The 57,124-nt window shown below is 60.4% G+C and carries 54 protein-coding genes (2 of these 54 only partly in view); 37 read left to right on the plus strand and 17 right to left on the minus strand.

The features are described from left to right. Positions 1-294, plus strand: the 3' portion of a protein-coding gene (locus KZO83_RS09645) for a LysE family translocator (RefSeq protein WP_178999702.1). It extends 348 nt beyond the left edge of the window; 294 of the gene's 642 nt are visible here — the last part of the coding sequence; its start codon lies off the left edge, out of view; it ends in the stop codon at positions 292-294. A 58-nt stretch (positions 295-352) separates the two neighbouring features. Here the strand turns inward: KZO83_RS09645 and KZO83_RS09650 are convergent, their stop codons facing one another. Further along, positions 353-2,341: a transglycosylase SLT domain-containing protein gene (locus KZO83_RS09650; RefSeq protein WP_247620616.1), complete on the minus strand. Its 1,989-nt coding sequence runs from the start codon at positions 2,339-2,341 to the stop codon at positions 353-355. Positions 2,342-2,479: 138 nt separating this feature from the next. Between KZO83_RS09650 and KZO83_RS09655 the strand changes: the two genes are divergently transcribed. From KZO83_RS09655 to KZO83_RS09760, 22 genes are all read left to right on the plus strand, one after another. Beyond that, the gene (locus tag KZO83_RS09655) at positions 2,480-2,812 is read left to right on the plus strand and encodes a YkvA family protein (protein ID WP_247620617.1); all 333 of its coding nucleotides are present in this window, start codon (positions 2,480-2,482) and stop codon (positions 2,810-2,812) included. Between the two features lie 153 nt (positions 2,813-2,965). Then, entirely contained in the window at positions 2,966-4,864 is a 1,899-nt protein-coding gene (gene htpG, locus KZO83_RS09660; protein WP_247620618.1) for a molecular chaperone HtpG, read from the plus strand. Between the two features lie 130 nt (positions 4,865-4,994). Next, on the plus strand, positions 4,995-5,837 hold the full coding sequence (locus KZO83_RS09665; protein WP_247620619.1) for a protein bax: 843 nt from the start codon (positions 4,995-4,997) through the stop codon (positions 5,835-5,837). A gap of 100 nt (positions 5,838-5,937) precedes the next feature. Then, positions 5,938-7,422 (plus strand): protein adenylyltransferase SelO, encoded by a 1,485-nt coding sequence (locus KZO83_RS09670; RefSeq protein ID WP_247620620.1) that lies wholly within the window; start codon positions 5,938-5,940, stop codon positions 7,420-7,422. 117 nt (positions 7,423-7,539) lie between these two features. Next, the gene (locus tag KZO83_RS09675) at positions 7,540-8,112 is read left to right on the plus strand and encodes an isochorismatase family protein (protein ID WP_247620621.1); all 573 of its coding nucleotides are present in this window, start codon (positions 7,540-7,542) and stop codon (positions 8,110-8,112) included. A gap of 461 nt (positions 8,113-8,573) precedes the next feature. After that, the gene (locus KZO83_RS09680; protein WP_247620622.1) at positions 8,574-10,145 is read left to right on the plus strand and encodes a Re/Si-specific NAD(P)(+) transhydrogenase subunit alpha; all 1,572 of its coding nucleotides are present in this window, start codon (positions 8,574-8,576) and stop codon (positions 10,143-10,145) included. Between the two features lie 18 nt (positions 10,146-10,163). Beyond that, positions 10,164-11,606: an NAD(P)(+) transhydrogenase (Re/Si-specific) subunit beta gene (locus tag KZO83_RS09685; protein WP_247620623.1), complete on the plus strand. Its 1,443-nt coding sequence runs from the start codon at positions 10,164-10,166 to the stop codon at positions 11,604-11,606. A 150-nt stretch (positions 11,607-11,756) separates the two neighbouring features. Continuing rightward, a complete protein-coding gene (locus KZO83_RS09690) occupies positions 11,757-12,827 on the plus strand; it encodes an NAD(P)H-dependent glycerol-3-phosphate dehydrogenase (protein ID WP_247620624.1) in 1,071 nt (356 codons plus the stop codon). A gap of 2 nt (positions 12,828-12,829) precedes the next feature. After that, positions 12,830-13,315, plus strand: a complete 486-nt coding sequence (gene sixA, locus KZO83_RS09695) for a phosphohistidine phosphatase SixA (protein WP_247620625.1) — start codon at positions 12,830-12,832, stop codon at positions 13,313-13,315. A 12-nt stretch (positions 13,316-13,327) separates the two neighbouring features. Continuing rightward, positions 13,328-13,636 carry an antibiotic biosynthesis monooxygenase family protein gene (locus tag KZO83_RS09700; RefSeq protein WP_178999712.1) on the plus strand — a complete coding sequence of 103 codons (309 nt, stop codon included), beginning with the start codon at positions 13,328-13,330 and terminating at the stop codon, positions 13,634-13,636. Between the two features lie 211 nt (positions 13,637-13,847). Beyond that, positions 13,848-14,771 (plus strand): 5-dehydro-4-deoxyglucarate dehydratase, encoded by a 924-nt coding sequence (gene kdgD / locus KZO83_RS09705; protein ID WP_248287091.1) that lies wholly within the window; start codon positions 13,848-13,850, stop codon positions 14,769-14,771. A 30-nt stretch (positions 14,772-14,801) separates the two neighbouring features. Further along, positions 14,802-15,806: a TRAP transporter substrate-binding protein gene (locus KZO83_RS09710; protein ID WP_247620627.1), complete on the plus strand. Its 1,005-nt coding sequence runs from the start codon at positions 14,802-14,804 to the stop codon at positions 15,804-15,806. Positions 15,807-15,871: 65 nt separating this feature from the next. After that, positions 15,872-16,405, plus strand: coding sequence for a TRAP transporter small permease (locus KZO83_RS09715; protein WP_247620628.1), 534 nt, complete (start codon positions 15,872-15,874; stop codon positions 16,403-16,405). Positions 16,406-16,409: 4 nt separating this feature from the next. Then, positions 16,410-17,690, plus strand: coding sequence for a TRAP transporter large permease (locus KZO83_RS09720; RefSeq protein ID WP_178999947.1), 1,281 nt, complete (start codon positions 16,410-16,412; stop codon positions 17,688-17,690). Positions 17,691-17,724: 34 nt separating this feature from the next. Beyond that, positions 17,725-18,861, plus strand: coding sequence for a mandelate racemase/muconate lactonizing enzyme family protein (locus KZO83_RS09725; RefSeq protein ID WP_247620629.1), 1,137 nt, complete (start codon positions 17,725-17,727; stop codon positions 18,859-18,861). A gap of 2 nt (positions 18,862-18,863) precedes the next feature. Beyond that, positions 18,864-19,727: an amidohydrolase family protein gene (locus KZO83_RS09730; protein ID WP_247620630.1), complete on the plus strand. Its 864-nt coding sequence runs from the start codon at positions 18,864-18,866 to the stop codon at positions 19,725-19,727. A gap of 92 nt (positions 19,728-19,819) precedes the next feature. Further along, the gene (locus tag KZO83_RS09735; protein WP_247620631.1) at positions 19,820-20,620 is read left to right on the plus strand and encodes an NAD-dependent epimerase/dehydratase family protein; all 801 of its coding nucleotides are present in this window, start codon (positions 19,820-19,822) and stop codon (positions 20,618-20,620) included. A gap of 38 nt (positions 20,621-20,658) precedes the next feature. Next, positions 20,659-21,681 carry an Ldh family oxidoreductase gene (locus KZO83_RS09740; RefSeq protein ID WP_247620632.1) on the plus strand — a complete coding sequence of 341 codons (1,023 nt, stop codon included), beginning with the start codon at positions 20,659-20,661 and terminating at the stop codon, positions 21,679-21,681. Between the two features lie 60 nt (positions 21,682-21,741). After that, positions 21,742-23,067, plus strand: coding sequence for a glucarate dehydratase family protein (locus KZO83_RS09745; RefSeq protein WP_247620633.1), 1,326 nt, complete (start codon positions 21,742-21,744; stop codon positions 23,065-23,067). A 49-nt stretch (positions 23,068-23,116) separates the two neighbouring features. Beyond that, complete coding sequence (locus tag KZO83_RS09750) at positions 23,117-23,839, plus strand: FadR/GntR family transcriptional regulator (RefSeq protein WP_040242323.1); 723 nt, start codon at positions 23,117-23,119, stop codon at positions 23,837-23,839. A gap of 45 nt (positions 23,840-23,884) precedes the next feature. Further along, positions 23,885-25,462: an aldehyde dehydrogenase (NADP(+)) gene (locus tag KZO83_RS09755; protein WP_247620634.1), complete on the plus strand. Its 1,578-nt coding sequence runs from the start codon at positions 23,885-23,887 to the stop codon at positions 25,460-25,462. Positions 25,463-25,678: 216 nt separating this feature from the next. After that, positions 25,679-27,268, plus strand: coding sequence for an ABC-F family ATPase (locus tag KZO83_RS09760; RefSeq protein WP_247620635.1), 1,590 nt, complete (start codon positions 25,679-25,681; stop codon positions 27,266-27,268). Positions 27,269-27,286: 18 nt separating this feature from the next. On the opposite strand, the gene KZO83_RS09765 is transcribed toward KZO83_RS09760, so the two are convergent. Continuing rightward, positions 27,287-27,814 (minus strand): YgjV family protein, encoded by a 528-nt coding sequence (locus KZO83_RS09765; protein WP_247620636.1) that lies wholly within the window; start codon positions 27,812-27,814, stop codon positions 27,287-27,289. Positions 27,815-27,919: 105 nt separating this feature from the next. After that, positions 27,920-28,867, minus strand: coding sequence for an AEC family transporter (locus KZO83_RS09770; protein WP_247620637.1), 948 nt, complete (start codon positions 28,865-28,867; stop codon positions 27,920-27,922). Positions 28,868-29,141: 274 nt separating this feature from the next. On the opposite strand from KZO83_RS09770, the gene KZO83_RS09775 reads away from it, so the two are divergent. Both KZO83_RS09775 and KZO83_RS09780 read left to right on the plus strand, forming a co-directional pair. After that, positions 29,142-30,023, plus strand: a complete 882-nt coding sequence (locus tag KZO83_RS09775; protein WP_247620638.1) for an alpha/beta fold hydrolase — start codon at positions 29,142-29,144, stop codon at positions 30,021-30,023. A gap of 14 nt (positions 30,024-30,037) precedes the next feature. Beyond that, positions 30,038-31,078 (plus strand): patatin-like phospholipase family protein, encoded by a 1,041-nt coding sequence (locus KZO83_RS09780; protein ID WP_247620639.1) that lies wholly within the window; start codon positions 30,038-30,040, stop codon positions 31,076-31,078. Positions 31,079-31,160: 82 nt separating this feature from the next. Here the strand turns inward: KZO83_RS09780 and KZO83_RS09785 are convergent, their stop codons facing one another. Continuing rightward, a complete protein-coding gene (locus tag KZO83_RS09785; protein WP_178999957.1) occupies positions 31,161-31,751 on the minus strand; it encodes a Smr/MutS family protein in 591 nt (196 codons plus the stop codon). Between the two features lie 128 nt (positions 31,752-31,879). Between KZO83_RS09785 and prmB the strand changes: the two genes are divergently transcribed. From prmB to phaC, 5 genes are all read left to right on the plus strand, one after another. Continuing rightward, on the plus strand, positions 31,880-32,833 hold the full coding sequence (prmB, locus tag KZO83_RS09790; protein WP_247620640.1) for a 50S ribosomal protein L3 N(5)-glutamine methyltransferase: 954 nt from the start codon (positions 31,880-31,882) through the stop codon (positions 32,831-32,833). A gap of 17 nt (positions 32,834-32,850) precedes the next feature. After that, entirely contained in the window at positions 32,851-33,936 is a 1,086-nt protein-coding gene (gene aroC, locus KZO83_RS09795; RefSeq protein WP_247620641.1) for a chorismate synthase, read from the plus strand. A gap of 139 nt (positions 33,937-34,075) precedes the next feature. Further along, on the plus strand, positions 34,076-34,366 hold the full coding sequence (locus KZO83_RS09800; protein WP_247620642.1) for a hypothetical protein: 291 nt from the start codon (positions 34,076-34,078) through the stop codon (positions 34,364-34,366). 106 nt (positions 34,367-34,472) lie between these two features. Continuing rightward, positions 34,473-34,922 carry a phasin family protein gene (locus KZO83_RS09805; RefSeq protein WP_040242304.1) on the plus strand — a complete coding sequence of 150 codons (450 nt, stop codon included), beginning with the start codon at positions 34,473-34,475 and terminating at the stop codon, positions 34,920-34,922. A gap of 102 nt (positions 34,923-35,024) precedes the next feature. Next, entirely contained in the window at positions 35,025-36,881 is a 1,857-nt protein-coding gene (phaC, locus tag KZO83_RS09810) for a class I poly(R)-hydroxyalkanoic acid synthase (protein ID WP_247620643.1), read from the plus strand. Between the two features lie 19 nt (positions 36,882-36,900). Here the strand turns inward: phaC and KZO83_RS09815 are convergent, their stop codons facing one another. After that, positions 36,901-37,593 (minus strand): class II aldolase/adducin family protein, encoded by a 693-nt coding sequence (locus tag KZO83_RS09815; protein ID WP_261505698.1) that lies wholly within the window; start codon positions 37,591-37,593, stop codon positions 36,901-36,903. Positions 37,594-37,724: 131 nt separating this feature from the next. Next, the gene (locus tag KZO83_RS09820) at positions 37,725-38,621 is read right to left on the minus strand and encodes a LysR family transcriptional regulator (RefSeq protein WP_247620645.1); all 897 of its coding nucleotides are present in this window, start codon (positions 38,619-38,621) and stop codon (positions 37,725-37,727) included. 205 nt (positions 38,622-38,826) lie between these two features. On the opposite strand from KZO83_RS09820, the gene leuC reads away from it, so the two are divergent. The 4 genes from leuC to asd all read left to right on the plus strand — a co-directional run bounded on the left by leuC (position 38,827) and on the right by asd (position 43,369). After that, positions 38,827-40,290, plus strand: a complete 1,464-nt coding sequence (gene leuC, locus KZO83_RS09825) for a 3-isopropylmalate dehydratase large subunit (RefSeq protein ID WP_247620646.1) — start codon at positions 38,827-38,829, stop codon at positions 40,288-40,290. A gap of 2 nt (positions 40,291-40,292) precedes the next feature. Beyond that, a complete protein-coding gene (gene leuD / locus KZO83_RS09830; RefSeq protein WP_178999969.1) occupies positions 40,293-40,940 on the plus strand; it encodes a 3-isopropylmalate dehydratase small subunit in 648 nt (215 codons plus the stop codon). A 177-nt stretch (positions 40,941-41,117) separates the two neighbouring features. Then, the gene (leuB, locus tag KZO83_RS09835; protein ID WP_247620647.1) at positions 41,118-42,197 is read left to right on the plus strand and encodes a 3-isopropylmalate dehydrogenase; all 1,080 of its coding nucleotides are present in this window, start codon (positions 41,118-41,120) and stop codon (positions 42,195-42,197) included. 56 nt (positions 42,198-42,253) lie between these two features. Beyond that, positions 42,254-43,369 (plus strand): aspartate-semialdehyde dehydrogenase, encoded by a 1,116-nt coding sequence (gene asd / locus KZO83_RS09840; RefSeq protein WP_247620648.1) that lies wholly within the window; start codon positions 42,254-42,256, stop codon positions 43,367-43,369. A 72-nt stretch (positions 43,370-43,441) separates the two neighbouring features. Here asd and aceA read toward each other — a convergent pair whose 3' ends face one another. From aceA to KZO83_RS09880, 8 genes are all read right to left on the minus strand, one after another. Then, positions 43,442-44,752 carry an isocitrate lyase gene (aceA, locus tag KZO83_RS09845; protein WP_247620649.1) on the minus strand — a complete coding sequence of 437 codons (1,311 nt, stop codon included), beginning with the start codon at positions 44,750-44,752 and terminating at the stop codon, positions 43,442-43,444. Positions 44,753-45,037: 285 nt separating this feature from the next. Then, entirely contained in the window at positions 45,038-45,460 is a 423-nt protein-coding gene (locus tag KZO83_RS09850) for a GNAT family N-acetyltransferase (RefSeq protein WP_247620650.1), read from the minus strand. Between the two features lies 1 nt (position 45,461). Next, the gene (locus KZO83_RS09855; protein ID WP_178999974.1) at positions 45,462-46,655 is read right to left on the minus strand and encodes a ribosomal protein uL16 3-hydroxylase; all 1,194 of its coding nucleotides are present in this window, start codon (positions 46,653-46,655) and stop codon (positions 45,462-45,464) included. A gap of 162 nt (positions 46,656-46,817) precedes the next feature. Beyond that, complete coding sequence (gene purB, locus KZO83_RS09860; protein ID WP_075369066.1) at positions 46,818-48,182, minus strand: adenylosuccinate lyase; 1,365 nt, start codon at positions 48,180-48,182, stop codon at positions 46,818-46,820. A gap of 46 nt (positions 48,183-48,228) precedes the next feature. Beyond that, the gene (gene hflD, locus KZO83_RS09865; RefSeq protein ID WP_040242277.1) at positions 48,229-48,873 is read right to left on the minus strand and encodes a high frequency lysogenization protein HflD; all 645 of its coding nucleotides are present in this window, start codon (positions 48,871-48,873) and stop codon (positions 48,229-48,231) included. Further along, positions 48,870-50,024: a tRNA 2-thiouridine(34) synthase MnmA gene (gene mnmA, locus KZO83_RS09870; RefSeq protein WP_247620651.1), complete on the minus strand. Its 1,155-nt coding sequence runs from the start codon at positions 50,022-50,024 to the stop codon at positions 48,870-48,872. Before mnmA ends, hflD begins: the two co-directional genes overlap by 4 nt. Positions 50,025-50,155: 131 nt before the next feature. Beyond that, on the minus strand, positions 50,156-50,605 hold the full coding sequence (locus KZO83_RS09875; RefSeq protein ID WP_178999977.1) for an NUDIX hydrolase: 450 nt from the start codon (positions 50,603-50,605) through the stop codon (positions 50,156-50,158). Continuing rightward, positions 50,602-51,195 carry a pseudouridine synthase gene (locus KZO83_RS09880; protein ID WP_247620652.1) on the minus strand — a complete coding sequence of 198 codons (594 nt, stop codon included), beginning with the start codon at positions 51,193-51,195 and terminating at the stop codon, positions 50,602-50,604. The genes KZO83_RS09875 and KZO83_RS09880 overlap by 4 nt, the downstream gene beginning before the upstream one ends. Before the next feature lie 225 nt (positions 51,196-51,420). On the opposite strand from KZO83_RS09880, the gene clpS reads away from it, so the two are divergent. Then, the gene (clpS, locus tag KZO83_RS09885; RefSeq protein ID WP_178999979.1) at positions 51,421-51,816 is read left to right on the plus strand and encodes an ATP-dependent Clp protease adapter ClpS; all 396 of its coding nucleotides are present in this window, start codon (positions 51,421-51,423) and stop codon (positions 51,814-51,816) included. A 111-nt stretch (positions 51,817-51,927) separates the two neighbouring features. Then, the gene (clpA, locus tag KZO83_RS09890; protein ID WP_178999980.1) at positions 51,928-54,189 is read left to right on the plus strand and encodes an ATP-dependent Clp protease ATP-binding subunit ClpA; all 2,262 of its coding nucleotides are present in this window, start codon (positions 51,928-51,930) and stop codon (positions 54,187-54,189) included. Between the two features lie 113 nt (positions 54,190-54,302). Here clpA and infA read toward each other — a convergent pair whose 3' ends face one another. From infA to aat, 3 genes are all read right to left on the minus strand, one after another. Next, a complete protein-coding gene (gene infA, locus KZO83_RS09895; RefSeq protein WP_011507732.1) occupies positions 54,303-54,521 on the minus strand; it encodes a translation initiation factor IF-1 in 219 nt (72 codons plus the stop codon). Positions 54,522-54,693: 172 nt separating this feature from the next. Continuing rightward, positions 54,694-55,449 (minus strand): arginyltransferase, encoded by a 756-nt coding sequence (locus tag KZO83_RS09900; protein WP_075369071.1) that lies wholly within the window; start codon positions 55,447-55,449, stop codon positions 54,694-54,696. Then, entirely contained in the window at positions 55,446-56,171 is a 726-nt protein-coding gene (gene aat / locus KZO83_RS09905; protein ID WP_247620653.1) for a leucyl/phenylalanyl-tRNA--protein transferase, read from the minus strand. The genes KZO83_RS09900 and aat overlap by 4 nt, the downstream gene beginning before the upstream one ends. Positions 56,172-56,464: 293 nt before the next feature. Between aat and KZO83_RS09910 the strand changes: the two genes are divergently transcribed. Further along, positions 56,465-57,124: the 5' portion of a DNA translocase FtsK gene (locus KZO83_RS09910; protein WP_418904302.1), read on the plus strand. 2,571 nt of this gene lie beyond the right edge of the window; the window shows 660 of its 3,231 coding nt (coding positions 1-660); its start codon is at positions 56,465-56,467; its stop codon lies beyond the right edge, outside the window.

The raw sequence follows: 57,124 nt of genomic DNA on the forward strand, positions 1-57,124 counted from the left end.
GTGTCACTGCGTGAAGGCTTTCTCTCCAATGTGCTCAATCCCAAGACCGTCGTTTTCTATATGGCGTTTTTGCCGCAGTTCATTGCGCCGGGCGATCCCGCATTGGCCAAGTCGTTGTGGCTCGCAAGCGTGCATTTCGTGATCGCCAATATATGGCAGATGGGCGTGGTGCTGATGGTGGGGAGTGCTGCTAGATGGCTGGCTAAACGCTGGGTATCGCGGATGATGGAAGGAGCCACCGGTACGGTACTGGTAGCATTCGGCGTCAAGCTGGCGCTGGCTCAGCGCCCCTGAGAAAGTTCGCAAACCTTGGTGATGCGCCGACGCCCTCGAGGGGCGTCGGCGCTTGCGTTTACGGGTTACGGGCCAGCAGCGTGGTGTCGTAAATGCCTTCACGTTCGGCTTGGGTCAGCAGTGCGACGCCTTGCGAATCGCCTTGTTTGGCGAGGCTCTCGAAGATGACTCGATACGTCAGCACGGCTTGCACATAGGCGCGAGTTTCGTGGTACGGAATGCGCTCCACGAAAAGGTCGAAATTACCGGACGCTTCGCGAAGCCAGCGATCGACACGCCCAGGGCCAGCGTTGTAAGCCGCTGCGGCGGCGAGACGATTGCCTCGATAGCGCTCCATCATGTCGCGAATGTAAGCGCTCCCCAAGCGAATGTTGGTGGTTGGCTCGAAGAGCTCGCCGAGACTGGGGGCATCGATGTCCAGGTTACGACTGACATGCGATGCGGTGCCTGGCATGAGCTGCATGAGTCCGCGTGCGCCAACCGGTGAGACGGCTTGGCGATTGAATGAGCTCTCCCGCCGGGAAATCGCCATCAGCAGATAGGGATCGACCCCGTTGCGTTGTCCCCATTGAGTGAAGTCCGCTTGATAGGCGGGAGGAAAGCGCCAGGCCAGGGCATCCCATTGCTTGGCCATGATCGCCCCATGCACGGCCAGGTCGTACCAACCCCGTTCGAGCGCGTAGGCGTTGAGTGCGGCGGCATCGGACGCGCTGGCTTGGCCAATGGCGTGGAACCATTCGCTACGCGCCAGGCCCGGCTCGCCGATGCGTCGCAGGGCCTCGCTACGCTGGACGCTGGGTCGCATGGCGGCCAGTTCGCCTTGCAGCGGCGTAACGTCGGGCATGTCCATGTTCAAGGCATAGGGTTGGCCGAGCTTGTCGGCGGCCGCGAAGCCAAAGAATCCGCGCTCCTGAGCAGCAAGTTGCCAAGCGGCCTGCGCGGACTCGGTGTCACCGCGCTGATTGAGTGCGCGGCCCAGCCAGTATTGCCAATGTGCTTTCTGACGAGTGGTGGCTTCCGGCATCGCATCGATCCAGTCGATGACCTCGCCCCAATCTTGATCGGCCAGGGCGTTGCGTACCCGCAACTCGAACAGGTCGCCATCCGCGAGACGGGGCAAGGCGTCGTCGGTCCAGCCGAGGTTATTGTCGACGTCGCGTACCATCGAATAGAACGCCAGATCGTGTTCGATGGTGTGGCGTTGCGTGTCGCTCAGCGAGAGATGGGGCGCGATCTTGCGCCAGGCCTCTAGCGCGGCTTCCGTGTCGGCGCGCGTAAAATTGTGCATCGCGGCGGTGAAGAGCGCGCCGCTGCCTTGTCCCTGAGGGCCAATATCAGTGGGGATCTCGGTAATAGCGGCGTAGTTACTGCGCAGGCGCTCGAGTGCGGCGATACCGGCGTCCCAGTCACCGTCGAGCTGATCTGCCAGGTAGTCGACGAGGCGACTCTCGCCGCCTTGCCAAGCGAGTGTCAGCCGCGTCCAGATATCGCCTTCGTCGATGTCGTCGCGTGCGCGCAAGGTATCGAACAATCTGTCGCAGGCATCGGGCTGCGAATGTCCGACTCGCCATAGTTCGCGTCCGCCTTGCGCAGCTTCTTGTGGTTGGCGATCGAGCAGGGCGGTGTAGTAATAACATTGCCGGATGGTGCCCGAGGGCTTGCCATCGCTGATGGCCAGCAGATCATCGAAGCGCCCGTCACGGCCAAACGCGATCTGTGCCTGGCCGCGCATCCAGTTCGAGAGGGGCGAGTCGATATGACGTGCGATGTAGCTTTCTACCTCGACCGCCGGGGCGCTCGTCAGGTGTGCCTTGAGCCGATGGTATTCAACGTAGCCGGCCAGCACGTGATCGTCGATGGCAGCGTCATCGATGCGTGACCAGCGGTGATCGCGGGCAGCGGCGAGCGCATTTTTCATGGCGCGATCCGCAGCGTCGAGCGTCTGCGTGTCGGATTGCGCCTGGACGTCGGTGGCCTGTAACGCAAGTCCCAGCGAGGTCACCGATAATAGGGTCAGCCAGCGTTGGCGAAGCCGCGATGCGAGCATCTTCCATGTCTCCTTGCTTGCCTGGCGGGATAATGATGTGATCATCCTCGCTCAGGGGACGCGCCTTGGGTAGTGTTGTCGAACGGCGACACCCTGCATGATGACCCCAGCAGGCACGCAACGCCAAGGAGGCATGCCATGAAATTCATGCGAGGACTGGCCCGGTGGTCGCGGCTCAAGCAACGTAGCGGGGCATTGATGCGCATTGCCCGCGCGCTGCGTGTGTTCGTGCCCATGCTGGGCGACGTGACTGCCGGCCGTTATCGTCCCGTGCCCTGGGCGGCCTGCGGCTGGATGACGGCGGCGGTAGCCTACTTGATCATGCCGTTCGATATCATTCCCGATTTCCTGATGCTCATCGGCGTGATCGATGACGTCTTCATCGTCGGATGGTTGCTGACCCGCGTCGACCATTCGCTGGCGCCTTACCGTCGCTGGAAAGGCATCGATCCGCCCGATGCCGTGCCCTGACGTTGAAGCCCTTGGCCATGAGAACGCTTGGGCCGAATCGCAAGCGCTTGAAAAGTCTCGCGCGGCCCCCATATCGATGCGCATGACGACATCTATCGTCACATTTTTCACCGTTTAACATGCATCCGTTATGGCCACAGGGGAATTTCGACCATGACTACCGCCACTCAAGCCGAAACAATGGGCTTCCAGACCGAAGTCAAACAGCTCTTGCAGCTGATGATCCACTCCCTGTATTCCAACCGGGAGATCTTCCTGCGTGAGCTGATTTCCAATGCCGCGGATGCTTGCGACAAGTTGCGCTACGAGGCGTTGGACAACGACGCGCTGTACGGCAATGACAGCGAGTTGCGCGTGGAGATCGAGCACGATGCCGAGGCGGGCACCGTCACCGTGCGTGATAACGGCATCGGCATGAGCCGCGACGAAGTCATCCAGAACCTGGGTACTATCGCTCGCAGCGGCACGGCGGAATTCCTCCAGCAGCTCTCCGGCGAAAAGCAGAAAGATGCCAAGCTGATCGGTCAATTCGGTGTGGGCTTCTATTCCGGTTTCATCGTTTCCGACGAAATCACCGTGCGCACGCGCCGCGTCGATCAGGAACAGGGCGTGGAATGGCATTCTCGTGGTGAAGGCGAATTCGATATCGCGGATATCGACAAGCCCGAACGTGGCACCGAAATCGTGCTGCACTTGAAGGAAGACGCCAAGGAATTCGCCGACGCCGAGCGCCTCAAGCATCTCGTACGCACCTACTCCGATCATATCGAAGTTCCGGTGCGCATGCCCAAGGTCGAGAAGGCTCACGATGAAGAAGGCAACGAGATCGAGGGTAGCGAGACCGTCACCTGGGAAACCGTCAATGAGGCGACGGCGCTTTGGGTGCGGCCCAAAGAAGAAATCAGCGATGACGAATACAAGGCATTCTATAAGCACGTGGCGCATGACTTCAGCGACCCGCTGACCTGGAGCCACAACAAGGTCGAAGGCACGCTCGAATACACCAGCTTGCTTTACGTGCCGGGGCGCGCGCCATTCGATCTCAATCAGCGCGAGGGCGTGCGTGGGCTCAAGCTCTATGCACAGCGCGTGTTCATCATGGACGACGCCGAGCAATTCCTGCCGCTTTATCTACGTTTCATCAAGGGCGTGGTCGACTCCAAGGATCTGTCGCTCAACATCTCGCGTGAATTGCTGCAGAAAGACCCTCAGGTCGACAAGCTCAAGTCCGCGTTGACCAAGCGCTCGCTGGACATGCTCAAGAAGCTGGCCAAGGATGAAGAAGCCTACCAGACGTTCTGGAATGCCTTTGGCAACGTGCTCAAGGAAGGGCCGGCGGAAGACTTCGCCAACCGTGACAAGGTCGCCGAGCTGTTGCGTTTCTCTTCCACGCACACCGACAGCGCGACTCAGGATCAGTCGTTGGCTGGCTACGTGGAGCGCATGAAGGAAGGCCAGCAGAAGATTTATTACCTGGTGGCCGATGGCTTCAATGCGGCAAGCCACAGCCCGCACCTGGAGATCTTCCGCAAGAAAAGCATCGAAGTACTCTTGCTGCATGATCGTATCGACGAGTGGCTGATGAGCCATCTCACCGAATACGACGGCAAGTCCTTGGTCGATGTCGCCAAGGGTGATCTCGATCTCGACGAGATGGCCGACGAGGAAGAGAAGAAAGCCCAGGAAGAGACGGCCAAGGCCAAGGCGTCACTGCTCGAACGCGTCAAGGCGGCGTTGGGCGACGAGGTGCAGGAAGTGCGCGTGACGCACCGTCTGACCGATTCGCCGGCATGTGTCGTGCTTTCCGAGCATGACATGGGCTATCAGATGCGCCGCTTGATGGAAGCGGCCGGACAGCCGCTGCCGGAGGTCAAACCGATCCTCGAACTCAACCCCGAGCATGGGCTGGTGACACGCCTGGAAAGCGCCGAGGACGCCAGGTTCGATGATCTCGCGCGGATCCTGCTCGATCAGGCGATCATCGCCGAGGGCGGGCATCTCGAGGACCCCGCGACCTATGTCCAGCGTCTCAACAAGCTCTTGAGCAGCTGATAGGCGTTGGTGTTCGCTTACCGGGCCGGCCTTATGGGCCGGCCCGTTGCGTTTCGATAGTGACAATATTGACTCAACATGGACGCTCGTTGTTGCTAGACTGACGTCTTCATGTTCAAGGAGTCGTCTCATGCCGATTCGACACGACTTGTTCTTTTCTCGGCGGTGGCGTGGCGTAGTCGCGGCGACATTGCTGGGGGCGCTTGGCGTGGCGGTGACGCCGCCACCTCTGGATGCCCACGCCGCGTCTCCCTTGCGAGACGTGCGAACTCTCGAAAGCAACGTCGAGACGCCGGCCCTCGACCCCATCGAGGAGATGCCTGACCTGCGCGACTATGCGGCCGGGCCCGAGCGTAAAACGGCGTTTCTCGAGTTGCTGGTGCCGTTGGTCGAAGCCGAAAACGCCAAGATCCAGGCCCAACGCGATTGGTTGCTCGACGCGCGTGAGCGTCAGGATTCGCTGAGTGATGCCGAGCGGTCGCATCTGCAACGACTGTGCGATAGCTATCAGATCGAATGCGGCACATCCAACACGTTCGAGTACCTTCTGTCTCGTGTCGATACGTTGCCGTTGGAAATGGTGGTCATTCAGGCCGTTGAAGAATCGGGGTGGGGGACTTCACGCTTCGCGCGCAAGGGCAACAACCTGTTCGGCTTGCGTTGCTTCAGTGATGGCTGCGGCTTGACGCAGAGAGGTAGTAGCCGCCATTACCAGAACTTCGATAGCGTCCAGGCGAGTATCGAAGCGTACCTGCATAATTTGAACACGCACCGTGCATATCTTGCGATGCGTCAAACGCGGGCCGCGCAGAATGAAGAAGGAGCGCCCGTCAGCGCCGAGTCATTGATTCGCACACTGGACAGCTATTCCGTGCGCGATAATTATTTCGACGTGCTGTTGGCGCTACTACGCACCAATGCTGAATTGATTCGCGAGCACAGCAGCAACGACGCCGGAGACAGCCCGGCTTGAGGCGTTATCTCTGCCATTTTTCGACACCGCCTTCGCGCGGTGTTTGTGGTTGCCCGGCACGCTTTTAACGGTCGCCGCCGGGCGTGTAAAGTAGGTAGACATGCCCCTTCGCGAGGTCACCATGACGCTCGATGCGCTGCGCTTCGACAATGCCTGGGCACGTCTGCCCGACGACTTTTTCACCCGGGTCAGCCCCGCAGCCTGGAAAAACACGCGACTGGTGGATATCAGTCCGCGCGGTGTCCATGCGCTAGGCCTCGACCTTGCGCTTTTCACTGACGATTCCCCGTCGCGGGAGACTCTGCGCCAAGTCATGGGGGGCGAAACCGTATTGCCGGGGATGGACCCGCTGGCACAGAAATATACCGGCCATCAGTTTGGGGTCTATAACCCTGCCTTGGGTGATGGGCGCGGACTTCTGCTGGGAGAAGTGGAGACCGACGACGGTTTCTGGGATCTACATCTCAAAGGAGCCGGACAAACACCGTATTCGCGTTTTGGCGATGGCCGCGCGGTACTGCGTTCGACGATTCGTGAATATCTCGCCGGTGAGGCCATGGCGGGCTTAGGGATTCCCACGACGCTGGCGCTGGCTCTGTCGATCAACGATGAGAAGGTCCAACGCGAGCGGGTCGAGCCCGGCGCGACACTATTGCGCCTGGCGCCCAGCCACGTGCGCTTCGGGCATTTCGAATGGCTGTATCAGGCGCGTCGCAACGATGACCTTGAGCGCCTCGTCGCGCATGTCATTACGCGTCATCGTCCGTCCTTGGCGGAAAGTGAGGTGCCGGCGGAGGCTCTGTTCGGCGATACGGTTGTGCGCACGGCACGCCTAATCGCCGCCTGGCAAGCTTATGGCTTCGTCCATGCGGTGATGAATACCGACAACATGTCGATTCTGGGCTTAACACTGGACTACGGACCCTATGCCTTCATGGATCGCTACGAGCCCACCCTGGTGCCCAACCACACCGATACCGCGGGCCGTTACGCCTTCGATCAACAACCCGGGGTAGGGTTGTGGAATCTCTCGGTACTGGGCCAGTCGCTGACGCCGTTGGCCGATCCAGAAGCGCTGCGTACGCAGCTGGCGGAGTACGAACCGGCGCTACAACAGGAGTATGCGCGTTTGATGCGGGCACGCTTGGGGCTTGAGTACGTGCAAGATGGCGATGCCCAACTGGTGCAGGACTGGCTGACGCTGCTGTCCGATGCCGGGGCCGACTATCATCGCGCCTTTCGTGCCTTGGGGGAATGGGCTGTCGATGAGGGCGCATGGCTGCATGAAGAAGTGCCGGCCGAAGGTCTGGAAGCCTGGCTATCACACTATCGCCAGCGTCTCGAGGATGAAACCCGCGATGCCGCGTCGCGCCGTGATGCCATGCAGGCGGTCAACCCTCTCTATGTACCGCGCACGCACCTCATTCAGCAGGTCATCGAGGCGGCAGAGGCAGGCGATATGGCGCCGTTGGCTGAATTTCGGGCCTTGCTCGCCGATCCCTTCACTCCGCGCCCGGGCATGTCGCATTGGGCGGCCGCCCCCGCGCCGGAGGCCTCGGTGATCTGTCTTTCCTGCTCGTCATGATATTCCACGACGTCGCATCGCCAGACGCTGTATGACGGCGTCTTCTGACAGCCGTTTTTCGACAATTGCCATGATGCGCCATACTCAAGACGAAGCGGTTCGTCGAAAGGAGGCGTCATGGCACCTCGTTGTCAGATATTACCCCTTCATCCTCACGAGGCCCGCGACGCGCCGGCTGCGTTGCTTATGGTGGCCATGCTGCACTCGCCTGCGCGGCCCAAGCTCGTTGCGCCGCTGACAGCACTGCTGGATGATTGGCGCGGTGGCGAAGGTTGTATAGTTCATATTCGCCGCTTCCCGCATAAGCCGCATTCTTCTTGTCGGACGGGCCACCCCAGTGCCGAAGCCATGCCTTGCGCCGTGCCACTTCCCGGTGAACGCGTGGTCACGAGCCATACCGATGACGCGTTCGTCGATACCGATCTCGAGGCCTGGCTGCGCCGTCACGGCATCTCGCACTTGGTGTTGGCGGGCGCCACTACCCTGGGGACGATCACGACGCTGGCGCGGCATGCGCAGTGCCTCGGATTTTCGGTCACGGTACTGGCCGATGCCTGTGCCGATGATGAGATGACGGATCGAGACGGTTTTCACTGGAAGGCCGACATCCTGCATGAGTTGGGGCTTACGCTCCTTGAGCGCCAGGGAGTCGATATTCTGAGCGTGGAAGAGCTATGTCGCGATTGTTGAAGTTACAATCATATTATCGGTGTTCGTGACATTAACATGCGTGAGGTTTAACTAAGCGAAGGCGCGAATAATGTATCGGTTATGAGTGCCATAAGGAAAAAAAGAGGTATTGTTTTACAAATAATTTCGAATAAAAACAATGGGTTGTGGCGGGTGGTGAGGCATAAGAGCTGCGTTATGGTTACTATAACTCAATGATTATGATGGAGAATTTTGGTTTTCCTGTTGATTTTTAAGGCGTTTTTCCTTAAATAAATAAGACTCTTTTATTCGAGGTGCATCGACGTTCCTGGTGTACGACGACGCTATTTACATGACCACGTTCCAATGTGCCGACATGACACAACATTCCATGAGGGAGAGCCCTATGCGACGAGCGAGGAGTCAAGGATGAACATCACCGAATATATGGCAGGCGGCGCCTGGCAAGGCGCTATCCGACACGAAACAGGAGGTGCGGCATGAGAATTGGGGCTCCCAGGGAGCGTGCCCAGGGCGAGGCGCGCGTGGCGCTGACGCCGGAAAGTGCTAAGCACATCCAGAAACTCGGTCATGAATGCATCGTCGAGTCAGGCGCCGGGCGCGCGGCTGGTTTCGACGACGATGCATATCGCGATGCAGGTGTCGAGGTTGTCGACGGCGGTGCGGCGTTATGGTCGGCGGCCGATGTCGTGATCAAGGTGCGCGAACCCGACGAAGAGGAGGTGGGCTATCTGCGCGAGGGGCAGACGCTGATCGCGTTTTTCTGGCCCGCTCAGAACGAAGACTTGCTCGAGCGTTGCAAGGCGACCGGTGCCACGGTCATGGCCATGGACATGGTGCCGCGTATTTCGCGCGCTCAGAAGATGGATGCGCTTTCCAGCACCGCCAACATCGCCGGGTACCGTGCGGTGATCGAGGCAGGCAACCAGTTCGGACGCTTTTTCACCGGCCAGGTCACGGCAGCGGGCAAGGTACCGCCGGCTAAGGTGCTGGTCGTGGGCGCGGGCGTCGCCGGGCTGTCTGCCATTGGCACCGCGACTAGCCTTGGCGCCGTGGTACGTGCCTTCGACGTACGCCCCGAAGTGGCCGAGCAGATCGAATCGATGGGCGCCGAATTCTTGTTCCTCGATTTCGAGGACAGTCAAGATGGCTCGGGCTCTGGCGGCTATGCGGCGCCCTCTAGCCCCGAGTTCCGCGAGAAGCAACTGGCGCTTTTCCGCGAGCAGGCGCCCGAGGTGGATATCGTCATCACCACGGCGCTGATTCCGGGCAAGCCGGCGCCCAAGCTGTGGCTCGAGGACATGGTTCAGGCCATGAAGCCGGGCTCGGTAATCGTTGACCTGGCGGCCGAGAAGGGCGGTAACTGCGACCTCACCGTCCCCGACGAGCGTATCGTCACCGACAACGGTGTGGTCGTCGTCGGCTATACCGATTTCCCTTCGCGCATGGCGACGCAGGCGTCGTTGCTCTACGCCACCAATATTCGTCACATGCTCACCGATCTGACGCCGGAAAAGGATGGCGTGATCGTTCACGACATGGAAGACGACGTGATTCGTGGCGTCACCGTGGCGCATCATGGCGAGATCACGTTTCCGCCGCCGCCGCCCAAGGTCAAGGCCATCGGGCAGTCGGCACCCAAGGAAAAAACCAAGGAGCCCACCGCTGAAGAGAAGAAGGCTGCCGAACATGCCACCTTCCTTGCTCAGACCAAGCGCCAAGTGGGCATGCTCGTGGCCGGTGGCGTGGTGATGGGCCTGCTGGGACTGGTAGCGCCAGCGTCGTTCATGCAGCACTTCATTGTGTTCGTGCTGGCTTGCTTCGTGGGTTTCCAAGTGATCTGGAATGTCAGTCACTCGCTTCATACGCCGCTCATGGCGGTGACCAACGCCATCTCGGGCATCATCGTCCTTGGCGCGGTCTTGCAGATCGGGTCGGGCAGTTGGCTGGTAGGCTTGTTGGCCGGCATTTCGGTGCTGATTGCCACCATTAATATCGTGGGTGGTTTCCTGGTGACACGCCGGATGCTTGCCATGTTCCAGAAATCCTAACGCGGCGGAGAAAAGACGATGTTGAGTCAAGGATTGGTGTCCGCCGCAGCGGTGGCGGCAAGTGTGTTGTTCATCCTCTCGCTGGGGGGATTGAGTAATCAGGAAAAGGCCAAGCGTGCCGTCTGGTATGGCATTGTCGGGATGGCACTGGCGGTGATCTTCACCATGTTCGGCCCCAATGTGGGCGGCTATTGGTGGATGATTCCGATGATGGTGATCGGCGCCGGTATCGGCGTCTATTTGGCCAAGAAGGTCGACATGACCGAAATGCCCCAGCTCGTGGCGGCATTGCATAGCTTCGTCGGTCTCGCGGCGGTGTTCATCGGCTTTAACGCCGACCTGGAGCGTCGCCGGGTGATGGCCGCGCAGTTCGTCGGGGACGCCAGCGAGCGGTTTTCGGCTTTCGCCGCGCTGGTGGCCGAGAAGACCCCCGCCGAGTTGACCTTCCTGCAGGTCGAGGTGGTGCTGGGCGTATTCATCGGTGCGGTGACCTTCACCGGCTCGGTGATTGCCTTCGGCAAGCTGGCAGGCAAGGTGGACGGCAAACCACGTCAATTGCCAGGCGGGCATCTGCTCAATGCTGGGGCGGCGATCGCCGCACTTCTGTTGGCAATCGCCTACCTCAACGGTGCGGGCTTCTGGACGCTGCTGTTGTTGGCACTGCTGGCGTTCTTCATCGGTTATCACCTGATCATGGGCATCGGCGGCGCCGACATGCCCGTGGTGGTGTCGATGCTCAACAGCTACTCCGGTTGGGCGGCGGCAGCCATCGGCTTTACGCTCTCCAACGATCTGTTGATCGTCACCGGAGCGCTGGTGGGCTCCTCGGGTGCCATCCTCTCCTACATCATGTGCAAGGCGATGAATCGCAACTTCGTCAACGTGATTCTAGGGGGCTTCGGCGGCAGCAAAGGGCCGGCCGCGGAGATCGAAGGTGAGCAGGTTGCCATCGATACCGGTGGCGTGGCGAGCGCGCTCAACGATGCCGATAGCGTGATCATCGTGCCTGGCTATGGTATGGCCGTGGCGCAGGCGCAGAACGCGGTCAGCGAGTTGACGCGCAAGTTGCGCGCCGCCGGCAAGACAGTGCGCTTCGGGATTCACCCCGTGGCGGGGCGCCTGCCTGGTCACATGAACGTTTTGCTGGCCGAGGCCAAGGTGCCTTACGACATCGTGTTGGAGATGGACGAGATCAACGACGATTTCGCCGAAACCGACGCGGTGATCGTCATCGGTTCCAATGACATCGTCAATCCTGCCGCCGAGGAAGATCCCAACAGCCCCATCGCGGGTATGCCGGTGCTCAAAGTGTGGGACGCCAAACAGGTTTTCGTCTGCAAGCGTGGTCAGGGCACGGGCTACTCGGGCATCGAGAACCCGCTGTTCTTCAAGGAAAATACACGCATGCTGTATGGCGATGCCAAATCGAGCATCGATGCCTTGCTGCCGATGATCGACTAACCGGCCTACTGTTTGGCAGGAGCAGAGCGAGTAGTACCACGACACCGCCTACGGGCGGTGTCGTCGTTTTCAGGCAGACGATGATCGGGCGTGCGTGACACGTCAGGTCCGCTACAATGGCGTCATTTCGCAGGCCACCAGGAAACGTCCATGACCGACGAACATCTTCAAGTCGCCGTGCTTGGCGGCGGCAGCTTTGGCACCGCCATCGCCAGTATTGCCGCCGACAATGGAGCCCGTGTGCGCCAGTGGTTGCGCGACCCGGCCTTGATCGAGCAGATCAACCGCGAGCATTGCAATCCACGCTACTTGCCGAATTACGCCATCAACCCTTCGGTGGTCGCTTCCGATGACATGCGTGCGGTGCTACAGGATGCCGAGGTGGTCTTCATCGCGATTCCCTCGAGCGCCTTTTCCGCCGTTGTTCGTCAGGCTCGGACGTGGCTCAAGCCTTCGCAAATTCTGGTCAGCACCACCAAGGGAATCCGTGAGGAGGGCTTCAAACTGATGAGCCAGATCCTCGAGGAAGAGACCGGTTTCCCCCATATCGGTGTACTTTCGGGGCCCAATCTCGCCTCCGAAATTGCCGACAAGCATCTCACGGCGACGGTCATCGCCAGCGATGATCCCTATACGCGGGCGCGGGTACAATCGGCACTCGGCTGTGATTATTTCCGCGTCTATGCCAGCAACGACCGTTATGGTGTCGAGCTCGGTGGGGCGTTGAAGAACATCTATGCCATCGCTGCGGGCATGGCTGCGGCGCTGGGTATGGGCGAAAACACGCGCAGCATGCTGATGACGCGGGCACTGGCGGAAATGAGCCGCTTTGCGGTGGCGCTGGGCGCCAATCCGCTGACCTTCATCGGGCTGGCGGGTGTGGGGGATCTCATCGTGACCTGCTCGTCGAAGCTCTCGCGCAATTATCGCGTCGGGTTCGCGCTGGGTGAGAACAAAACACTCGAGGAAGCCATAGAATCGCTGGGGCAGGTCGCGGAAGGCGTTAACACGGTTAGCTTGGTACGCGAGAAAGCGCACCGTGAAGACATCTACATGCCCTTGGCCGAAGGGCTTTATCAAGTGCTGTTCAACGGCGTGCCGGCGCGGCAGATGGCACAAATGCTCATGCAGCAAGAGCAGAGCAGCGACGTTGAGTTCGTCTTGCCGCGGCAGGACGTGTTCGAGGCGCGTCGGTTGGAACCCGGCGCAGAGGAGACTTGAGCGTGTCGAACCTTTATATCATGCGCCATGGCGAAGCCGTGCCAGGTATGCCGGATAGTGAGCGGTCACTCACCAAACAGGGCGAGGCGGAAGCGCGTGCCATGGGGACATGGCTGGACAGCATGCTCGCCAATGACGTGCGCGCGGCACTGCGTATCGTCGCCAGCCCCTACCGACGTGCTCAGCAGACCGCGCAGTGGATGGCGACGCCCTTGGAGCGCCCGGTCGAAACGTTACCGATCATTACCCCAGATGATCCGCTGGAGCCGCTCATCGACTGGTTGCAGCAAGAAGTCGCGCATACGCCGTGCCTGCTGGTCAGCCACATGCCATTGGTCGGCGCACTGGTCGGGCGCCTGGTCGAGGGCGATGTGCGTGCGTCTCAGCCCATGCCGACAGCCACCATCGCTAAGCTGGAAGCCGATATCTGGGCCGCAGGGTGCGCGACGCTCAAACACTGGCAATCGCCGCGTGAATTGCTTGGCTAAGGAGAGAAACGGATGAGCTTTATCGTCATCAACCGCGTTTTCGTCAATTCAGGGTATGAAGCCGAATTCGAGCGCCGCTTTCAGCAACGTGCCAGCCAGGTCGACAAGCAGCCTGGCTTCAAAGCCATGCGGGTATTGCGGCCTCAGGGCAACCAGGCCCCCTATCTCGTCGAGACGGAGTGGGACGACCAGGATGCCTTCCGCGCTTGGGTAGGCAGTGACGACTTCAAGCAAGCCCACGCCAACCCCATGCCCGCCGAGGCTTTTTCCGAGGGTGGCGGTCTTGAGCAATTCGAGATCGTCGAGGGTACTCAGGCCTGACCCCACCATTATTAGCCGCTACCTCCGTCCCCGGTAGCGGCGCCTCCTCCGCCGAGTCTTGTTCTTCCTTCTCACCGCGCACTCTTTATACCTTGGTTTTATCGACTATTGTCGATGTTGTGTGACAGCAAGCATGCATCTACCTTTTGCTTGTATGATGTATGACATAAAGACTTTATGCCAGCACGCTAAACAAGACAGATGCGAGGGGATGACGGTGCATTTTTCCAAAGAAAAAACGGTAGAGGCGGTTGGCGATGGTCTGCTTTCCTTCCCGGTGACAGATTTCGACTCCGCAGGTCGTTTCGATGAACAGAGCTACCGGAAACGGCTGGAATGGTTCGTCAGTCATGATGTTTCCGCCGTCTTCGTGGCAGGTGGAACTGGCGAATTTTTCAACCTCTCTTTGGACGAGTTTCGTCATATCGTACGCGTCGCAGTCGATGAAATCGGAGGCAAGGTGCCGGTCATCGCGAGTGCAGGTTTGAGTGTGGAAAGCGGTAAAGCCTTTGCCAGCGCTGCGGAAGAGGCCGGTGCTGATGGTATCTTGCTAATGCCACCCTACCTGACCGAATGCCCACAAGAAGGGTTGGTCGAGTATGCCCGACAGATCTGCGACAGCACGTCGATCAATGTCATTTACTATAACCGCGGCAATGGTGTCCTCGAAGCGCCAGCGGTCCAACAGCTTGCCGATAAATGCCCTAACTTGATCGGGCTGAAAGACGGCAAGGGCGATATGCAACTTCTCAACAAGATCGTCAAGACGGTAGGCGACCGCCTCATCTATGTCGGCGGTGTTCCAACGGCTGAAATTTTCGCCGAGGCGTATCTATCCATCGGCGTCAATACCTACTCCTCGGCCGTATTTAACTTCGTTCCTGATATGGCGTTGAAGTTCTATCGTGCCTTGCGCGCAGGCGATAGCGCGACGGTGAAGAAGATCACTCAAGAGTTTTTTATTCCTTTTGTCGATCTGCGTGATCGCAAGAAAGGTTACGCAGTCAGCCTTGTGAAGGCAGGGGCCGACATCATTGGTATGCCGGCGGGGGATGTACGGCCGCCGTTGGTCATGCCTACATTGAATGAGCATAAACAGCTCAATGATCTGATCGAAATGACAAGAAACGTATAACGATAATGCTAAATCGATAGGAGACATGTCATGCAATTAAATAATAATCTGAAGCTGAAAAACTGCCTGTCCGTTGCTGCGGTGGCTAGCACAGTGGCTCTGATGTCTTCACCGGTTCAAGCCGAACAATGGCGCGGATGGAATATCCACCCGCCGAGTTACCCGAATGGCCAAGCACTGGAAAGTTTTGCCAAGGAAGTCGCAGACAAGACCGATGGTCGTGTCGAGCCTAAGGTCTATCATAACGCGGTGCTGGGCGATCAGCCGGACGCCATCGAGCAGGTGCGTAGCGGTGCGCTGGATTTTGCCAACTTTAATATGGGGCCGATGGGGCCAATCGTTCCCGCTACTAACGTCCTTTCACTGCCGTTCATTTTCAAAAGTCCAGAAGATATGTACCGCATCATGGATGGCGAGATTGGTGATCGCTTTGCCGATGCGTTGGCCGAGAAAAACTTGATTGCGCTGTCCTGGTTCGGCTCCGGGGCGCGCAGTCTCTACAATACCGATCATCCGGTGAAGACGCCCGACGATGTCGAGGGCCTCAAGGTCCGCGTCATGAACAATGATCTCTATGTGCAGATGATCGACGAGATGGGCGGTAACGCGACGCCGATGGCTTATAGTGAAGTCTATCAGTCGCTCAAGACCGGGGTGATAGACGGCGCCGAGAACAATTACCCATCTTATGAGTCCAGCGGCCACTACGAGGTGGCAAAGTACTACTCCCTGACCGAGCATCTGATCCTGCCTGAGTGTCTCTGTGTCGCCAAGGCCAGTTGGGAGGAGCTCAACGATGAAAACCAGAAGGCTGTGCGCGAAGCGGCTGAAGATGCTGCCAAGCAGCAGCGGCAACTCTGGGAAGAAAGTGTCCAGGAGAGCCGGCAGAAGGTCCTCGATGCCAGCGTGAAGATCAATGAGGTGGATGACAAGTCGGCATTTCAGGCCAAGATGCAGCCAATATACGACGCGTTCATCCAGGAACATCCGGATCTGGAGTCGCTTGTGACGGATATCCAAGCTGCCCAGCAATGATTCGTTAGTCCCACGAAGCGCTCCGGGTGGTAGTCCCCCGGGGCGCCTTGAAAGGATTGAATATCGTGACCTCATATTCCGACCAACTGAGTGATCAGAACGAAGAGCCGCCACATCAGACGCCATTCGATCGCTTCCTGGATGGCATCGCACATCTGTGCATCATCGTCTCGGGTATTCTGCTCGTTTTTCTTATCGTAACGTTCGGTTGGCTGGTCTTTGGCCGTTACGTTCTCAACGACACGCCAACGTGGGTAGAGCAATCCTCATTGCTGATTGTCGTTTACATCACTTGTCTGGGGGCGGCTGCTGGCGTGCGTAATAATACCCACCTGAGCATCGATTTCGTCCGCGAAGGGTTACCGGCGTTGCCGCGCGAAATCATGCGCTATATCGCCGATTTCTGCGTGGCTGCTTTTGGAGGCTTCATGGCCTGGCAGGGTTGGCTTTTGGTCATGGATAACCTCAGTCGTGCGATTCCCATGATCGGTCTTTCCGAGAGTTGGCGCGCGACACCGCTGGCGATTTGCGGCCTACTGATGGTGCTCTTTTCGGGTGTCAACATCGCCCAACGTCTCATGAAGTACGGGAGGAAGTGACACCATGGGTCTGATCATTCTTTTCGGCGTCTTCTTTCTGGGGCTGATCGTCGGTGCGCCGGTAGCCTTTGCCGTGGGGCTGGCCTCGGTCGTCACGTTCCTTTACGAAGGGTTGCCACTTTTCGTCGGTTTTCAGCGGATTCTTTCCGGTATTTCGGTTTTCTCGTTACTGGCCATACCGTTCTTCATTTTTGCCGGGGAGTTGATGTTGCATGGTGGCATATCCACCCGTTTGGTGCGTCTGGCATCGGCAGCAGTAGGGCGCGTGCGTGGTGGACTAGGCATGGTCAATGTCAGCTCGTCCATGTTGTTTGGCGGTATTTCGGGCTCGGCCGTTGCTGACACCTCAGCGCTTGGTTCGATCCTCATTCCGATTATGAAGGAAAAGGGCTACGACGCTGATTACGCGGTCAATGTGACTGTTACGTCGTCGGTCGCTGGCGTGGTGATCCCACCCAGCCACAACATGATCCTCTACGCCGTCGCTGCGGGGGGCGGCATCTCGATCACTCAGTTATTTATCGCCGGTATCGTACCGGGTGTGCTGATGTGTTTGGCATTGGCTGTGGCGGCCTACATCGTGGCGGTTAAACGGGGCTATAAGGGGGAGCCGTTCCCTGGCTGGATGTCATTGCTCGTCAGCTTCGTGGCAGCGTTGCCTGGGCTGCTGACCGCAGTGATCATCGTCGGTGGGGTGCTCTCTGGGATTCTGACGGTAACCGAATCCGGTGCTTTTGGCGCGATCTATGCCATTGTCGTGACGGGGTTGGTCTACCGCGAGCTGCGCTGGGAGCCCTTCAAGCAGGCTGTTTATCAGGCCGTGCGTACGACCTCACTTGTCATGATTCTGGTGGGATGTGCCTCAGCCTTCTCCTACTTACTGGCGCTTTACAGTGTGCCGCAACTGCTGACCGATGCGCTGCTGGGGATTTCCGACAACCCTTACGTCATCCTGCTGATGCTCAACCTGCTTCTGCTCGGGCTCGGAATGATCATGGACATGGCGGCGCTGATCTTGATTTGTACTCCCATTTTCCTGCCAGTTGCTCAGCAGTTCGGCATGGACCCGATTCAATTCGGCATCATGATGATGATGAACCTGGGATTGGGGCTTTGTACGCCTCCCGTTGGGGCGTGTCTCTTTGTGGGCAGTGTTATCGGAAAAATCAAAATCGAGCACGCGGTACGCACCATCTGGCCATTCTATCTGGCGCTTTTCATAGTGCTGATGCTAGTGACCTATGTGCCGGCAATATCGCTGACGTTGCCTAGTTTCTTCCAGTAATGAATCTCTTCTGTCCGCTTATGAGTTATCCGATATGAAGATCGAAAAAGTATATACGCATATTCTCGACTATAAGCTCGAACAGGCCTTCGAAAGCGCGTCCATGCGTTTCGATAGGCGCCAACATTGCTTGGTCGAAATCGTCTGTGATGATGGCACCATCGGCTGGGGGGAATGCTTGGGGCCCGCCAAGCCCAATGCTGCCTTAGTCAGTGCGTATTCGGCGGCACTCATCGGATGTAATCCGCTGGAAACGGAAAAGCTGTGGCTCGAGCTCTATAACCGTCTGCGCGATCAGGGGCAACGTGGCCTGACTGTAACGGCACTTAGCGGTATCGATATTGCACTTTGGGATATCAAGGGTAAGCGCTATGACGCGCCGGTATCCGAGCTGCTGGGCGGACGTTTTCGTGAATCCGTGCGGGCTTATGCCACCGGCTCGTTCAAACGAGATGGAGTCGATCGTATCCAGGATACGGCCGAGGAAGTTGCCGGCTATGTCCGGGAAGGCTTTCACGGCGTGAAGATCAAGATCGGCTTCGATGTCGAGGAAGACCTGAAAGTGATCGCCGCCGCGCGCGAGTCGCTGGGTCCCGAGGGGCGCCTGATGATCGATGCCAACCATGGGTACGATCTGCTCGAGGCGCTGGATGTGGGCAAGCGTGCCTCGGCCTTCGGCGTGGATTGGTTCGAGGAGCCGGTGTTGCCGGAGCAGATTTCTACCTATCACGCGGTCCGTGATGGGCAGCCGATTCCCGTGGCGAGTGGTGAGAATTGGCATGGTCGTTATGCCATGCTGGAACCGCTGCAAACCCGTGCGGTGGATATCGTGCAGCCGGATGTCTGTAGCGTGGGCGGGTTTTCGGAAATGCGCCGTGTCGTCGATATGGCGGCCATGTTCGGCGTTCGCTTGGTGCCGCATGTGTGGGGAACGGCGGTGTGCCTGGCTGCGAGCCTACAGAGCATGGCGGCGTTACCACCGAATCCGCCTCGTCGTCGCCCTCGGGAACCCATTATGGAGTTCGACCGGACGCATAACCCTTTCCGACAAGCGGTCGTCAAAACGCCGTTGGAACATGCCGGCGGTGTCATGCAGATCCCCGATGGACCGGGTCTGGGCATCGAGATCGACCGTGCTGCATTGCGCCAATTCGCTTTGAAGGAGGCATGAGCGTGTCAGAGATTCCTGCCAACACTCGTCCGCTCGACGGCCCGGCCCCCAAGCTCACGGCGCCGGCCGGAGCGACCGACTGTCACATTCACCTGTATCTGCCGGGCTTCGATGCCCAACCCGGCGGTCCGACGATTCCTGAGCTGGCAACGGTCGAGGATTATCGCAAGCTCCAGCGATGGCTGTCGCTCGAGCGTGTCGTCGTCACCCAGCCCAATGCGTATCAGCGTGACAATCGCGCTCTGCTTGCAGCGCTCGATCAGCTGGGTACGCACGCTGCCCGCGGTGTTGCCGCGGTAACGCCCGATACGCCGGCCAGCGACCTTCAGGCTTGGCATGCCAAGGGTGTGCGCGGGGCGCGGATCATGAATCTGCCGGGGGGCGCGGTCACCCAAGAGCAGATGCTCGATGTTGAGAAACGCATTCGGCCGCTGGGCTGGCACCTGATGGTGCAGTTCAACGGCTGCAAGCTTGACGACTACGTCGACGGCCTGCGACGTATCGAAGGCGAGTACATCATCGATCATATCGGCAAGTTCATGCCCCCGGTCGCGCCGGACGATGCTCGGGTCGACGAGATCCTGCGGCTGCTGGACCGTGGCAATGCTTGGTTCAAGATCTGCGCGGGTTACGAAGCCAGCCAGACGGGCGGTCCTGACTATACGGATATCGGCGCCATCGCCAAGCGGGTCATCGCGCATGCGCCCGAGCGCATCATCTGGGGCTCTAACTGGCCGCATGTCGGCGTACCGCGCGAACAGTATCCCGACGACGCCGAGCAACTCGACGTGTTGCTCGAGTGGGCTTCGGCCGAGCAGCGCCAGCGGGTCCTCGTCGACAATCCGGCGCGACTTTACGGCTTCTAGATGTCGCTATCTTGTTGAATGAGCGCGTATGAACGCGATGACGATCATTTGTGTTGATATCGCGCGTACTGAATATTGAAGGAGTGTAGGGCATGTTGAATCGAATTTTGGTGACAGGCGCGGCCGGTGGTGTAGGTAAAGCGATCCGCCCTTACCTGGATCAACTGGCAGAAAAAGTACGCCTGTCCGATATCGCTGAATTGGGCGAGGCCCAGCCGCATGAAGAATTGGTGCCCTGTGATCTCGCCGATGCCGAGGCTGTGAGAAATCTGGTCGCTGGTTGTGATGGGATCATTCACCTTGGCGGTGTCTCGGTGGAACAACCCTGGAACGCTATTCTCCAGGCCAACATCATCGGGGCTTACAATCTTTACGAAGCGGCTCGAAACCTCGGAAAGCCGCGCATCGTGTTTGCCAGCTCCAACCACACCATCGGCTTCTATCCACGTACTACACGCATCGATACCGAGGTGCCGCGTCGTCCCGACTCGCTGTATGGTTTGTCCAAGTGCTTCGGCGAGGACCTGGCGAGCTTGTATTATCACAAATTCGATATCGAGACCCTCAGCGTGCGTATCGGTTCTTGTTTCCCCAAGCCGAAAGACACGCGAATGATGGCTACCTGGTTGAGCGTCGAGGATTTCATGCGTCTGATGAAACGCGCCTTCCTGGCCCCCAAGCTGGGGTGTACCGTTGTCTATGGCGCATCGGCGAACACCGAATCGTGGTGGGATAACAGCAAATCAGCGTTTCTTGGCTGGGCTCCGCAGGATAGTTCGGAGCCTTGGCGAGTCGAGGTCGAAGCAGAAGCCGGTGAGCTCGATCCTCATGATCCGGAGGTCGTCTATCAGGGAGGCAAGTTCGTCGCGGCTGGGCATCCGGATGACAAATGAAAACTCCATGGTGATTTGTCAGTCGTTGGGAGGCACTCATGAATGATCATCAGACAAGGCTATCGCTTGAGGACGCCTGGACGCTGAGTATCGATGTTCTTGAGCAAAATGGCTTTTCCCAGGACCAGGCGGCTGCCATTGCCCGTAGCGTGATGGCCGCGCAGCGGGACGAATGCCACTCGCATGGGATGTATAGGTTGCTGGATTGCGTGCGCACCGTTCGGTATGGCGGTGTCGAGCCTCGGGCCGTACCTGAGATTCACGAAAAAGCGCCCGGTGTGATCAGTGTCGATGCTCGAGGCGGATGCTCGCTACTGGCTTTCGAGACCGCTCGGGAGCCTTTTATTGAGAAGGCGCGTGCCACCGGCGTGGCGGTTCTGGCTGTCAAAAACGCCTTTCACTTTTCCGCGTTGTGGCCTGAGGTGGAATCCTTGGCCAACCAGGGCTTAGTCGCGTTGGCGATGACGCCGAGCCATGCGTACGTCGCTCCAGCGGGTGGCCACTCGCCATTATTGGGTACTAATCCCATCGCGTTTGCCTGGCCGCGGCCGGAGAGCGAGCCTTTCGTCTTCGACTTCGCTACCAGCGTGGTGGCACGCGGCGAGGTTGAACTGCACCGCCGGGCGGGTGAGTCGATCCCCGAAGGCTGGGCGCTCGACGAGACGGGCCAGCCGACGACTGATCCATCGGCCGCATTGGCCGGGGCGCTCCTTCCGTTCGGTGGTCACAAGGGGGCCGCACTGTCGATCATGATCGAACTGCTGGCCGGGCCCCTCATCGGCGATCGCCTGGGTCATCAAACCCGTCCGGCGGATGGCAGTGACGAAGGGGCGCCGCAGCATGGCGAATTCATCCTGGCCATGGACCCTCATGCTTTCCTCGGCACTGGTGTTGCAACGCGTTTACAACAGGCCGAAGCCTTGTTCGAGGGTATCACGGCCCAAGGGGCTCGCTTACCATCGCAGCGACGATATGGGGCCAGAAAACGTAGCCAGGCAGAAGGGGTGATAATTCCCCAAAAGCTTCACGACGAGCTGGTCAAGCTAAGAGATCCGTCATGAGGCTGGTTGCCCTGGTGTGAGTGGGCTGAGATCGTGATCTCCTGAATCAGGAAGAAAAGCATGTTTCCCAAGATCATCAAGATGAACGTCGTGCCGATCGCCGGCTACGATGGCTTTCTGCTCAACCTGAGCGGTGGACATGCGCCTTGGTTCATTCGTTGTGTGGTGATTCTCGAAGACGACGCGGGTAATAAAGGTGTGGGAGAGATTCCTTCGAGTGCGGGTATTCTCAACGGGCTGGAGCAGTGCCGGGAGCTGGTCGAGGGGGCGCGTGTCACAGACATCAAGAAGACGCTGAATCAAACGAAACAGCTCTTGGCTAAAAACGGCCGTGAAGAGCGGGGTCGTCAGACGTTTGACCTGCGCGTGGCGGTGCATGTGCTGACGGGCATCGAGTCCGCGCTATTTGATCTTCTGGGCCAAGCGTTGGGCATGCCGGTGGCGGATCTATTGGGACAATACGGTCGCCAGCGCGACGAAGTCGAGGTATTGGGTTATCTGTTTCTGCTCGGTGATCCGGACAAGACCGATCTGCCTTATCCTAAAGCCGAGAACCCGCAGGATGCCTGGGATGAAGTACGGCGCAAGGAGGCGCTGACCCCCGAGGCTGTTGCCAACTTGGCCAAGGCCGCCTATGAGCGATATGGCTTCAGGGACTTCAAGCTCAAGGGTGGCGTACTGCGCGGTGAAGAAGAAGCCGACTGCATCCGCGCGCTCCACGAGGCGTTTCCCGAGGCGCGGCTGACCCTGGATCCCAATGGTGCCTGGTCGCTCGATGAAGCGGTGCGTGTTCTGGAGCCGGTCAAGCATCTGATGAGCTATGCTGAAGATCCCTGTGGTCAGGAAGAAAGCTATTCCGGTCGTGAGACCATGGCGGAGTTCAAGAAGCGCACCGGCTTGCCTACCGCGACGAACATGATCGCCACCGACTTCAAACAGTTGCAGTATGCCGTACAGCTTAATTCAGTTGATATTCCCCTCGCGGACTGCCACTTCTGGACCATGCAGGGCGCGGTGATGGTCGGCGAACTGTGCAATGAGTGGGGCATGACCTGGGGCTCGCACAGCAACAATCACTTCGACATCTCGTTGGCGATGATGACGCATGTGGCAGCGGCCTGCCCGGGTGAGATCACTGCCATCGACACTCACTGGATTTGGCAGGATGGTCAACGTATCACCAAAGAGCCGTTCAAGATCCGGGACGGCAAGCTGAAGGTACCGTCCGCGCCGGGGCTCGGCGTCGAGCTGGACGAGGATAAGTTGATGGAAGCTCACCAGCTTTATAAGCGTCTTGACGTCACGCAGCGCAATGATGCCATGGCGATGCAGTATCTGATTCCCGGGTGGGCGTTCGATCCCAAGCGTCCGGCATTGGTACGTTGAATGGTTGAATGAACAATGAGTGAATACCCATGCAAGCGACACATGACCTATGAACTCACTTGGCGTTAAACGTGTCTCCCAGCAAGGGAGCTTGTCCCGACAGGTGTCTCAGCAGCTCGAGGCGATTATTACAGCGGGCGAGATCGCCGTCGGCGATAAGCTACCGCCTGAGAATGGCTTGTGCGATATGTTCGGCGTCAGCCGTACCGTCGTTCGTGAGGCCATTACGCATCTCAAGTCGCTGGGGCTGGTCGAGACGCGGCGCGGTATCGGCACGCGGGTGCTCCGCTGCGCGCCGGAGGAAGCGTATCCTGCCAAGCGGATCAGCCTGACCACGGTCGAGGATATCCTGGGAATTCTCGAATTGCGCTTGACGCTGGAGCCGGAAGCCGCCGCGCTGGCAGCGTGGCGGCGCGACGAGGCGGATATCGAGCGGCTTCGTCAGGCACATGCGCGATTCATCGAGGCGTTCCAGCATCAGTCCCAGGCACGGGAAGAAGATTTCTCTTTTCACTTCGCGGTGGCGCAAGCCACGCATAATCCGGCCTTCACCACGGTGTACGAGCAGTTGAATCTGGGCGCAATCCCCCGTGCCAAGTTGCTTTCCGTCGAACTCGATACGGTGGCGACGCATCGTTATCTGGAGCGTGTTGCCGATGAGCATGCCGATATTCTCGAGGCGATTATCGCTGGCGACGCGGATGCGGCCCGCGATGCGATGCGCCACCATCTGAGCCGTGCGAGCAATACCTATGCCTCCTATCGGGAGTGATGGGTACTGCTTATATACGTATTCAATCCGCACAAGGAGTAGATCATGACACTGGAAGGTAGTTTATTGATCGGCCAGCAGACCGTGCATGGCACCGGGGCTGCGATTCATGCCGTCAACCCGGCTACGGGCGAGACACTGGAACCGGCTTATCCGGGCGGTACGCAAGTGGACGTCGAGCGTGCCTGCGAGTTGGCCTGGAGCGCCTTCGATACCTACCGCGAGACCTCGCTCGAGGATCGCGCCAAGTTCCTCGAAACCGTCGCCGATGAGATCGAGGCGATCGGTGACGAACTGATCGAGCGCGCCGTGGCTGAGTCAGGTCTGCCCCAGGCGCGTATTCAGGGCGAACGCGGCCGTACCTGCGGTCAGTTACGCATGTTCGCTCGCGTCGTGCGTGACGGTGAATGGCTCGATGTCCGCGTCGACCCGGCATTGCCGGATCGTCAGCCGATGCCGCGTGTCGACCTGCGCCAGCGTCACATAGCGCTCGGTCCGGTCGTCGTCTTCGGTGCCAGCAACTTCCCGCTGGCGTTTTCCGTCGCCGGTGGCGACACCGCTTCTGCACTGGCTGCAGGCTGCCCAGTCATCGTCAAGGCACATGCCGCCCATCCGGGCACCAGCGAGTTGGTTGGCCGCGCCATTCAGTCTGCAGTCAAGAAGTGCGGGCTGCCGGAAGGCGTCTTCTCACTGATATTCGGTTCTGGTCGCGAGGTGGGTACTGCCCTGGTCACCGATTCTCGCATCAAGGCGGCTGGCTTCACCGGATCACGCAGTGGCGGCCTGGCTTTGTGGAAAGCCGCCCAGTCGCGGGCCGAACCGATCCCGTTCTATGCCGAGATGAGTTCGATCAATCCGGTCTTCCCACTGCCGGCGGCGCTCAAGGCGCGCGGCGAGGAGATGGGCAAGGCCTTCGTAGGATCGCTCAACATGGGCGCGGGCCAGTTCTGCACTAACCCGGGATTGGTCATCGCGATCAAGGGGCCGGAACTCGATGCGTTCCTTGCTGCTGCTGGTGACGCGGTCAAGGGCAGTGCGCCGCAGACCATGCTGACGCCGGGCATCCATGAGGCCTACGAAAACGGTGTCGGCGCGCTGGTGAGTAATGGCAAGGCGAAGGAAGTGGCGCGCGGCGAGAAGGGCGAAGGTCCGAACCAGTGTCAAACCGGCCTGTTCGTGACCTCGGCGCAGGACTTCTTGAGTGACGAGGCGTTGCAGGGCGAAGTGTTTGGCGCCACCTCGTTGGTCGTCGAATGTGCCGATGCGGCCGAACTTGCTAAGGTCGCCGAGCACCTGGAAGGCCAACTAACAGTGACGTTGCAAATGGATGACGCCGATCTCGATGTGGCGCGCCAACTATTGCCGACGCTTGAACGCAAGGCGGGTCGTATTCTGGTCAACGGCTGGCCGACCGGTGTCGAGGTGTGTGACGCGATGGTCCATGGCGGTCCGTTCCCGGCAACGTCGGATTCACGCACGACGTCCGTGGGGACTGCAGCTATTTATCGCTTCCTGCGTCCGGTCTGCTACCAAAACTTGCCCGACGACCTTCTGCCGGAAGCGATCAAGCAGAGCAATCCGTTCAAGTTGGATCGTTTGGTCGACGGTAAACGCGAGAGCTGATTCCCAGCGTCGCTATCGACACCATTCGGGTACTCAAGGCCACTCTTCGGAGTGGCCTTTATGGTTGGTGTATCACGTACCAGAGTGCGTAATTAGAGGATGGCGCTGACGTTGGTCGTTGCCAGCGCGTACAATGCCGCCTCGACATAGGTTGGGGCTCGTACCGCCGGGTCCGCCGTCGCTTCATTCACGCCGTTTCCCGCGAGAACCCCGATTTTGCTCTCTACCGCCAACATCACCATGCAGTTCGGCGCCAAGCCGTTATTCGAAAATGTCTCCGTTAAGTTTGGAGAGGGCAACCGCTATGGCCTGATCGGTGCCAATGGTTGCGGCAAGTCTACCTTCATGAAGATTCTGGGTGGCGACCTGGAACCCACCAACGGCCAGGTGATGAAGGACGCCACCACACGGCTCGGTAAGCTGAGTCAGGATCAGTTCGCGTTCGAGAACGAGCGTGTCATCGACACCGTGATCATGGGTAACACCGAGCTTTGGGAGGTGACCGCCGAGCGCGAGCGTATCTATTCGCAGGCTGAAATGTCCGAGGAAGATGGCATGAAAGTCGCCGATCTCGAGGTGCGTTACGCCGAACTCGACGGTTATACAGCAGAGGCGCGCGCGGGGGAGTTGCTGCTCGGTCTTGGCATTCCGCTTGCGCAGCACACCCAGCCGATGAGCGTGGTGGCGCCGGGCTGGAAACTGCGTGTGCTGCTGGCTCAAGCGCTGTTCAGCGATCCCGACGTACTGTTGCTCGATGAACCTACCAACCACTTGGATATCAATACTATCCGGTGGCTGGAGGGGATTCTGCGTTCACGTAGCTCGACCATGGTCATCATTTCTCACGACCGTCACTTCTTGAATAGCGTCTGTACCCATATGGCGGACCTCGACTACGGCGAGCTGACGCTGTTTCCGGGTAACTATGATGAGTATATGACCGCTGCTACCCAAGCGCGGGAGCGCTTGCATGCCGATAACGCCAAGAAGAAGGCGGAGATCGCCGAGTTACAGCAATTCGTCAGCCGCTTCTCGGCCAACGCCTCCAAGGCCAAGCAGGCCACGTCGCGCCAACGCAAGATCGACAAGATCCAGCTCGAGGAGGTCAAGCCGTCGTCACGGGTCAGCCCGTTCATTCGCTTCGAGCAGACCAAAAAGATACACCGACATGCGTTGAACGCCGAGAAGCTCTCCAAGGCGTGGGGTGACAACGTGCTGTTTGATCGCTTCGATTTGCAGATCGAAGCCGGCGAGAGAGTCGCTATCATCGGACCCAACGGGATTGGTAAGACGACCCTGCTAAATTGTCTGGTGGGCACGATGACACCGGATTCGGGCGAGGTGAAATGGACCGATGCGGCAGAAGTGGGCTACTTCGCCCAGGATCACGCCGATGATTTCGAAGGCGGTGAGACGCTTTTCGAATGGATGCGACAGTGGACCACGGAAGGTGAGCAGACCGTACGCGGTGCGCTGGGCCGGATGCTGTTCCCCAACGATGACATCGGTAAGTCGGTCAAGGTGATCTCAGGGGGCGAACAGGGACGGATGCTGTTCGGTAAGCTGGCGCTGCAGAAGCCCAACGTGCTGGTGATGGATGAACCCACCAACCACCTCGACATGGAGTCGATAGAAGCGCTCAACCTGGCGCTGGAGAACTATCCCGGCACCTTGATCTTCGTCAGCCATGACCGCGAGTTCGTCGGCTCCTTGGCCACTCGCATCATCGAGATGAAGGACGACGATATCGTCGATTTCAGCGGCAGTTATGATGATTATCTGCGCAGTCAGGATATCTACGGTTAAACGCAACGTTCGCCAATGTTAGTCGAACGCTTGTGGGTAGCGGCGTCTGGCGCGGGCTAGGCGATAGATGGTGATGGCGTTGGTAACGAATACCAGCGCCTCGGCAAGCATGCCGCCTACTGAGCCCACCAAGGCATGGCTGAGAAACCATGATAATGCTGCGAGCCCCAAGCAGATGCGCATGGATATGCCGTGGAATAGAAACATACCCACCGTTCCCACCGTCATCGCCACGATGGCAGGCACGTCTGCCCACCCTTGCCAGGTCAACAGTGCCGCCACACCGCTGGCGACAAGCACGCCCGCCATGACACCCTTGCTGCCCGGATAGCGCCGGGCGAGTGCGATGCGCACGATCACCAGCACTGTCAACGCCGCTGCCGTCCAGCTCTCAAACAGGATGAACTGCAACGCGAAGGCCACATTGGCGGAGAGCAATAGGCCCATCAGCCGCTCATCCCGCTTACTGGCGAAGGCAAGCAGGCAGAGTATCAGCGATATCACGCCAAAGAATTGCCCAGCGAGCGCACTATAACTGTCAAGCATGCAGCGGGGGACTCCTTGTCATTGCCATATTCACTTAATCGCAGTTTGTGATAAGGGACGCAAACTCTTGGCAAATACGGTAAGGCTTAGTGGTGAGAAACGTTTTTAGATCCAGCCCACTAGTTTCAGTATGAATACCCCGGCGCTGAGGGTGAACAACGAGGCGACGGTGGTGATGACGATGATGTTAGCGGCGAGCTTGGCGTTGGCATGCACGGCCTTGGCCATGACGAAGCTCGCTGCAGCGCCGGGGCTACCGAAGAAGAGAAAGAGAATGCCCAGCTCGCGACCACGATAGCCGAGCGCGAAGGCGCCCAATACCCCTAGAAGGGGGAGCCATACGACCTTCCAGAGGCTGGCATCCAGTGCAAGGCCGCTACTCTGTTTGACGGAGGTGAACGACAATGTACCGCCGATACAGACCAAGGCCAGCGGTAGCGACATGGCGCCGAAATAGTCGCCCGAGGTGAGCAGCCAGGCGGGCAGGTCGATATGGAAATACGCAAAGGGAATCGCCAATAAGACACCCAGGATGAGCGGGTTCTTGGCAATATGTTTGAGAATCGCGCCGATGCCCGATCGTGCACCTGCGCTGTAATAGGCCAAAATGATCGCCGACAAGACGTTGTACACGATGATGATGCCGCCGACGAGGATGCTTCCTAGCGACAACCCGTAGTCGCCGTACTGGTTGGCGGCAAGGGCCAAGCCGACGATTCCGCAATTACCGCGGAAAGCTCCTTGCGTGAAAACGCCGCGCTCGGCATGGGGGCAGCGCCAGATGGACCAGCCCCAGGCAAGGAAGAAACTCAGTACCGAAAAGCCTAGGAAGTAGACGATCAATCCCGGCTGCAGGGCGACGTCCAGATCGGCGCGAACGATGCTAAGGAAAATCAGTGTCGGCATGGTGGCGCGAAACACCAATGCCGAGGCCATGGAAATGAAATGCGCATCGATCCAGCCGATGCGTTTGAAGACGATCCCCAGAAACACCATGGCGAAGACGGGTAGTGTGACTTGCAGCGTATGCGAGAAAACGGCCAGCAGGTCCATGAGCGGTCAGTTTCCTTGCCCGGCGAGGACGAAGCCCACGATGATGGCGACGGCTACGACGAGCCAAAAGAGGGTATTACGCAGACGGGTGGGGCGGGGAGGTCGAGATCTTGGCACGCAGGATTCCTTGTTCCTTGGTCGGCTTGGGAAACGAAAAGGTTTATGGTAAACCCGTTAGCCTGCTAGGCCCAGTGCCGCGCTTCAAACGTCCCATGACCGATGAGGGCGGCGATGTGGCGAGCGGGTCCTCGACCGATCAACTGTGGGAGTCTTCATGCGCGAACCCGAATCTCTTAATCTGGCCCATGGGCGACTCGCGGCTCTGGCTTGGGGCGATGCCGACGCGCCCGTGTGGTTGGCGCTGCATGGCTGGCTGGATAACGCCGAGAGCTTTTCGCGCTTGGCCCCGTTGCTGGTCGAGCGTCTGGGGATTCGCATCGTCGCGATCGACTTCCCTGGCCATGGGCGCTCGCTGCCGCGTGCCGAGGGCGGCGATTACCCGATCTGGGAATATACGTTGGACGTGTTGGACGCGCTCGATGCATTGGGGCTCGACAGTGCGCCGCTGCTCGCGCATTCGATGGGTGCGGCAGTCTCATGTCTGGTGGCGGCCGCGATGCCGGAGCGTGTCGAGCGCTTGGTGCTGCTCGATGGCCTGGGGACATTGACTACCGAGGTCGACGATACCGCCAAGCAACTGCGCATGGGGTTGATCCAGCGGCGTCGCTCGCGTTCCACGGTGCCGCGCTATCCCGACGAGGCCACTGCGATCGCGGCACGCGTGGCGGGCGGTGTGACGCCCATCGATACCGACACGGCTACGCCCCTGGTGCGCCGCAACCTGGATGTGGAAGACGATGGCCACGTACGCTTGCGCTCCGACGGTCGCTTGCTGCGTCCCTCGTTGGTGCGCTTTACCACCGAGCAGATGCTGTCGTTACTGAATAACATCGAAGCCCCGGTACTGTTGATCGAAGGCGAGCAGGGTATTCTCGCCGAGCGTGCCTACGCCCAACGTGCCCGTGACGCCATCGCTCGGCTCACGCGCGTGCTGCTGCCTGGTGGACATCATCTGCATCTCGAAGCGCACGCCGTCGACGCTGTGGCCGAGGCTATCATCGCCGACTCGAATGAGACGACGAGGCGTCATGTTTGAAGGAGAAGGCTGACATGGGCAAGCGAGTGGCGTTGGTACTGGGCAGTGGTGGCGCGCGGGGCTATACGCATATCGGCGTGATCGACGAGCTAGTGGCCCGCGGATACGAGATCGCCGCCATTTCGGGCTGCTCGATGGGCGCCCTGGTGGGCGGTATTTATGCGGCTGGCCAGCTTGATCGATACCGCGACTGGGTATGCCAACTGGATTACTTCGATGTGCTCAAGCTGGTCGACGTAACCTGGAGTCCGATGGGGGCGATGCGTGCCAGCAAGGTGATGAACAAGCTCGAGAGCCTGATCGGAGATATCCGCATCGAGGATTTGAGCATTCCGTTGACGACCGTGGCTACCGACCTCAATCGGCAGAAGGAAATCTGGTTCCAGAGCGGTCCGCTTTTGCGCGCGATCCGTGCCTCCATCGCGGTTCCCGGCATCATCACGCCGGTGCATCTGGATGGGCATGTTCTCGTCGATGGCGGTTTGCTCAACCCATTGCCGATCATTCCCACCGTGGCGGTTCACGCCGACCTGGTAGTGGCGGTCAATTCCACCGCGCAGACTTCCCGACAAGTGACGCTCGAGGAAATGCTGCCGCCCGAGGAAGCGGCCCAAGAAGAGGCTCGCGAGCGCGAGCGTGAATCGCGCGGACAAGGGTTCGGCGGCTGGCTGGGAGGTGTGCGCGAGCGTGTGCAGCACATGTTCGGCAACGGCCAGGAAGACGGCGAGGATAGCGAGTCCTCCGAACAAGCGGCGACCGAACGCGCCTGGAGCAAGCTCGACATGATGCTGGCCTCGTTCGATATCACTCAGGCGGCATTGGCCAAATACAAAGTGGCCGGGTATCCCCCCGATATCTTGATCGAAGTGCCCAAGAGCGTCTGCGGTGCCTATGAGTTTCATCGTGCCGAGGCGCTGATTCAATTGGGGCATCATCTGGCCGCGCAGGCCATCGACCGTTACGAGGGGGATCGCGACATGACCGTGACCGGAGGGGACGTGACTGAAGCCAAGTATCATCCGCTGATGACGCCTGCCAGGCGCAAGTCGAGTTAAAGCTTAGATGTGTTAAAACTTAAAACTTAAAACTTAAAACTTAGAACTTAGAACTTGGATATTCGTGACCGGTGGCGGCTGGTTATACGGCATCGCCGCGTCGGCGGAGCAGGATATACACCGCGCCGGTGCCGCCATCCGCATCGCGTGCCGAGCAGAAGGCAAGCACGGCGGGCCATTCGCGTAGCCAGGCATTGACGTGGCTCTTGATGACCGGGTAATCGTCGCCCTCGCCGAGCAGCGACGCGCGCGCCTTGCCGTGCACCACCAGCACACAGCGCCAGCGTTGCCCGTGGGCGTCGTGAAGGAAGGTTTCGAGTTGCTCGCGTGCCTCGTTGACGGTGTATCCGTGAAGGTCCAGGCCGGCTTCCCATTCGATATTGCCGCGCTTGAGTTGTGTCCGCGTTCGGTAGGGAAGGTCGGGGACCGCGAATTCCAATGCCTCGCTGGGGTGCACCGGCTCGACACGCCCGTCACTGGTGCGGCTGGTGGGGGCTTGAGTATCGGCGCTGGTGGCGGCGGCACGGCGCTCCGCCACGGCCTCGTCGTCGCGGCGGCGCGGGCGTCCGGTATCGGCGCGATTGGTATGCAGGCGATGCACGCCGGCGTCTTCCAGCGCTTGACGAAACACGTTGATATCGGCGTCGTCGGGCTGGCCACGGCGTCGGCTCATGACGAAACTCCCCAGGCGGCACGGTCGGTTGAAAGGTCACCCAGTATAGCGACTTGCCCACGACTGTGAACCGGCGCGCGCTCCGGGTACAATCCCCGATTCCATGGAACCGCTTAACAGGATGCTTCGTGCCTGCTTCCCGACCGACCGACGTTTCCACGCTGACCCTCGACGACGCGTCACTGGCCGAAGGGCTGGTGTCGTTGCGCGATTGTCTGCGTTGGGCGACCAGTGAATTCAACGCGCACCGCCTGCACTTCGGACATGGCACGGCCAGCGCATGGGACGAGGCGGTGGCGCTGGTGCTGGGCGCGTTGCATCTGCCTTGGGATGTCGACCCCGCAGTGCTCGATGCCCGCCTGTTGCCGATCGAGCGTCGCCGTGTCGTGAGCCTGGTGCGCCAGCGCATCGAGCAGCGCACGCCGCTGCCGTATTTGCTGGGCGAGGCCTTCTTCGCCGGCCATCCCTTCGAGGTCGACGAGCGGGTACTGATCCCGCGCTCGCCGATCGCGGAGCTGGTCGAGGACGGCTTCGCGGCCTGGTTCCCCCAGTGGTCGCCGACGCGGGTGCTGGATCTATGTGCCGGGTCGGGATGCATCGGCATCGCCACGGCGCTGTATCTGCCCACGGCCGAGGTCGATCTCGTGGATATCAGCCCCGAGGCGCTAGCGGTGGCCAAGGCCAACATCGTGCATCACGATGTTGGTAAGCGCGTGCGTGCGGTGACCTCGGATTTGTTCGCCGGCGTTGCCGGTCAGCGCTATGACATCATCGTTTCCAATCCGCCGTATGTGGACGCGCGTGATCTGGCGGGAATGCCGGCCGAGTTCCGCCACGAGCCGAGCCTGGCTCTGGCGGCGGGCGACGATGGCTTGGATATCGTGCGCCGTATGCTGCGCGAGGCACGCGAGCATTTGACCGACGAGGGCGTGTTGATCGTCGAAGTGGGCAATTCCGCGCGGCATCTCGACGCGGCGTTTCCCGAAGTTCCGTTCTTGTGGCTCGAGTTCGAGCGGGGCGGCGAGGGCGTATTCGCGCTAACCGCCGCTGAGCTCGACCACTATGCGGCATCGTTCGCCTGATCGTTGAGGAGCGCGGAATGTCCGGCAATACCTTTGGCAAGTTGTTCACCGTCACCACCTTCGGCGAGAGCCACGGCGAAGCGTTAGGCGCCATCGTCGACGGATGCCCACCGGGGCTCGAGCTCGACGCCTCTGATTTGCAGCACGATCTGGATCGTCGGCGGCCGGGCACCTCTCGGTACACCACACAGCGCCGCGAACCCGATCAGGTGCGCATCCTCTCGGGTGTTTTCGATGGCGTTACCACCGGCACGCCGATTGGTCTGTTGATCGAGAATACCGACCAGCGCTCCAAGGACTATTCGAAGATCAAGGACCAGTTCCGCCCCGCGCATGCCGACTACACCTACCACCACAAGTACGGGATTCGTGACTATCGCGGCGGTGGACGTTCGAGCGCCCGCGAGACGGCCATGCGCGTCGCTGCCGGGGCTATCGCGCGCAAGTACTTGGCGTCGCAGGGCATCCGCGTACGTGGCTACATGAGTCAGCTGGGCCCCATCGGCATCGATTTCAAACAGTGGGAAGCGGTCGATAGCAATCCGTTCTTTTGTCCCGATCCGGACAAGGTCCCTGAACTCGAGGCTTTCATGGATCAGTTGCGCCGCGACCAGGACAGTGTCGGTGCGCGAATCACCGTCGTCGCCGAGGGCGTGCCGGTGGGACTTGGCGAGCCGGTCTTCGATCGTCTGGATGCCGAACTGGCCCACGGTTTGATGAGCATCAATGCCGTCAAGGGCGTGGAGATCGGCGACGGTTTCGCCGCCGTGGCAAGCCGCGGCAGCGAGCATCGCGATGAAATGACGCCCGAGGGTTTCCTCTCCAATCATGCCGGTGGCGTACTGGGTGGCATCAGTTCCGGTCAGACACTGGTGGCGCATCTGGCGCTCAAGCCGACCTCCAGCATCACCCAGCCGGGGCGTTCGATCGACATCCACGGTGAGGCCGTGGAGGTCGTCACCCGGGGACGTCATGACCCTTGCGTGGGCATTCGGGCCACGCCGATTGCCGAGGCGATGATGGCGCTGACGCTGATGGATCATTATCTGCGCCATCGCGCGCAGAACGCCGATGTCGAGGTGACTACGCCGCGTTTGGGCTGAGGCGCTTCGTTCAGCCAAGCATGACCGGCGTCATCCAAGAACCGAGCCCGCCTGTTTCAGGCGGGCTTTTTCGTGTCCGTCGCTCACGTTTCGGCCATAGCTCGCTACACTGAAAAGAGTCAGGCAATGGGAGCAGCGCATGAAAGTCCATGTCGAGTTCGATCTGACCCCGCAGGAATTGCGCCAGGCGATGGGGCTACCGGATGTCGAAGTCTTTCAACAGGAGTTGATGGCCCACATCCGCCAGCAGATGGAAGCTGGGGTGGAGGGCTACGATCCTTGGAGTCTCATGCAGCCTTTCCTACAGCAGGGCATGGCGCAGGGCGTCGCCAGTTTCGGCCACTACCAGCAGATGTTGATGGATATGCTGCGCCAGGCCGATACACAAAGTGATGGAGAGACTCACAATTCGAAACGAAAAAAGACCTAGGGTCTTGACATATGTCAATTGCAAGCTCCAAGGGGTGGGGCTATTATTTGTGCAGTGCAGCATAAATGCACTGGCCTTGCCTTAGATCCTCCAGGAGGAATCCGTCATGCAGGACAAAATGTTTAGTGCCTTTTCCGAACAGACGCGTGGCTTTTTCGAGCCAATGCGCAAGTTCAACGGTCTGATGCTGGACAACATGGAGCGGATGACCGAATACCAGCTCGATGCCATGAAGCGCTATAGCCAACTGGGCGTCGAGCGTATGCGGGCTGCTTCCGAGGTCAAGGATGCCGAGGACGCGCGCGATTTCACCACCCAGCAGGCCGACATGCTGAATTCGCTTTCCAAGCAAATGCTGGAAGACGCCCGCGCAATGGCCGACATCAGCCTCAAGTTCAAGGCCGACCTGGAAGAGATGATGTCCGAAACGGGGCAGCAGGCTGCCGATCAAGCCTCTGAGAACATGAAGGCGGCGTCCGAACCCGCCAAGGCGGCGAGCAACAATAGCCAATCGTCCTCTTCACGTAGTAGCAGTACCAGCAAAAACAAAGAATAGAACAGCAGGCATCACGTGCCATGTCCCCGGCAGTCGCGAAGACAGGCGGCTGCCGACGGCGCGCATGCGCGTGAACCGTTTTGCGATGCGGGGAGATGACGTATGTGGCAAGGGCCCGAGGAAGGCAATGATACCTTCGGTGACCCGCACGCCTGGCAACGTCAGGTGAGCGAGTTCGGTGAGCAATACCAATCCCTCATGCAGGAAGCCTTCAATCGGTTGTGGCCCAGCGACGCGGGTGCTTCGGTGTATGCCGACATGCAGGAGAGTCTGCGTATCGGCGCCGAGGCCATGGTCTTCAATGCGCCGGCGGTCTATACCGTGCAGATGCGTCTGGCGCAGGATCAACTGCGTGTCTGGCAGAATGCTCTGCGGGAGCTCATGGGCGAGAATGTACCTGCAGTGATCGAGCCGAGTCCCGAGGATCGACGCTTTCGCGATGATGCCTGGCACTCGCATCCCTTCTATCGCTATATCCTTCAGCAGTATTTGCTCTTCGTGCGTGCCGTCGACGAGTTGTTGGCGAATCTCGGCGGATTGACGCAGCAGACACGCCATCAACTGGAATTCTATGCGCGGCAGTACGTCAATGCGCTCGCGCCGAGCAATTTCGTGTCTACCAATCCGGAAGTGGTCCGCAAGACACTCGAAACGCGCGGACAAAATCTTGTCGAGGGCCTCAAGCGTTTGCGCGAGGATCTGGCCAATTCCGCCGAGGGACTCAACGTCGCGATGAGCGACCGCAGCGCCTTTCGGTTGGGTGAGAACCTTGCCATCACACCGGGCGAGGTGGTCTTCGAAAACGATTTGATGCAACTGATTCAGTACACCCCGAGTACCGAGGAGGTCTTCAAGACGCCGCTGCTGATCGTGCCGCCCTGGATCAACAAGTATTACGTGCTCGACTTGCGCCCGGATAACTCGCTGGTGAAATGGCTAGTGGCGCAAGGGCATACGGTGTTCATGATCTCATGGCGCAATCCCGGGCCCGAGCAGCGTTACCTGACCTGGGCCGATTACATGCAGTCGGGGCCGGTCGCCGCCATGGGCGCCATCGAGCAAGCCTGTGGTGAGAAATCCGTCAACCTGTTGAGTTACTGCATCGGCGGCACGCTGGCGGCGACCACGGTGGCGTATCTGACGAGTAGTCTGCGTGGTCGCAAGGTGCGTTCTGTGACCTACATGGCGACGCTGCAGGATTTCAGTGATCCCGGCGAAATCGGTGTCTTTCTCAGTGAGCCGGTGTTGGCCGGCATCGAACGTCAGCTAGCGCGTGACGGCTACCTCGATGGTCGTGCCATGGCGTTTTCCTTCAACCTGCTGCGCGAGAACGATCTTTTCTGGTCGTTCTATATCAGCAACTATCTCAAGGGCGAGGCGCCGGCGGCGTTCGATCTGCTGTATTGGAACAGCGACGGCACCAACCTGCCAGCGGGTACCCATGGCTGGTACCTGCGCCATATGTATCGCGAGAATCGTCTCGTCCAGCCCGGCGGCATAGAGCTCGATGGCGTCAAGATCGACCTACGGAAGATCTCGACACCGAGCTATTTCGTCTCCACGCGCGATGACCACATCGCCAAATGGCGAGGTAGCTATTTGGGAGCTCGACTGCCCAAGGGGCCGGTGACCTTCGTGCTGGGGGGCGCGGGGCATATCGCAGGAATCGTCAATCCACCGGCGAAACGCAAGTACGGCTACTGGACCCATGATGAGATCCCCGACGATCCCGATGCCTGGCTCGAGTCGGCGACGTTTCAGGAGGGATCCTGGTGGCCGCATTGGCAAGCCTGGATGACCGACAACCGCTACGCCGATCCTGATAAAACGGTCGCGGCGCGTCATCCGGGAGAGGGCGAACTGAAGCCCATCGAACCCGCCCCCGGCCGCTATGTGCGGCAGACGATTCCCGAGGTGTTGGGTGTTAAACCCGCTGAGGACGATAGCTCGACGTCATGATGGTGTCGGCCGACGAGTTTCAATCACGGTAATCGGGAGCGTCGCGGTCGAGCAGGCGCATCAAGGCGGCAAGGTGCATGTGCGCCGAGCCTTGCGCCAGATAGTCCTCCCATTGCTGGGCGGTCTTGCGTGCGATCTCGGGCGCGACGGGACGTACGGGAAGACCGCTGGCACGAGCCACCAGGTAGGAGCGGCAGGCACGCTCGAAGTAGTAGAGGTGGTCGAAGGCTTCGGCGACGTCGTGTCCGGTGGCGACCACGCCATGATTGCCAAGTAGCAAGATCGGCGCCATGCCGGCCAACTTGCCGAGGCGTTCCGCTTCCTCATCGAGTCCCATACCATCGAATCCGGCATCGATATGCACCCGCTCGAAGAAGCGCATGGCGTTCTGTTCCACCGGAGGCAGCTCCGGCGTCTCTAGGCAAGCGAGGGCGGTGGCGTAGAGCGAGTGGGCATGCATCACGCATCCCACGCCGTGGCCCTGGCGGTGCATGGCGCCGTGAATGGCCCAGGCGGTGGGGTCGATGGATTCGGGACGTTGTGCGGGGCTGGCATCCACCTCGACGAGGTCGCTGGCACGCATTTCCGCAAAATGACGCCCTTCAGGGTTGACCAGAAAGCGCCTGCCGTCCGCCTGGGTGGCCAGGCTGCAGTGATTGGCGACGCCTTCGTGCATATCGAGGCGGGCCAGCCAGCGGAACGCACAAGCCAGTTGTTAGCGAGGGGTACCGGGAATAACGCTGGATGTCATGGGAGCGCTCTCCTTGGGGGAACGGGGTGATGAGCCTTAGGCGAAGGGGCTCTTGAAGAGATCAATTAACGTCGACCATAGCGCGTTGGTGCTCACTCAGGCCAGTGCGTGGCGCGGCGGTCTCGAGCATCATCCAGCATTTCGAGCATAGCCCTGGCGGCATTGGAGAGAGTACGACTCTTGTGGAACAGATAGCCCAGCGGACGCTGGATAGGAAGATGATCGATGGGCATGACCTCAATCTCGTCGTCGATCATGGTTTCGGGCAATACGCTCCAGCCCAGGCCGATGGCGACCATCATCTTGAGGGTTTCGAGGTAGTTGGTGGATAGCGAGACGTTCACTTGCAGTCCGTCGCGGGCGAAGGTGTCCACCACGATGCCCCGGGTGAAGGTCAGGTGCCCCGGCAGCACGGCGTCGTAATCGGACAGTGCCGACAGCGCGACCGTGTCGCGTCCGGCGAGGGCGTGCTCGCGCCCGCAGACGAAGCGCAACTGGTCGATCCATACCGGCACCACCGTCAGCGCAGGATCGGGGACCGGGGCCAGCGTGACCACGGCGAGCTCCAGGTCACCGTCCAGCACGCCTTGATAGGCTTGTTCCGAGTCCAGAAAGCGCATGTCCATGCGTACGTCCGGGTAGACCTGGGTATAGGCCTTGAGCAGCGGTGGCAGACGGTGCAGGCCGACATGATGGCTGGTGGCCATGGTCAAACTGCCGCTGATGTCGCCGCTGAGGTTGGAAAGCGCGCGGCGGCTGTCGTCGAACATCACCAAAATCTGGCGGGCACGCGGCAGCAGAGTGTGACCGGCCTCGGTAAGCGTCACGCGGCGGTTGAGTCGGTCGAAGAGCTGCGCGCCGACTTGCCCCTCGAGGCCCGCGATGCGCTTGCTGACGGCGGGCTGGGTCAGATGGAGCTGTTCCGCGGCGAGCGAGAACGAGCCGTGGTCGGCGACCGCGAGGAAGGCTTGCAGGCTTTGCGTATCCATGAGCGCGCTCTCTTGAAGAAGTATTCTACTTTGGAATCCAAAGCATAAATAACATGAATTGCGTTTATCTATAAGCCCCCTTAGGCTTGGGGACATTGAAGTTGCGCCGGTTATCGCGGCGCGTAGCTAGCGACATGTCGCAAGACGACATAGAGCGTCATCGCCCAATCTTCCCGGTCGGGAAGGCACGAGTGGAGGAGATTCCATGGCAGGCCAGACTCTTTACGACAAGCTCTGGTCGCGGCACCTGGTAAAGGAACGCGACGATGGCACGGCGTTGATCTACATCGACCGTCACCTGCTCCACGAGGTGACCTCACCGCAGGCCTTCGAGGGGCTGCGACTCGCCGGGCGCAAGCCGTGGCGGTTGGATACCAATCTCGCCACGCCGGATCATAACGTGCCAACCACGCTCAAGGAGCGTTCCGAGGGCAATGCGGGCATCGTCGATCCGGTCTCGCGCATTCAGGTCGAGACGCTGGATGACAACTGCGCGAGCTTCGGCATCGAGGAGTTCCGCATCAACGATGCGCGTCAGGGCATCGTGCATGTGGTAGGGCCGGAGCAAGGCGCTACGCAGCCCGGCATGACGGTCGTCTGCGGCGATTCTCACACCGCTACGCACGGCGCCTTCGGGGCCTTGGCGCACGGCATCGGGACCTCTGAGGTCGAGCACGTGCTGGCGACCCAGTGCCTGATCCAGCGCAAGATGAAGAACATGCAGGTGCGCGTTGAGGGTGAACTGGGGCTCGGCGTGACGGCGAAGGACATCGTGCTGGCGGTGATCGGCAAGATCGGCACCGCCGGCGGTACCGGCTATGCCATCGAGTTCGCTGGTAGCGCGATTCGCGACCTGTCCATGGAAGGCCGCATGACCATCTGCAACATGGCCATCGAGGCCGGCGCACGCGTGGGCCTGGTGGCGGTCGACGAGACCACGGTCGAATACCTGCGTCGGCGCCCTTTTGCCCCCAGTGAGGAATACTGGGACGCGGCGGTCGCCGATTGGCGCGAGCTGGTTTCCGACGACGATGCGCCGTTCGACAAGGTCGTCGAACTCGACGCCGCCGAGATCGAGCCGCAGGTCACCTGGGGAACGAGCCCGGAAATGGTCGCCGGTGTCGGTGCACAGGTGCCGGATCCGGCCGCTGCCGGCGACGAGACCGTGCAGCAAGGCGTTTCGCGTGCCCTCGAGTACATGGGGCTCCAGGCGGGGCAGCAGATCACCGATATCCAGCTCGACAAGGTCTTCATCGGCTCGTGCACCAACTCGCGCATCGAGGATCTGCGCGAGGCGGCCAAGGTCGCCAAGGGCCGCAAGGTGGCGGATACCATCCAACTGGCGATGGTCGTGCCCGGTTCCGGGCTGGTCAAGCGCCAGGCCGAGGAAGAAGGGCTGGACAAGATCTTCCTCGAGGCGGGCTTCGAATGGCGTGAGCCGGGATGCTCCATGTGCCTGGCGATGAACGCCGATAAGTTGGGTACCGGCGAGCACTGTGCCTCGACGTCCAATCGCAATTTCGAGGGTCGCCAGGGGTATGGCGGGCGCACGCATCTGGTGAGTCCCGCCATGGCGGCCGCCGCCGCCATCGCCGGTCACTTCGTCGATGTGCGCGACTTCGGGGCCGAGCGCGCCGCCAACGATGACAGCCAAGTACAGGAGGCGTGAGCATGCGCAAGTTCGATCGTCATCAGGGCCTCGTGGCGCCCATGGATCGCGCCAACGTGGATACCGACCTGATCATCCCCAAACAGTTCTTGAAGTCGATCAAGCGTACCGGCTTCGGTCCCAACCTGTTCGACGAGCTGCGCTATCTGGATGAAGGTTACCCGGGACAGGATGTCGCCACGCGTCCGCTCAACCCGGATTTCGTGCTCAACCAGACGCGTTATCAGGGCGCCAGCGTGCTGTTGGCACGTCGCAACTTCGGTTGCGGCAGCTCGCGCGAGCATGCTCCCTGGGCATTGGAGGACTTCGGGTTTCGCGTGATCATCGCGCCGAGTTTCGCCGATATCTTCTTCAACAATGCCTTCAAGAACGGCCTGTTGCTGATCACGTTCGACGAGGCCACGGTGGATCGGCTGTTCCAGGAGGCGGAGGCCGAGGAAGGCTATCGCCTGGATGTCGATCTCGAAAGCCAGCAAGTCATCACACCCAGCGGTGAGACACTTACCTTCGAGGTCGACTCCTTTCGCAAGCAATGCCTGCTCGAAGGGCTGGATGATATCGGCCTGACCTTGAAGGATGCTGACGCTATCGATGACTTCGAAAAGCGTCATCGCCAGGCGCGGCCGTGGTTGTTCCGCCAGGCCGGATGACGCCGGCGGCCTTTGAATAACAACAACGCTGGACACAACCGATAGGGAGGCCCGGCTCAATGAGTCGGGATGGCAGGGAACGCCCATCTTCCCGTGGTCGGCGTCGCGGCGCCGGCCACCCACGAACCAATCATCACGTCATTCATGATGATGTGTCGAGTTGCGAGAGAGTACGCCATGAGTCGCAAGATTCTCGTTCTGCCGGGCGACGGTATCGGCCCGGAAATCACCCGCGAGGCGGTCAAGATCCTCAACGCGTGCCGCGAGGCGGGCCTAGAGGCCAGCATCGAGGAAGGTCTGGTCGGCGGGGCGGGGATCGACGCCCATGGCGTGCCGCTTCCCGACGCGACGCTGGCGAGCGCCAAGGCCGCCGATGCGGTATTGCTGGGCGCCGTGGGCGGCCCCCAATGGGACAAGATCGAGGATCTGGCCAAGCGTCCGGAGAAAGGACTGCTGGGGCTGCGCAAGAACCTCAACCTGTTCGGTAACCTGCGTCCGGCGCTGTTGTATCCGCAATTGGCCTCGGCTTCGAGCCTCAAGCCCGAGATCGTCGCCGGGCTGGACATCATGATCGTGCGCGAGCTCACCGGCGGCATCTATTTCGGTCAACCGCGGGGCATCGAGGAGCGCGACGGCGAGAAGGTCGGCTTCAATACCTATATCTACGCCGAGCACGAGATCGAACGCATCGGGCGGGTGGCCTTCGAGATGGCGCGCGCGCGGGGCGGTAAGCTCTGCTCGGTAGACAAGGCCAACGTGCTCGAGGCCACCATCCTGTGGCGTGAGGTCATGGAGCGACTGGCGCCGCAGTATCCGGATGTCGAACTGTCGCACATGTACGTCGACAACGCCGCCATGCAGCTGGTGCGCGCGCCGAAGCAGTTCGACGTCATCGTTACCGGCAACATGTTCGGTGATATCCTCTCCGACGCTGCGGCGATGCTGACGGGCTCGATCGGCATGTTGCCCTCGGCATCGCTCAACGAACAACGTCAGGGCATGTACGAACCCTGCCATGGCAGTGCGCCGGATATTGCCGGGCAAGGCGTCGCCAACCCGTTGGCGACGATCTTGTCCGTGGCCATGATGCTGCGCTACTCCCTCGAGGCGCCGCAGCTCGCCGAGCGCATCGAACGCGCCGTGGGAACGGTGCTCGATCAGGGACTGCGCACCGCCGATATCGCCTTCGAGGGCACGGCCCCCGTCTCGACCCAGGCGATGGGCGATGCCGTGTTGGCGGCATTCCAGGCGCAATGAGCGCGGCTCACGTATCATGGCCATACGCCCATTCGTAGATTTCAGGAGGACGACACATGCTTAGAGTCGGTTTTGTCGGTTGGCGGGGAATGGTGGGATCCGTCCTCATGCAACGCATGCGCGAGGATGGCGATTTTGCCGGCCTCGAACCGGTGTTCTTCACGACCTCTCAGGTCGGCCAGCCTGGCCCCGACATCGGGGTCGAAGTGCCGCCCCTCAAAGATGCCCGTGACCTGGAGGCCCTCAAGAGTCTCGACGTGGTGGTCACCGCTCAGGGTGGCGACTATACGGAAAGCGTCTACCGCCCGCTGCGCGAGGCCGGCTGGCAGGGCTATTGGATCGACGCCGCCAGCACGCTGCGCATGGTGGACGAGGCGACCATCGTGCTCGATCCAGTCAACCGCCACGTCATCGAGCGCAGTCTCGCCAATGGCGGCAAGACATTCGTCGGCGGCAATTGCACCGTCAGCCTGATGCTGCTGGGCCTGGGCGGTTTGTTCGAGGCCAACATGGTGGAGTGGATGACCTCCATGACCTACCAGGCCGCCTCGGGGTCCGGCGCCAAGCACATGCGCGAGCTGCTTTCCCAGATGGGCGCGCTGCATGGTGCGGCGTCATCGGCACTGGCCGATCCCGGCAGCGCGATCCTGGATATCGACCGTCAGGTGACGCAGGCCATGCGCGGCGGGGATTTCCCCACCGAGCAGTTCGGCGAGCCGCTGGCCGGCAGTTTGTTGCCGTGGATCGACAAGGCGATGGACAACGGTCAGAGCAAGGAAGAGTGGAAAGGCGGGGTCGAAAGCAACAAGATTCTCGCCACCGGCGACTCGCCGATCCCCATCGACGGCTTGTGCGTGCGCATCGGCGCGATGCGTTCGCACAGCCAGGCGTTCACCATCAAGCTCAAGCAGGACGTCCCCCTCGACGAGATCGAGGATCGTCTGGCCAAGCACAACCAGTGGGCGAAGGTGATCCCCAACGACAAGGACGCCACCTTGAGCGGCCTGACGCCGGCCGCGGTGACCGGTACGCTGGACGTGCCGGTCGGGCGCCTGCGCAAGCTGGCCATGGGGGGCGAATACCTGTCCGCCTTCTCGGTGGGCGATCAGTTGCTGTGGGGGGCGGCGGAACCGCTCAAGCGGATGCTCGGCATTCTGCGCGAGCAGCGTTGATCGGATCGCCGGTCAGGCAATGAAAAGGGCGCCCCATCGGGCGCCCTTTTCGTTGGGGGAGCGTGTGGCGTGTCAGAACTGCGCTTCTTCGGTGGAGCCCTTGAGGGCGGTCACCGACGACACTCCGCCCTGGATGACGTTGGTCATGTCGTCGAAGTAGCCGGTGCCCACTTCCTGCTGGTGAGCGACGAAGGTGTAGCCGCGTTCGGCGGCCTCGAATTCCGGCTGCTGGACCTTCTCGACGTAGTGCTTCATGCCTTCGCCCTGAGCGTAGCTGTGGGCGAGATCGAACATGTTGTACCACATGTTGTGAATGCCCGCTAAGGTGATGAACTGGTAGGTGTAGCCCATGTCGGCCAGGGCTTGCTGGAACCCGGCGATCTCGGCATCGTCGAGATTCTTCTTCCAGTTGAAGGACGGCGAGCAGTTGTAGGCCAGCAGTTGACCCGGATATTCGCGATGGATCGCATCGGCGAAACGCTTGGCTTCATCGAGATCCGGTTTGGCGGTTTCGCACCAGATCACATCCGCGAAGGGCGCGTAGGCCAGGCCTCGGGCGATGGCTTGATCAAGACCGGCCTTCACCCGGTAGAAACCTTCGGCGGTGCGTTCACCGGTGATGAAGGGCTTGTCGTAATCATCCACGTCGGCGGTGATCAGATCAGCAGCGTTGGCATCGGTGCGCGCGATGACCAAGGTGGAGGTATCTGCCACATCGGCGGCCAGACGGGCGGCGACCAGTTTCTGCACGGCTTCTTGGGTGGGCACCAGCACCTTGCCACCCATGTGGCCGCATTTCTTGACTGCGGCGAGCTGGTCCTCGAAATGCACACCGCTGGCGCCGGCGCGAATCATCGCCGTCATCAGTTCATAGGCGTTGAGCACGCCGCCGAATCCCGCCTCGGCGTCGGCGACGATGGGCGCGAAGTAATCGACGAAGTCGGCATCGCCGGGGTTGGCGCCTTTCTGCCACTGGATCTGATCCGCGCGGCGGAAGCTGTTGTTGATGCGTTCGACGACCTTGGGCACCGAGTCCACCGGATAGAGCGACTGGTCGGGGTACATCGACAGGTAGCTATTGTTATCGGCGGCGACCTGCCAGCCTGAGAGATAGATCGCCTCGATACCCGCCTTGACCTGTTGCATGGCTTGGCCGCCGGTTAGCGCGCCTAGACAGTTGACGTAGCCCTTGCGAGCCTCGCCGTTGACCAGTCGCCAGAGCTTCTCGGCACCCCGGCTGGCCAGCGTGTGCGCTTCGTTGACGCTGCCGCGGAGTCTGACCACATCGTCGGCACTGTACGGACGCTTGACGTCCTTCCAGCGCGGATTCTCGTTCCAATCCTGTTCCAACGCAGCGATTTGCTGTTCGCGTGTCTGGGACATGTCGCTTGCCTCTTGGTCGTCGTGAGCGTTAAGAGCGTGCCCGAAAGGGCATTTCACGTTCAGTCGAAGTGCGATCTTTTCCGCCGCGAAACGCGTAACGACGCGGATATTGCGCTGCGGTAAAACAACCGTTTTAACTTCGGCTTTACGAAAAATATGACGCACTCAAGCGAGGCCAACAATGCGTAGTTAGGCGCAAGTGACGTTGTAGTTTGACTACATGACGCCTGAATGGCGTGGCGTCATGTAGTGTTTTTCCGAGAGGTAAGAAAGGCCCGAGACAACTTATTGAAAATGCAGGCTCATATGGTAATGGGGAATGTTGGCGTCGAGGAACTCATCGCCATGCGCGGTAAAGCCCAGACGTTCATAGAAGGGGATTGCGTAGGTCTGGGCATCCAAGTGCACGGAATGGTGGCCGGCTTCTCGAGCCGCCACGAGTATCGCTTCCATCAAATGCAGGCCTAGCCCTTGGCCACGTGCTTCCTCGAGAATCGCCACGCGGCCGATATGCCCATCCGGCAAGAGACGTGCGGTGCCTACGGCGCGGTCATCTACATGAAGTAGGAAATGCAGACATTGCGGGTCGCGGCCATCCCACTCTTCTGCTTGGGGGACGTTTTGTTCTTCGATGAATACGACCTTGCGGATCGCGCTACAAGTCGCCCCCAGCGAGGTCCAGTCACCGCTTGCGATCTCGAGCGTCATGTCACGCCTCCTCGTCCTCGGCATCCTCGTCCTGCCACTGCAGGCTACCGCGATTGAGCAACTCGGTGAGCAGCGACAGGGCGGCGTCGTCGAGATGCTCTGCCAGGGTGGCGGCATGCAGTGGCGCGGTATCGGCCAGCAGGCGCGCTAGCTCAGGCGAGCATGCATGGCCGTCGCCATCCGTAAACAGCGTGGTGCGGCCGTTCTCCTCATGAAACGCGAAGCGCGAGCCCAGTGAGCGTTCCAAGTAGTGCCCCTTCGACAGCCCCTCGGTAATGGCATCGCTGTCGGTTGGCGTCTCGAGGGGCGCGAGCTGATCGGCATATTTGGGTTGGGTCATTACGCGTCCGAACCATTGCGTCATCTGCGCCGGATCGTCGATCACCGATAGCATCAGTGTGCGGAGACGCGCGATGGCGTCGTCATCGACGCGACCGGCGTGTTCGGTGGGGCGCAGGTCGGGGTCGGTGTAACGCGAGGTCTCGGACTGCATTTCGCCGAGGTAGTCCGCAAACGAGGTGATGATCTCGTCGGTTGAGGGCGCGCGAAAGCCGATCGAGTAAGTCATGCAGTCGGCACTCTGGCTGACGCCATGATGGGCGATGCGCGGCGGCAGATACAGCATGTCGCCGGGTTCGAGCACCCAGTCCTCGCCGGGGGTGACCTCGAAGCGTTCGAGCATGCGCAGGTCGACGCCCGAGACGATGGGGGCGTCGTCGGGCTGCTCGCCACCGAGTTGCCAGCGGCGCTGGCCACTGCCTTGAAGCAGGAAGACATCGTAGCTGTCGACGTGGGGGCCGACACTACCCTCGGGCGGCGCGTAGCTGACCATGACGTCGTCGAGGCGCCAGCGCGGTAGGAAATCGAAGGCCTCGAGCAAGGCGGCGACCTCGGGCACGTAATGATCGACGGCCTGGACCAGAAGAGACCATTCTCGGTCGGGCAGGCGCGCGAAGGTGGCGTCATCGAAAGGCCCATGGCTGACCTGCCAGGGCTTATCGGGGCCCTGGGCTTCGACGAGCCGGGCCTCGATGCCGTCTTCGCAGGCCAGGCCGGCGAGCTCCTCCGGGGCAAGCGGCGACGCGAAATCGGGGAATGCGCCACGAATCAGCAGCGGTTTCTTCTGCCAGTAGTCACGCAGGAAAGTCTCGGCGGTGAGACCGCCGAGTATCGATAGGGGAGTGTCGCTCGACATAAGAATCTCGGGACTCGAAAAGGATGAGTGGGCAACCACGACCATGTGTGAAGCTTGCAGAGCGGCGCTGCACGCCTGGAAACCGGAAGAAACGGCTTGGCACCGTGGGTGGCGAGCTCATGCTGCCTTCCAGCTTCCAGCTTCCAGCTTCCAGCTTCCAGCTTATAGCTTGCGAGCTTGCTCGCTGGCATTCCCGATATAGGTGGCCGGGGTCAGTGCCTTGAGCTCGGTCTTGACGTCGTCGGGCAATTCCAGGCTGTCGATGAAGGCCGCGAACCCAGCTTGGTCGACCCGCTTGCCACGCGTCAGCGTCTTGAGCTTTTCATAGGGTTTCTCGATACCATAGCGGCGCATCACGGTTTGGATCGGCTCGGCGAGGACTTCCCAGTTCTGATCGAGGTCCTCGTCGAGGCGGGCCGGATTGGCCTCCAGCTTGCTGACCCCTTTGAGTGTGGCCTGGTAGGCGATCAGCCCGTATGCCAGGCCTACGCCGAGGTTGCGCAGTACCGTGGAATCGGTCAGGTCGCGCTGCCAGCGAGAAATCGGTAGCTTCTCGGCGAGGTGGCCGAGCAGGGCGTTGGAGAGGCCGAGATTGCCCTCGGAATTCTCGAAATCGATGGGATTGACCTTGTGGGGCATGGTCGAAGAGCCGATCTCGCCCTCGACGGTCTTCTGCTTGAAGTAGCCCAGCGAGATATAGCCCCACACGTCGCGGTCGAAGTCGATCAAGATGGTGTTGAAGCGCGCGATGGCATCGAACAGTTCGGCGATGTAGTCGTGCGGCTCGATCTGCGTGGTATAGGGATTGAAGGTCAGCCCCAAGTTCTCGACGAAAATGCGTGCGTTCTCGACCCAATCGATTTCCGGATAGGTGGTGAGGTGAGCGTTGTAGTTACCCACTGCGCCGTTGATCTTGCCGAGGATCTCGGCGGCTTCGATCTGCTTGAGCTGGCGGCGCAGGCGATACGCCACGTTGGCCATTTCCTTGCCCAGCGTGGTGGGGCTGGCGGTCTGGCCGTGGGTGCGCGAAAGCATGGGTTGCTCGGCGTGCTCGTGGGCCAGGCGCTCGACCGCGGTGACGATCTCACGCAGCGTGGGCAACAAGGTGTCGAGGCCACCGCGCAGCATCACCCCGTGGGAGAGGTTGTTGATGTCCTCACTGGTGCAGGCGAAATGGATGAACTCGGTGACCGCATGCAGTTCCGGAAAGTCGGCGACCTTTTCCTTCAGGAAGTACTCCACCGCTTTGACGTCATGGTTGGTGGTGCGCTCGATCTCCTTGATGCGTTCGGCGTCGGCGACCGAGAACTCACTCACCAGCTGGCCGAGAAAGGCCGTGGCCTGTGCCGAAAGCGGCGGCACTTCAGTAATCTGCGGATGTGCGGCGAGACGTTCCAGCCAGCGGACTTCGACGGTCACGCGGGCACGAATCAGGCCATACTCGCTGAAATGCTCGCGCAGGGCCGCAGCCTTGGCACCATAGCGACCATCGACGGGGGATAGGGCGGTGAGAGCGGAAAGTTCCATGGATGTCGTCTTCCGGGTCGTGGATCGAATCGCGCGGCGAGGACCGTTAGCGGTCGTCGAGGGCATTGAGTGATTTCTTGATGGACTGACGCTGAAGCAGCAGCTTCCAGCGGCGGCCGCCTTGCTGGTGCCAAAGCAGGGCGAAACGTACGCCCGTCAGCAAAGCAGCTCGCACGCGCTCGGGCATCATCCGGCTTTGCAGCAAGCTGGGGTCGCCTTGTACGACGATGCGGTAACGAAACGTGGACAGCGTGTCCTGATAGAGCTGACCGAGACTGGCGATCACGTTTTCGTGCGTCTCGCCGAAGTGCTTGGCTTGGCCCTGAACGCGCCCCAGACGCTCTCCCAGCGAGGCCAGCATGGCATCGTCCTTGCGCAGCTTCTGCATCAACAGCACCAGCGAGAAGCCGTAACGCATCACGGCGGGGTCGTTGCGCTGGCGATCCATCACCGCGCTGAGGGTGTCGATGCCCAGACGCAGATTGTTGTGATGACCGCCGTAGATCGCCGCGAAGCTTTCTGGATTGGTCTCCAGCGTGGCATGAATCAGCGTATTCCAGGCGCGTTCGTCGCACTGTCCCGTACGGGCCAGCTCGTCGACCACTGCGGCGGCCTGGAAGACGCCCGCAAGGGCCAGTGCCTGGCGGGCGACGGCGCTTTGTGGTGCGCTTTGGATCGGGGTGGGCGTCATGCAGCGTTGTCTCCTTGGCGCGCGTCTCGGTTCCATGTCTCGCGAATGACGCCGCCGCCCAGGCAGATGTCATCTTCGTAGAGCACCAGCGACTGGCCCGGTGTGACGGCGCGCTGGGGATCGTCGAAGAACGCTTCGACACCGCCGTCTTCGAGCACGCGAACCTGACAGGCGACATCTTGCTGGCGATAGCGGGTCTTGGCCTGGAGGCGTACCTCCGGTGCCGGTGGTTGGCCGGCGACCCATTCCACGGGCTCGGTGCTCAGGCTGTCGGTATACAAGAGCGGATGATGCTTGCCCTGCACGGCGATCAACACGTTGCGCTCGAGATCCTTGGCCGCCACGTACCACGGCGCATCGGGATGGTTGGGCAGGCCGCCGATGCCCAGGCCCTGGCGCTGTCCGAGGGTATAGTACATCAGCCCCATGTGCTCGCCGATGACCTCTCCCTCGGGCGTTTCGATCGTGCCAGGCTGTGCGGGCAAGTACTGCTTCAGGAAGTCACCGAAGCGCCGCTCACCGATGAAGCAAATGCCGGTAGAGTCCTTCTTGCGCGCGGTGGCTAGACCATGGCGCTCGGCGATGGCGCGGACCTCGCTTTTCTCCATCTCGCCGACCGGGAACAGCGTGCGCGCGATAGCGACTTCCGGTACGGCGTGCAGGAAGTAGCTCTGGTCCTTGTTGGCATCCAGGCCCTTGAGCAGGCGCACGCGACCGTCACGCTCACCGTTGCGTACGTAATGCCCGGTAGCGATGCGTTCGGCGCCGAGCATCTCGGCGTATTCGAGGAAGACCTTGAACTTGATCTCGCGGTTGCAAAGGATATCCGGGTTGGGTGTCCGGCCGGCCTTGTACTCGGCGAGGAAATGCTCGAAGACGTTATCCCAGTATTCGGCGGCGAAGTTCGCGGTATGTAGCCGGATGCCGAGCTTGTCGCAAACGGCCTGGGCATCGGCAAGGTCGTCCTTGGCGGTGCAGTACTCGGTGCCGTCGTCCTCGTCCCAGTTCTTCATGAACAGGCCTTCGACCTCGTAGCCCTGCTCCAGCAGGACGAGGGCGGTCACGGACGAATCGACGCCGCCGGACATGCCGACGATGACTTTGCACGCGGTAGCGGCCCCCGCAGTGGAGGATTCCGTGGCGTGAGACATGGTCACTCTCGAATGGGTTGAGGATGGATTGATGTTCGGGGCGATATTATACCTGAAATCGGCTTCGTGCTTCGAGCTTGAGCCCTCAGCGCTCGTGAATTGAGCCCTCAGCGCTCGTGAATATTGAACCATCAGCGTTCCTGAATCACATCAAGCGGAAACTGGCGTCCGGCCTTGGCGTTGCGTATGCGCTTTAGCACCAGCGGGCTGCGCAGGCGATGCGAGCGTTCCAGGGCTTCGATCTCGTCGAGCGTCAGCCAGTGCGCGGCGACGATGCCGCTGTCCAGGTCGTTGCCCAGATGGGCGAGGGGGATGCCGACGAAGGCATGACTGTGAAAGGTCAGGTCGTCGGGTGCGGTATAGACGTAAAGCCCCAGATAGCCGGTCAGTGTGATGTGCCAGGCGGCTTCCTCGCGGGTTTCGCGTTCGGCGGCCTGAGTCAGGCGCTCGCCAGGTTCGAGATGGCCGGCGGGCTGGTTGAAGAGGCTGAACGGGCCACCCTTGTCCTCCTCGACGAGTAGGTAACGGCCGGCGCGCTCGACGACGCTGGCAACAGTGACGTGGGGCGTCCAGCGGCTCATCGACGACTCCGGTGGCGCTTATCTGGTGTGCGGGCCTTGGTACGCGGCGCATGCAACGTCTCCTTGCGCCATGCCCCCGGCGCTAGATCGTCGAGGCGCCAGGGGCCGATGGCGACGCGGATCAGGCGCAGCGTGGGGTGACCGACATGTGCGGTCATACGGCGAACCTGTCGGTTTCGGCCTTCGCTGAGGACGATTTCGAGCCAGGCGGTGGGAATGGCTTCGCGGTAGCGTACCGGCGGCTGGCGTGGTGCGATATTGGGTGCCGCGAGGCGCCGCACCTGGGCGGGCCGCGTTGGGCCGTCTTTTAGCGTGATGCCGCTGCGCAGCGCCTTTAGGGTCGTTTCCCCGGGATCGCCTTCGACTTGCACCCAGTAGGTTTTGGGCTGCTTGTGACGCGGATGAGTGATGCGGTGAGCCAGGGCGCCATCATCGGTCAGCAGGAGCAGGCCCTCTGAATCGTAATCGAGACGCCCAGCGGGGTATACCTCGGGGGCGTCGATGACGTTGGCGAGCGTTGCCCTGCCTTGCGTATCGGTAAACTGCGAGAGCATTTGATAAGGTTTATGCAGCAGGTAAAGCGAACTCATGGGCGGTCTCGGATCTTTCGACAAGCAGCGGGGATGGGCAAAGCCTACTCCGCACTCGGGGCGCGATGCCATACTTGCTCCCGCCAGGCGCGAGCTTTTTCATGGCGCCTACCTTGCATCCATGCCCAGCCGGCCGCACATTGAAGAAACCGGAGATAGGCGGCGGTGTTGCCCTTAGGGCGCTTGCCTTGCCTATCCGGCGCGCACTTACGGACATTTCCATCTATGTTTGAATCAGAAAGCCCATTCGTATCTCGAGCGCCTGACACGGCGGTCATCCTTGGCATGACGCGACCGCCCGGTGAGGATCCCCACGAAGACCCGGAGGGCGACGTATCGGTCCAGTCGGCGGACCCGGAGCTGGCCAAACCGCCGATGTACAAGGTCGTGCTGCACAATGATGACTTCACTCCCATGGAGTTCGTCGTCGAGGTGTTGCAAACCTTCTTTGCGTTGGAGCGGGAGAAAGCCGTGCAGATCATGCTTGTCGTGCATACCCATGGCAAAGCGACCTGTGGCATCTTTACCCGTGATATCGCGGAAACCAAATGTCACCAAGTCAACGAGTACGCACGCGAATGCCAGCATCCGTTACTGTGCGATATCGACGAGGCGGACTGAGACGGCACTGCTGCGTTAAATCGTGGTCCAAGGTAGCACTTGCATAACCTCTGTTTGTGCCCGATTGTGAAAGTGCCGACAGACGCCATAGGCGGCTAAAAGGGGATTGCCATGTTGAGCAAAGAACTTGAACTCACCCTGAACACGGCCTTCACCGTGGCGCGCTCCAAGCGCCATGAGTTCATGACCGTGGAACACCTGCTGCTGGCGTTGTTGGACAATGCCTCCGCGGCCGATGTGTTGCGAGCCTGCGGCGCCAATCTCGAAAAGCTGCGCGCCGATCTGCAGGACTTCATCAATTCTACCACCCCTTTGATTCCCGACGACCAGGAAGATCGTGAAACGCAGCCCACGCTGGGCTTCCAGCGCGTACTGCAGCGTGCCGTCTTCCATGTGCAATCCTCGGGGAAATCGGAAGTCACGGGGGCCAACGTCCTGGTCGCGATCTTCTCAGAGCAGGAAAGCCAGGCCGTTTACTTCCTCAAACAACAGAACGTCGCGCGCGTGGATGCGGTGAATTACATCGCGCATGGCATTTCCAAGGTTGCTGGACATGGCCAGTCTCCCTCTTCACATGAAAGTGAAGAGGCCGAGGAGGGCGTGTCTGAGGGTGGCCCCCATCCGTTGACAGGCTATGCCACCAACCTCAATGAACAGGCGCGCCTTGGCAAGATCGATCCGTTGATCGGTCGCGACCATGAGCTGGAGCGCGTGATTCAGATCCTCGCGCGGCGGCGCAAGAACAATCCGTTGCTGGTGGGCGAGGCGGGTGTCGGCAAGACCGCCATCGCCGAAGGCTTGGCCAAGCGCATCGTCGAGGAAGATGTCCCCGATGTGATCAGCGATGGTGTCGTCTACTCGCTGGACATGGGCACCTTGCTGGCCGGCACCAAGTATCGCGGTGACTTCGAGAAGCGGCTCAAGGGGCTGCTGGCCGAGTTGCGCAAACAGCCTAACTCGATCTTGTTCATCGACGAGATTCATACCGTGATCGGTGCCGGCGCCGCATCGGGCGGCGTCATGGATGCCTCCAACCTGCTCAAGCCGCTGCTGTCTTCGGGCGAGCTGCGCTGCATCGGCTCGACCACCTTCCAGGAGTATCGTGGCATCTTCGAAAAGGATCGGGCCCTGGCGCGGCGTTTCCAGAAAGTCGACGTGCCCGAGCCGACGGTGGACGACACCATCCGTATCCTCAAGGGGTTGCGTGGACGCTTCGAAGAACATCACGCACTCAAGTACACCGATGGCGCGTTGGACAGTGCGGTACGCTTGGCGGATCGTTATATCAACGATCGCTTCCTGCCGGACAAGGCCATCGATGTGATCGACGAGGCAGGAGCGCATCAGCGGTTGTTGCCGCCGGAGATGCGCGTCTCGACCATCGATGTCGACCAGGTCGAGGCGGTGGTCGCCTCCATTGCGCGGATTCCGCCGAAAAGCGTCTCCAGCTCGGACCGCACGCTGCTGTCGAATCTCGAGCGTGATCTCAAGATGCTGGTGTTCGGCCAGGATGAAGCCATTACCAGCCTCTCGGCGGCGATCAAGCTATCGCGTGCGGGTCTGAAGTCGCCCGACAAGCCCGTGGGCAGCTTCCTGTTCTCGGGACCGACTGGTGTCGGCAAGACCGAGGTGGCGCGCCAGCTGTCGCAGCTGATGGGCATCGAACTGGTGCGCTTTGACATGTCCGAGTACATGGAACGCCACACGGTATCGCGTCTGATCGGCGCTCCTCCTGGTTATGTGGGATACGACCAAGGCGGCTTGCTGACCGAGGCGATCACCAAACAGCCGCATTGCGTGCTGTTGCTCGACGAGATCGAGAAGGCGCACCCCGAGGTCTTCAACCTGCTGCTGCAGGTCATGGATCATGGCCGCCTGACGGACAATAACGGTCGTGAGGCCGATTTCCGTCACGTGATCGTGATCATGACCTCGAATGCTGGGGCCGAGCAGATCGCGCGTCGCTCCATCGGCTTCCAGACTCAAGATCACTCCACGGATGGCATGGAGGTGCTGCGCAAAACCTTCTCGCCCGAGTTCCGTAATCGCCTGGATGGCATCATCCAGTTCCACGGCCTGGCGCCCTCGGTGGTGCGCAATGTGGTCGACAAGTTCTTGGTCGAACTGCAGGCGCAACTCGACGAAAAACGCGTTCAGTTGGATGTCGACGAATCGGCGCGAGCCTGGCTTGCCGAGGAAGGTTACGATCCGGAAATGGGAGCGCGTCCGATGGCGCGTGTCATCCAGGAGAAGCTCAAGAAGCCGCTTGCCGAGATGATTCTGTTCGGCGACCTCGCCGAGCACGGTGGCGTAGTGTATGTCACCCTCGAGGAAGGCGAGCTACACATGGAGACGGAGGCGGCCGTGGCCTGAGCGATTCCCCAACTCATACCGTAACGCCGCACGCTTCACGCCCTGTCGTCATGACGGGGCGTTTTTCGTGGGCGCAGTAGCAAGCCAGCAGCGCGATCGTGCCGTGGTGTAGCTCAGCGGGCGCGGTAGACGATGCGACCCTTGGAAAGATCGTACGGCGTCAGCTCGACCTTGACCTTGTCGCCGGTCAAGATGCGGATGTAGTTCTTGCGCATCTTGCCGGAGATATGGGCCGTCACGACGTGGCCGTTTTCCAGCTCGACTCGGAACATGGTGTTGGGAAGGGTATCGACCACGACACCTTCCATTTCAATATGGTCTTCACGTGCCATATTAGGCGTTTCCTCGTATTGCGTTGAAAGCTTCTTCGAAAGTGCGCCACGGTTTGCGGCCGTTGCCAGCGCTCATTACGACCGTGGTCAGCATCGGTTTTGAAGATAGCCCGATATTCTGCCGCATGCCGAGGGTTAAGGCAAAAATCATGTGCATGATGTGGCGCTATCGTCATGCAAGAGGCGTGTCGGCTAGAGGGATTCGACGCCGCCAATATCGGCCATCGAGGTATTCTAGAGGCTGAAAATCCTGTTTGTAGCGCATCTTGCGACACTGACGAATCCAGTAGCCGAGATAGACGTGGGGAAGCTCGAGCCGGCGCGCCAGTTCGATCTGATGGAGGATCGAGTAGGTGCCGAGAGAGCGGCGCTCGAATTCCAGACCCGGGTCGAAGAAGGTGTAAATGGCCGATACGCCATGGCTCAGCAGGTCCGTCGCCGCGACGGCAAGCAGTTGGCCTTCCAGACGAAATTCGATCAAGCGTGCGTAAGGGTGATCCAGGGTCAGAAAAGTGCGGTATTGCTCGTGGCTGGGCGGGAACATGTCGCCATCGGCGTGGCGGGTACGAATGTAGCGTGCGTAAAGCGCATAATGTTCTTCGTGAAACGCCGCTGGCCGGATGCGTGTTTCGAGATCGGCATTGCGTGACATCAGCTTGCGCTGCGTGCGAGAGGCCGCGAAGTCTTGCACCGGGATGCGCACCGAAATGCAGGCCCGGCACCCCTCGCAGTGTGGCCTATAGAGATGTCGGCCACTGCGCCGAAAGCCCAGCAACGACAGCGCGTCGTAGACGCCTTGACCGGGCTGTTCCTGAGGGTCCAGAAATAGCGTGGTCGCCTCGCGGTCCGGTAGATAGCTGCATCCATGCGGGACGGTGAGGAAGAAACGCAGATCTCGCGTGAGTTGGGATGGCGTGTTGCTGCTCACGTTGGCTTCGGCTCTTCGACTGGGAAATGGTCGGGCGGAGAGGAAGGCCATAGCATTGGTGATCCGTGGCCCCCTGCATATTGGTCAAGATAGTCGATGAACGATGAGCGGGCGATGCTTCGTGCGCCAAGACTGGCCAGATGGGGCGTATGCACCTGGCAGTCGATCAGTTGCCCGCCGTGTGCCGCCAGATGCCGGGCAAGATGCACCAGCGCCACTTTCGATGCATCGGCGACGCGGCTGAACATCGACTCGCCGAAGAACACGCCACCCAAGGCGATGCCATAAAGCCCACCCACCAAGTCTCCGTCGCGCCACACCTCGACCGAATGCGCGTCGCCTTCGATATGCAAGCGGCAATAGGCGTCGTGCATGGCGGGCGTGATCCAGGTTCCTTCTGTGGCATCGCGCGTGTCGGCGCAGGCCGTGATGACCGCCTTGAAGGCATGATCGAAGGTGATCGTGAAGCCGGCGTTGCGTAAGCGCTTGCCGAGGCTGCGGCGCACGTGGACCTCGTCGGGGAACAATACCAGGCGTGGATCGGGGCTCCACCACAGGATGGGTTCTCCCGGCGCAAACCATGGGAATATGCCGCGTCGATAGGCGCAGCGCAGCCAGTCCGGCGAAAGCTCGCCACCGGCAGCAAGCAGCCCGTCGGGCTCGCGTAACGCTTGTTCGACGGGCGGGAAACCGACCCGGTGAGGAGGTAGCCAAGGCAACATGGGCACGCGTCTCTGCTGATATCGTCCAAGAGGGAGTTTCAGCGTACGTCAGGTGCGGCATCGATAACTACCCGCTTCGCCTTCCGGCCGCGTGGCGTCGCCTTTCCGCGACAACGCGAGGTATGGTTTTTCCCCTGTGACGCAGCGCATGGGGTGGGTATGATGGCAAACCAGAAAAGCCCATCGGTTGAGATGCGAGCCGTTCTCTCGAACGTGAAGGACAAGGACGGCACGCGTCGGGCAGTGTCGGCAATATTAGGTATCGCCATACGTGGCGCAAGGGGGATGGCCACTTGAGTGTCAATGGAAAACGCAACGAGCGCGGACAAACGGCGTCCCAGGCCAAGGAGCAGGCACGCCGGGTCGTGATGCATCTGCAGGGGGTGACGCGCGAAGGCGCGGCCATCGTGCTGCTTGCTATCTGTGTCTTTCTCCTGTTGTCGCTTTTCAGCTATGTGCCTGGCGACCCGGGCTGGTCACACAGTGGCCCCAATCAAACGATCAATAACTGGATGGGCCCCGTCGGAGCGTGGCTGTCGGATGTACTGTATTCGCTATTCGGCGCCAGCGCCCTGTGGTGGCCGGGCATGTTCGGCTTCGCGGCCTGGCGGATGCTGCGTGCGCGGGAAGTGAACATCGCCTGGGACCCGACGGCGCTTTCGGTACGTACCAGTGGTTTGGTGCTGTTGTTGCTGAGTACGACCACTTTGGGGGCGTTGCACTTCTATCATCCCGACAGCGAGCTACCTTACGCGGCGGGCGGTATTCTCGGCGAAGGGCTGGTCGGTGCGTTACAGCCGCTGCTCAATGTGCAAGGCACTACATTGGTGTCGCTGGTCGCTTTCATGTGCGGTTTTACCCTGTTTACCGGCATGACCTGGTTGGCGGTCATGGATGAACTGGGGCGTGGCATGTATCGCCTGCTGGCGTGGAGTATCGACAAGTGGCGCGGC

It is taken from the genome of Chromohalobacter moromii, from assembly GCF_023091865.1.
GTDB lineage: Bacteria > Pseudomonadota > Gammaproteobacteria > Pseudomonadales > Halomonadaceae > Chromohalobacter > Chromohalobacter moromii.

What these genes read in the sequence shown, in the direction of transcription:
- KZO83_RS09650 (WP_247620616.1), bottom strand. Translation starts at nt 2,341, where the DNA reads ATGCTCGCATCGCGGCTTCGCCAACGCTGGCTGACCCTATTATCGGTG.
- KZO83_RS09655 (WP_247620617.1), top strand. Translation starts at nt 2,480, where the DNA reads ATGAAATTCATGCGAGGACTGGCCCGGTGGTCGCGGCTCAAGCAACGT.
- htpG (WP_247620618.1), top strand. Translation starts at nt 2,966, where the DNA reads ATGACTACCGCCACTCAAGCCGAAACAATGGGCTTCCAGACCGAAGTC.
- KZO83_RS09665 (WP_247620619.1), top strand. Translation starts at nt 4,995, where the DNA reads ATGCCGATTCGACACGACTTGTTCTTTTCTCGGCGGTGGCGTGGCGTA.
- KZO83_RS09670 (WP_247620620.1), top strand. Translation starts at nt 5,938, where the DNA reads ATGCCCCTTCGCGAGGTCACCATGACGCTCGATGCGCTGCGCTTCGAC.
- KZO83_RS09675 (WP_247620621.1), top strand. Translation starts at nt 7,540, where the DNA reads ATGGCACCTCGTTGTCAGATATTACCCCTTCATCCTCACGAGGCCCGC.
- KZO83_RS09680 (WP_247620622.1), top strand. Translation starts at nt 8,574, where the DNA reads ATGAGAATTGGGGCTCCCAGGGAGCGTGCCCAGGGCGAGGCGCGCGTG.
- KZO83_RS09685 (WP_247620623.1), top strand. Translation starts at nt 10,164, where the DNA reads ATGTTGAGTCAAGGATTGGTGTCCGCCGCAGCGGTGGCGGCAAGTGTG.
- KZO83_RS09690 (WP_247620624.1), top strand. Translation starts at nt 11,757, where the DNA reads ATGACCGACGAACATCTTCAAGTCGCCGTGCTTGGCGGCGGCAGCTTT.
- KZO83_RS09700 (WP_178999712.1), top strand. Translation starts at nt 13,328, where the DNA reads ATGAGCTTTATCGTCATCAACCGCGTTTTCGTCAATTCAGGGTATGAA.
- kdgD (WP_248287091.1), top strand. Translation starts at nt 13,848, where the DNA reads ATGACGGTGCATTTTTCCAAAGAAAAAACGGTAGAGGCGGTTGGCGAT.
- KZO83_RS09710 (WP_247620627.1), top strand. Translation starts at nt 14,802, where the DNA reads ATGCAATTAAATAATAATCTGAAGCTGAAAAACTGCCTGTCCGTTGCT.
- KZO83_RS09720 (WP_178999947.1), top strand. Translation starts at nt 16,410, where the DNA reads ATGGGTCTGATCATTCTTTTCGGCGTCTTCTTTCTGGGGCTGATCGTC.
- KZO83_RS09725 (WP_247620629.1), top strand. Translation starts at nt 17,725, where the DNA reads ATGAAGATCGAAAAAGTATATACGCATATTCTCGACTATAAGCTCGAA.
- KZO83_RS09735 (WP_247620631.1), top strand. Translation starts at nt 19,820, where the DNA reads ATGTTGAATCGAATTTTGGTGACAGGCGCGGCCGGTGGTGTAGGTAAA.
- KZO83_RS09740 (WP_247620632.1), top strand. Translation starts at nt 20,659, where the DNA reads ATGAATGATCATCAGACAAGGCTATCGCTTGAGGACGCCTGGACGCTG.
- KZO83_RS09745 (WP_247620633.1), top strand. Translation starts at nt 21,742, where the DNA reads ATGTTTCCCAAGATCATCAAGATGAACGTCGTGCCGATCGCCGGCTAC.
- KZO83_RS09750 (WP_040242323.1), top strand. Translation starts at nt 23,117, where the DNA reads ATGAACTCACTTGGCGTTAAACGTGTCTCCCAGCAAGGGAGCTTGTCC.
- KZO83_RS09755 (WP_247620634.1), top strand. Translation starts at nt 23,885, where the DNA reads ATGACACTGGAAGGTAGTTTATTGATCGGCCAGCAGACCGTGCATGGC.
- KZO83_RS09765 (WP_247620636.1), bottom strand. Translation starts at nt 27,814, where the DNA reads ATGCTTGACAGTTATAGTGCGCTCGCTGGGCAATTCTTTGGCGTGATA.
- KZO83_RS09770 (WP_247620637.1), bottom strand. Translation starts at nt 28,867, where the DNA reads ATGGACCTGCTGGCCGTTTTCTCGCATACGCTGCAAGTCACACTACCC.
- KZO83_RS09775 (WP_247620638.1), top strand. Translation starts at nt 29,142, where the DNA reads ATGCGCGAACCCGAATCTCTTAATCTGGCCCATGGGCGACTCGCGGCT.
- KZO83_RS09780 (WP_247620639.1), top strand. Translation starts at nt 30,038, where the DNA reads ATGGGCAAGCGAGTGGCGTTGGTACTGGGCAGTGGTGGCGCGCGGGGC.
- KZO83_RS09785 (WP_178999957.1), bottom strand. Translation starts at nt 31,751, where the DNA reads ATGAGCCGACGCCGTGGCCAGCCCGACGACGCCGATATCAACGTGTTT.
- aroC (WP_247620641.1), top strand. Translation starts at nt 32,851, where the DNA reads ATGTCCGGCAATACCTTTGGCAAGTTGTTCACCGTCACCACCTTCGGC.
- KZO83_RS09800 (WP_247620642.1), top strand. Translation starts at nt 34,076, where the DNA reads ATGAAAGTCCATGTCGAGTTCGATCTGACCCCGCAGGAATTGCGCCAG.
- KZO83_RS09805 (WP_040242304.1), top strand. Translation starts at nt 34,473, where the DNA reads ATGCAGGACAAAATGTTTAGTGCCTTTTCCGAACAGACGCGTGGCTTT.
- phaC (WP_247620643.1), top strand. Translation starts at nt 35,025, where the DNA reads ATGTGGCAAGGGCCCGAGGAAGGCAATGATACCTTCGGTGACCCGCAC.
- KZO83_RS09820 (WP_247620645.1), bottom strand. Translation starts at nt 38,621, where the DNA reads ATGGATACGCAAAGCCTGCAAGCCTTCCTCGCGGTCGCCGACCACGGC.
- leuC (WP_247620646.1), top strand. Translation starts at nt 38,827, where the DNA reads ATGGCAGGCCAGACTCTTTACGACAAGCTCTGGTCGCGGCACCTGGTA.
- leuD (WP_178999969.1), top strand. Translation starts at nt 40,293, where the DNA reads ATGCGCAAGTTCGATCGTCATCAGGGCCTCGTGGCGCCCATGGATCGC.
- leuB (WP_247620647.1), top strand. Translation starts at nt 41,118, where the DNA reads ATGAGTCGCAAGATTCTCGTTCTGCCGGGCGACGGTATCGGCCCGGAA.
- asd (WP_247620648.1), top strand. Translation starts at nt 42,254, where the DNA reads ATGCTTAGAGTCGGTTTTGTCGGTTGGCGGGGAATGGTGGGATCCGTC.
- aceA (WP_247620649.1), bottom strand. Translation starts at nt 44,752, where the DNA reads ATGTCCCAGACACGCGAACAGCAAATCGCTGCGTTGGAACAGGATTGG.
- KZO83_RS09850 (WP_247620650.1), bottom strand. Translation starts at nt 45,460, where the DNA reads ATGACGCTCGAGATCGCAAGCGGTGACTGGACCTCGCTGGGGGCGACT.
- KZO83_RS09855 (WP_178999974.1), bottom strand. Translation starts at nt 46,655, where the DNA reads ATGTCGAGCGACACTCCCCTATCGATACTCGGCGGTCTCACCGCCGAG.
- purB (WP_075369066.1), bottom strand. Translation starts at nt 48,182, where the DNA reads ATGGAACTTTCCGCTCTCACCGCCCTATCCCCCGTCGATGGTCGCTAT.
- hflD (WP_040242277.1), bottom strand. Translation starts at nt 48,873, where the DNA reads ATGACGCCCACCCCGATCCAAAGCGCACCACAAAGCGCCGTCGCCCGC.
- mnmA (WP_247620651.1), bottom strand. Translation starts at nt 50,024, where the DNA reads ATGTCTCACGCCACGGAATCCTCCACTGCGGGGGCCGCTACCGCGTGC.
- KZO83_RS09875 (WP_178999977.1), bottom strand. Translation starts at nt 50,605, where the DNA reads ATGAGCCGCTGGACGCCCCACGTCACTGTTGCCAGCGTCGTCGAGCGC.
- KZO83_RS09880 (WP_247620652.1), bottom strand. Translation starts at nt 51,195, where the DNA reads ATGAGTTCGCTTTACCTGCTGCATAAACCTTATCAAATGCTCTCGCAG.
- clpS (WP_178999979.1), top strand. Translation starts at nt 51,421, where the DNA reads ATGTTTGAATCAGAAAGCCCATTCGTATCTCGAGCGCCTGACACGGCG.
- clpA (WP_178999980.1), top strand. Translation starts at nt 51,928, where the DNA reads ATGTTGAGCAAAGAACTTGAACTCACCCTGAACACGGCCTTCACCGTG.
- infA (WP_011507732.1), bottom strand. Translation starts at nt 54,521, where the DNA reads ATGGCACGTGAAGACCATATTGAAATGGAAGGTGTCGTGGTCGATACC.
- aat (WP_247620653.1), bottom strand. Translation starts at nt 56,171, where the DNA reads ATGTTGCCTTGGCTACCTCCTCACCGGGTCGGTTTCCCGCCCGTCGAA.